Source organism: Candidatus Methylomirabilota bacterium, assembly GCA_035764725.1.
In the GTDB taxonomy this organism is placed as follows: domain Bacteria; phylum Methylomirabilota; class Methylomirabilia; order Rokubacteriales; family CSP1-6; genus DASRWT01.
The window spans coordinates 1-57671 of record DASTYT010000142.1; the positions used below are offsets into that span (position 1 = coordinate 1).

Consider the following 57671-nt stretch of genomic DNA (forward strand, 5'->3'; position numbering starts at 1 on the left):
CGGCATTCGACGTCGCTCCCACCATCGTGGACTTGCTCGGAGGCCGGCCCGCCGGGCCCATGAGCGGCAAGAGCCTCCTGTAACGAGCCGAAGGCGCCCGGGCTTGGCGGATGGCCCGAGGTGGTAGTATCGTCGTGTCGCGCGCGTACCGGCTGGACACGCCGGGGTAGCTCAGTGGCAGAGCAACTGATTCGTAATCAGTAGGTCGCGGGTTCAACTCCCGCCCCCGGCTCCACTGTTTTTGCGTACCTGCAGGCCATCACTCGGTCCGGAGTCACCTTCCGGCGATCACCTGACAATCACCGGTGGCGGAGCACGACGTCGTCAACGTCGCGGTGCTCGCAAGACGGGGCCACACGCCAAAGCGCTGACGATCCGGCGAGCCGCTCTATGCGTTCTCCGGTGCGGGTACGATCCGCGCGGTAGTCGCGGGCGCAGTCGCGCAGCAAAAGGTGTGGTGGCCCCAACGGGATTCGACTCTACGCCCTCGTGCAGGTCTCGACGGAGCGCGCCGCTGCCGCGGCGACACGTCGGCGGATGCGATAGATGCGAAGCGTCAACGCCAGCATCCCGAGGCCGACACTTGCCCAGAGCGCTGTGTGCCAAGGCGAGAACGGCAGTCGCCCTTGCCATTCGGCTGCCACGACACCGGACATCAAGACGAGCGACGTCCATTGCGCCTCGGAGAAGCCCCGCCAGTAAGGCCGGCCATAATCGGCGCGAACTCGCTCCAGCCAGAAGCGCGCGGCCGCATAGCCGACGACGTACCACGACAGCGCCGTTCCCGACGGCAAGGCCTGAAGGAACAGCACGGAGCCCATGACTACCAGCAGGACGACAACAAACGCCTCGAACAGCTGGACGGGCAGGAGCCGGACGCCGACGAGGTGCCGGGGAAATGCGCCGGCCGCGTGTTCCTCGCCGTATTCCACGCCCCAGTGATGCGGCGTCCCGTAACAGCATCCGACCATCAGACAGCCGACCCGGCCGAACGCCAAGAACGTGCCGAGGGCGAGCGCCATCACGTCGAGATGCGCGCGCACCGGCCAGCCGAATGCGGCCAGCACCGCGCCCGAGGCGGCGAGGATGGCCACCTCGTGGTGATAGTAGATGAGGGCCTCCTGGCCCACGATCGCCTTCGTCACCAGCGCGAGCGCGAGGAACACGCCGATGCCCGTCACGAGGAGCGCGCCATTGGCGGCATGCGACAGCCCTGAGTGGGCCGCGAGGACGGTCGCCAAAGCCGTGGCCACGCCGAGGCCGGCCACGCCACACACGCGATAGCTGGACCGCCGACGGCCGAAGAGCAGCAGCCGGGGCCGCGGTCGCCACCGCGACGCCATCGTGCCGAGCGCCGCCACTTTGCCGCCCATGCGCGTCCCGACGGGCTACCGGCCCGTCATCTCGGCGACAATCGTGTACCCGCCGCCGCTGAGTCCCTCGATGCTCTGCATGACGTGGGCCACGACGAACTCGCCGGGCCGGGCGGTCGCGGGGACCGTCAACTGGAGCGTCAGTCGTCGCTCCTCGAAGGCGTTCATCCGGGTCTCGTGCAGCGTGACGGCGTCGCGCGTGTCAACGACCTCGCCGAAGCGGGCAGGCCGGTCGGCCGCGAGCAGCATCTGGCCGAAATGGCTGTTCCCGTCGCGGGTCGGGACGATCACGGCGTCGTCGGACAGCCTCGAGTCGATCCGCGGCGCGCTGCGCGCCAGGCGGCCATCCGCAGCGACGTCGTGGACGATCTCGCCGTCGACGCCCCGCGCGCGCGCCGCGCGGCGGCGGTAGCTTGTCACCTGGTCGACGACGTCTCGATGGGCCATGGTCCGGCTCGCCCGCCGGCCGATCGCGACATGCTCGACGCGAACGGCGATCGTCACGCGCGCCGCCGTTGCCGCCGCGTTGTAGACCTTCAGACGGTAGTGCAGCGGCTGGCCGGCCACGGCCGCGACCACGTTGACGTTCCGCTGCCCGACGTGACGGTCGAGGCGCGGCTCGAAGGGCAGGGCGATCGGATCGTCGATGTCGGCGGAGGCGTGGACGACCAGACACTCGTGGCCCAGGAACTGGGGCACCCACGGCACGGGGCACCGGACGTCCTTCGACTTGTGGTACGGGATCTCGACCCAGGTCGAGCCGAGCCAGTTCATGCTGCCCGGACCGATCGACGGCTCCATCCAGAACACGTCCACCCGCGTGGGTCGCGCCTGGGCCTTGCCGAGATTGAACACCCGCGCGTGCACGAAATTCGGCTCGCCGCCGACGGGATTCCCCAATGGATCGCTCGACTCCACCCAGATGTCGGGAGAGGCCCAGAAGACGGTGTTGTCGGGAATGGGCCGCCAGCGGCCGTCGTCCGTGCCCGTGTAGCGGATCACGAGCCAGGGCGTCCAGACGCGGCGCGCGTCGGCGGAGTGACCGCCTCGTCGCCCCCCTTCGCGCGTGGCCGGATCCCGATGCTCGTCCTCGCGGCGCGGCTCGCGCCGCTCGCGGTCGTCGCCGACCATGGTCACGCCTCCGGTTCCACGTCGACCGCGCCGGGATCGTAGCCCGTCTTGAACTTCCACGTGAGCCAGGCGAGCCCCCGATCGGCGTCGAGGTTCCAGTTCGGAAAGCGCGTGTCGATGTCCCGGAACAGATCGATGGCGTTGGCGACCACGCTGCCGAACCGGGCCGGCGTGTCCTCCGCCCCGTGGCCCGCGAACAGCCCCGGTCCCCCCCGCTTGACGGGGCTGATCCCCAGCGGATTACCGGGATCGTCGAGGAAGAACGACGGAAAGGCCTCCGCGTGATAGGCAGTCGTCCCCGGCGTCTCGAATCCCGGCTTCGTGGCGTCCGGATCCTTCTCGAACTCGTCGAAGATCTTCAAGAGCACCAGACTCGCCGTGGGGTCCTCGTCTGGCTTCAGCGTGATCCAGGGCCGCGAGGGAAAGGGGCTGCGCAGGCGCGATTTCACGAGGTTGCGCGCCGACTCGAGGGGCTTGTTGGACCCGAGGAGGGCCAGCGCCTGCGCGTCCTCGGCGAAGACCTTCGGATCCGGGTACGCGAAGCCGGTGAGGGCCACGAGCCGCTGGAACCCCGCCATGGCGTTGTGGAGGTACTCGCGGTTCCAGTAGATCTTGCACCGTACGTTGTCCCAGTCCACCGAACCGGTCTTGATCTCGTCGGTGATGATCGTCGTGATCGTCCCCGAGGGCGACATGGGGATGAGTCCGCCCAGGATGCCGAAGATGATCGCGCAGGTCAGGGCCGTCTCGTCGACGTCTTCGTCGATGTTCGCGGGCGGCGGGCCCGTGGGATTGCCGAACTCGTCGGCCTTGAAGGGATCGAGCTCCGACTTGTCCTTGCCGCAGTTCCCTGGCGGCTGGGGCTCCTTCGGGCGGCACCCGAGCACCCCCAGCACGACGCCGCTCGTCTGGAACCACAGCATGAGCCACGTCATGCAGTAGGCTCCGTTCAGCGACGCCGCCGAGAGGCCCTCCGGCATCGCCGCCCCGAACGTGGCTTGCACGACCTCGAACCAGCGCTGCGCGAAATCGTCCGGGACCACCGCGGGGAAGGGCTGCGCCGTCACCACGAGGTTCAGGGCCGCGATCGGGTCCATCGCGTCCGTGGGGCCCAAGTTGAGCTTCCGCTGGAGGTTCGCGTCGCACAGGGTTGGCCACCAGTCGTAGGGCGGAGACGGCACGTCCGCGGGACCCATCGTCGGGCGCGGCGTCTGCTCGTAGTAGCCGTACACCCAGGCGTCAATGTGGACGCGGATGAAGCGCTGGCGCCACCACTGCGTCCGGAACGGCCCGCCGACGATCGAGTTGATGAAGGGGCTACCGCAGACCATGCAGGTGTAGCCGACGAGGTAGCCGAAGGCGTACGCGCGCAGCCGCGCGTCCCCCGTCGCGTTCGCTTTGTCGAGCAGGTTGCGCACGAAGGCGCCGGTCTTGCGCCAGTGCAGGACGTCGCGCGCCTGCCACTTCGCCGTGGCGGGGATCGGATCGGTGGCGGCGGCGGTGTTGACGACCGGCCTGAGGTCCTTCGCGATCCATCCCGCGATCAGCTTCGCCTTGAAGATCAGCTCCTGGACCAGCACCTTCAGGTTGTCGGCGGTGGCCTTCATCTGATCGGCTTCGCCGGAGTCCTGGAGATCGACCAGGGCCTCGGCGTCCTCGTCGGTCGCGATCGTCGCCAGCTTGTTGAGGCTGTCGCGCACGCCCGTCAGCGTCGAGATGAACCCCTTCCGGCCTTCCAGGTCGGCCAGCAGCTGGAAGATGTTCTTCCAGATGCGGGTGTAGTTGGTCAGCGGCTCGGCCCCCGGGGCGGGCGGATCGGCCGGCAAGAAGTCGCCGATCGACGCGCCGATGACGCCCAGGTGCGCGTAGCCGGGGTTGGCGCGCATGACGTCCGAGATGTGGTGCATGTTCTGCTTGTCGAGCTCGTCGAGCGTGAGCTCGAGCGCCCGGAACAATGTCGGGATTCCTGGCATGCGGCTAGCCCTTCATGCGTGAGAGGGAGCGGACTCGAACGCCGGCACGGCGGGCGGCTCCACCGCCGTGCGGGCGGCCGCGGGGCGGAGCAAGAGCACGGACGGCAGCTTGGGATTCACCAGTCGCAGGTAGAAGTAGCCCGTCCCCGCGAGCCCGACCATGAGCGCCGGCGTCGGCCCCGCCGCGCCGCACGGCCACGGTCGCGCGCCATCGCCATAGCGCTCGATGCCGAACCGGGCGACGTCGGCGGCGACGCGCGGCCCATCGGGGAAGTTCTCGGGGAGGATGTCGGTGCCGGCAGCGACGATCTCCGCGTTGCCGGCGAGGCCGTGGCAGAGCGAGAAGTTCGTCGTCCGCCCGCGCACCGCGCTCTCGGTCAGCGTCCGCGTCGTCTGCAGGGCAACCAGGGCGTCGGCCTTCCACCGCTCGTCCCCGGTGATCTGGTAGGCGCGCAGCCGGGACATCGCGACACCCGGCGCCCCGTGACACCACATCGAGCCGCACGGCAGCTCGTCGCTCGGCCGGACCCCGCGCGCCGGGTAGCCGCGCAGGTCGGGCCAGTTGCGCGCGCCGGCGGCGAACCAGCGCCGCTCGTACGCGAAGCCGAGCTCGGCGGCCCGGCGGTAGCGCCGGTCCCCCGTGGCCTGCCACAGCTCCATCAGCGCGCACGCGATGCCGGCGGCGCCGTGGGCGAATCCCGTGAGGTTCACCTCGCGGGCGCGATTGGTGGTTTTCCAGGACCAATCGCGCGCGCGCTTGGTCGCCCGGGCGAGCGTCGTCTCGCCCAGTCGGATGGCCGCCTGGGTCAGCCGCGGCTCCCCGAGGACCTCCCGCAGCCCGAGCAGGCCGACGATCGCGCCCGCGGCCCCCGCCATGTGGTCCACGTTCGCGACGGCGGCGTAGGCAGGCTCGAGGCGTTCCAGGAGCTGGCGCGCGCGCGCGAGCAGCGCGGGCTCGTTCAGGGTCACGCCGACGCGCACGGCGGCGAACGCGATGCCGATCCAACCGGTGAAAAGGCCCACGCGATCGCCGGCCGCGATGCCGTCGGCCTTCCAGAGCGCCTGCTCGATCGCCCCGAGCGCCGCCCGGCGCGCCATGGTGTCGCCCGTCGCGGCATACAACTCGGCGAGAAACCAGGCCACGCCGCTGGTCCCGGCATAGAGATGCGGGTCGAGCGCTGCGGTGCTCGTGCGTCCGGTGGCGTCCACCGTCGCCCCCATCCAGTTGCATCGGCGTTCGCTCCACCGCGCGGACCGCCAGATCTCGCGGCCGATGCGGTGGGCGGTGTCCAGATACCGCGCGCTGGGCGCCTCGTCGCCCCCGTCGCGGGGCGAGCGCGTCCAGGGCAGGGCGACGAGGGGCGGGCGCCGCTCGTCGAGCGCTGCGAGCTCGTACGCGTCCTCCGAGTCCGGATTCAGATACGGCCGGGCCAGATCGATGCCCTCGTCGCCGAACCGCTCGACGACCACCCGAAGCCGATCGTGCACCGACGTCTTCCCGAGCTCGTAGGCGCGAATCAGCGCGTCGGCGAGGAGCAGACAGCGGTGCTCGCCGAAGCTCAGGCCGTTCCCGGGGTCCTCCGCCAGCCCGAGCCCCGGCGCGAGCGGCTTCGTCAGCGCCGGGACCGGCGCGCGCAGGCTCGGCGCGAGCTCCCCGTGCAGGCGCTCCAGCGTCCGGCGCGCTGCGGGGTAGTCTCGCTGTCGCAGGTAGAGCACCCCGGAGTCGCAGCGGGAGAATCGCGTCAGCTGAGTCACCACCTTGAGCTGAAACGGCAGCCCGGCGCGGTTCAGCAGCCGGGTGGCGCTCCGGGTGAGATCGACCGCGCCCTCGGCCGTGACGTTCCAGTACAGTCGGACGACATCGCGCCACGCGCCGTCCGGCAGCCATGCGTCGCCCATCGCGACGTAGCAGCCCGGCGCGCGGCCCCGCAGCTCCTTAGGCATGCGGACACTGACCAGCTGCCCCACCGTCCACGAGGCGTTCTCGGGCAGCCGACAGTCGGCCGGGCGCACCCGGATCGCGAGCCCGCTGCGACCGACGTCCGCCCACGCGTGGTCGGTCCGGAGCACCTCCCAGCCGGGCTCGAAATAGCCGGCCCCGCCGTTCGCCTCCGACAGCCGCTCCACGAATGCAGTCACCTGGACGCGGGAGACCGCCTGGTGCTCCGCCTCGAACGAGGGGTAGGCCGCGGCCTTGCTGTAGAAGTTCGCGTACAGCTGATCCTGCAGGCTGGTGAGAACGAAGGCGCGGGCCTCGCTCGGCGTCAACCCGCGCCGGAAGCGACGCCTCAATTCGGGGGATGCCCGCTTGCCGAACCAGAAGACCTCCGAGGCAGAGCGGAACCGCACGGCCCGGATGGCCGTCTCGAGCTGCTGGCGGTAGGGACTCATGGGCTAGGCGGGAGTGGCTCCGCAATGCCCAAGAGAACGCCGGCCGCCTCGAGCGGCCGCTCCACGACGTTCGCGCTCAGCTGCAGCATGTAAACCACGCTCGCGGCGAGTCGGGCGGCCCCCCGCATGTCTTCGTACGCAGCTTGCACGAGGCGCGCCCCGGCGTACTGGACACATCGGGCCAGCCAGTCGGTAGCCGTGGCGCGATCCAGCTCCATCCGGCGGACGTACGCCCGCCAGAACGCTCGCATCGCGGGCTGCATCGCCCGAAGGGGATGGCGCGCGAGCGACAGGAACTCCGCCGGCGCGGTGTTGGCCGTCACCGGCGCCGAGAGCAGCCACGCGCTGAGGCAGTCGCTGAACACCGTCCCGACGTCCCAGCGCGGATCGCCGAGGCCGGCCATCTCCCAGTCGACGAACTGGACCCGCGGGCCACCGCCGGCGGTTCGATGGACGACCTGACAGTTGTCCCACCGCAGATCGCCGTGGATCAGGCACTCCGGCCGCCATTCCTGGTCCAGGCGATCGAGCACGGCGGCGAGCTCGTGACTCTGTTGAACGACCGAGATGAGTTCGAGGCTGGCGGAGCTGGCCGTCGCAAGGGTCTCGATGCCCGGCCGATGGAGCAGGAGGAACCTGGCGGCGTGACCGGGGGCGGCGTCGTCATCGCGCCCGTCGGAGGCGGCGGATCGGGTCAGGGCGTGCAGCGTGCCGAGCGCCTGGCCGAGCGCCGTCCCAATGTCGGCGGCCACGCGCCGCGTGCGCCACTGGTGCTGGAAGAGGCTCTCCGCCTTCGGGATCAGCTCCATCACCAGCGTGCGCTGCGCGCTGTCGTACAGGCGGCACTGGGGCACGAGCTCGGCGAGCGTGGTCGCGTCCGGGTGGGCCGCGAACCACTGGTAGAGCCGCGCCTCGTGGGCGACGGTGCCGGCCGTGTCGGTGTCGCGTCCCTGCTTGAGGAAGTAGCCGGGCCCCGCCTCGCAGAGCAGCTTGAAGTTGTGATTGCGCCGCGACACGTCGACGACCTGAAGATCCGTGTCGGCGACGAGGCGGTCGTCGAGCAGCCCGCGCTCGAGCAGGTAGGGCACGACGGTCTCGACCGACAGCATCGCAGCTGCTAGGAAACCGCGTCGGCGTGAGACATCAGAATTTACAGCACCCCGGTGTGGAGCATTGCTGGGGGTTCGGACACGAGGGTCTCCCGTCGGTCCAGTTGGAGGCCCCCTCGGGCTTGGGCTGCTGCTTGTCGCCGTTACAGTCGACCAGGCTGAGGCCGAGCAGACGCCGGATGGTGTCGGCCTCGTTCGCGCGCCGCAGATGGTCGAGCAGCCCGCCCTCCAGGAAGTCGGCGGGGACGGCGGCCACCACGGCCATCGCTTCCTCGACGCGCGCCTCACGCTTGACCCAGGCGATCACGCGGCCCTCCGCGACACGCTCGGAGCGGATCGTCTCCGCCTTCGGAAACTCCAGATACCGCCCGAAATTGCGGGTCAGATAGAGGCGCCACTTCCCCGCGTCCGGGCTCGGTCCGAGATGAATACCCTCCAAGGCCATCACGCCCTGTTCGGTCATCACGCACTCTCCTCCCCGAGCGGCGAACATGAGCTACTTGCCCCGCGCGCGCGACCGCCTACGGTCCTCGTCGGACCAATCGGCTTCATCGGTCGCGCGATCAATTGTGTCGTGGTCGCGCCCACCCTCTCACGGCTCATGCGCTTGCAATGGTAGCAGACCATCGCACTCAGGAGTAGAGTGCCGTCAACACCAGCGCGCCCGTCCTTAGCTCAGGAACCACGTCATATGAGGCGATCGTGATGTGCAGTGCGGTGAACCATGGCCCCAACTCCCGCCCCCGGCTCCACCTTCACGACCGCTCCCATCCTCCGCATGACCGACGGGGAGGGCAAGACATCAATGCGAGTCCGCGCCTTTGGCCTCCTGACCATCGCGGTGATCCTTCTTATAGCTCCCACGGTCGCGCGAGCACAGATGAACGTGAATCAGTACAGCGGGCTGTCGGACAGCGAGCGAGCCCTCTACATCGTGGGGCTGATCGACGGATGGCGCCATGCCGTCGACGTGTTGAAGGGGTTGAAGGAGAGCGACACTACGGTGCGGTTCTTCGGCAAGATCGTCGACTGCACTGGACCAATGACACGGAGACAGGTGCTCGACATCGTCGACAAGTACGTCCAGGCTCATCCGGGAGAGTCGAACTGGAGCGCCCTGAGCCACGCCTACCTTGCGCTTGATAGCGCTTGCACGCGCTGAGCCTTGAGCGCGGCCTCGCGCACCGCGGCGGCCTCCGCGCGCAGATCGGTCGCCCGCCGTTCCTGCACGAGCAGGGCCGCGCGCATGGCCTCCACCTTCGTCGCCGCCGCGTCCGCCGCTCGTGTTTTCGCCTCCGCGACCCGATTCAGCGCTTTCGCCTCGCGCTGCGCCCGCTTCGCGACCTCTCGCACTTCGCGCTCTGCCTGACGCTGACGCCGCCCGTCCGCCGGGCGGCGCTCCTTCCGCGCCTTCGCGCGCGGGGACACCGCCGGGATCGGCCCCTTCGCCAGGATGTCGAAGCCGGCGGCGCCTCGCTCCTCCGTCAGGCGGCCGGCGAGCAGATCGGCGCGCAGGCCCCGGTCCGCGACGGATGCGATCAGAGTGTCGTGGAGCCGGCGCTCCAGGGCCGGTGACAGAGGGATACGGGCAAGCCTGAGTTTTTCCGAGGCGCCGCGCATGAGGGGCGCGATCGCGGCGCGGAGGCGATCCATCGCCGGTCGGAAATCACGCTGCCCAAGCTGAGCACGACGGAGATCGGTCACCGCGTCAGCCAGCGCGTTGACCTCTCGGGGCGCGCTCGCGGAGTTGTTCAGCGCCCAGACCACGGGGCTCGGGCGGCGCAGACGTCGAACGCGTCTCGCCTCCGCGACCTTCCCGTCCTTCAGGAGCTTGGCCGCGATGGCATTGCGGGCACTCACGAAGTCGCTGGGCGGCACGGAGCGTAGGTGGTCTGCTGAGTCGCCCGTCTTCATACTTCTTACTCCTCCTAAGGCTACGGATATAACCCAAAGGTCTTTGGTTGTATTGACGCGGGTAACCTTGACCCACCGCTCCCCACACTCCGATCCTATCGCGGGCGAAACCTCAACCGGGAGGAACCGCGATGGAACGACGTCAATGTTTGCGCGCGCGGCGGCGGGAGGCGGTAACGCTGTCGGGCGCGCAAGGGTGGATGTTCCTCCGCTGCAAGTGGGAGGGCAACCGCGTCCACGTCGTGTTCGACTCGCCCAACGTCAGCAACGTGTCGCTGCGTCCGGACAGCCACCAGCTGATCGCCGCCTCCTTCAACAAGACGTCGCCGGCGCGGCGGGAATCTCCGTGAACCAGGGCACGCGCCTGATGTTCCAGGGCTGCACGGCGTCACCCGCGCTCGCGCAGGCGATCGTGTTCCGGGCGGGCTGGGGCTCGACCCTCCTCGGCTGCAACTTCAAGCTGAGCCAGGTCGCGGGGCTGAACTCCGGCATCACCGTGATCCCGACCGGCTCCCTGACGTAGGTCGACTCCCCTCTCCGCTTCGGTCCGTATAGAATGCCGCCATGCCGGCACGGACGGGTGACGACTACCTCCGCGGGCTGCGGGAGCAGGAGCGGCAGGTCTGGCTGCGCGGCGAGCGCGTGAAGGACGTGACAGCCCACCCGGGGCTGGCAAGCGGGGCGCGCGCGATCGCCGCGCTCTACGACATGCAGCACGAGCCGGCCCGGGGCGACGAGATGACGTACGTGTCGCCGTCGAGCGGCGAGCGCGTCGGGCTGTCGTTCATCATCCCCCGCACCCGGGAGGACCTCGAGCGGCGCCGGGCCATGATGCTCCGCTGGGCGCGCCACACGTGCGGGATGATGGGCCGCTCGCCGGACTTTATGAACGTCACCTACGCGGCCTGGGCGGGGGCGGCCCCGTACTTCGCGCAGAACCGTCCCGAGTTCGGCGAGAACATCCGCCGCTACTACGAGTACATCCGCGAGCGCGACCTCACGCTCACGCACGCCCTCATCAACCTGCAGCGAAGCCGCAGCGCAGCGGGTCTGAACCTCCAGGAGGGTACCGCGCTGTCGGTGGTGCGCGAGACGGACTCGGGCATCGTGGTGCGCGGCGCGCGCATTCTCGCCACCCTCGGACCGCTCGCCGACGAGATCGCGGTGTACTCCCCGCGCATGAGCGACATGACGCGCGGTCACAGCCCCTTCGCCCTGAACTTCGCCATCCCGTGCGGGACGCCGGGGCTCCGGTTCTTGTGCCGTGAGAGCTTCGACCTCGGCCGCTCGCACTTCGACCACCCGCTCGGCTCGCGCTTCGAGGAGATGGACTGCGTCGTGTTCTTCGACGACGTCCCCGTCCCGTGGGAGCGCGTGTTCCTCCTCGGCGACGTGAACCTGATCAACGGGACCGGCGCACGGACGCACTCGATGGCGCACACCGCCCATCAGGGCGCCGCGAAGAACATCGCCAAGTGTGAGTTCGTGCTCGGCGTGGCCCTACTGGTGGCGGACACCCTTGGCAACGCGCAGCTCCCGCATTCCGAGGAGCGCCTCGCCGAGCTGATGCAGTACACCGAGCTGATGAAGGCGTGCACGCGGGCCGCCGAAGCCGACGCGCAGCTCGACGAGTGGGGCGTGATGTGCCCGGCGGAAGTGCCGATCGAGATGACGCGTAACCTCTTCATGACTGCGTATCCGCGGATGGTGGAGATCCTGCAGCTCCTGGGCTCCAGCAGCTTCATGATCATCCCCACGGAAGAGGACATGGGCGGCCCCCTCGGCCGGCACATCGAGCAGTACCTGGCCACCGACACCACCGCCGCGCGCGACCGGGTGAAGCTCTTCCGACTCGCGTGGGACATCGCCGGCACGTCGTTCGGCAGCCGGCAAGTGCTCTACGAGCGGTTCTTCGCTGGCGATCCGCTCGCCCGCTCCCGGTTCGTGAGCGGCATCTACCCGAAGGGCGAGGTGATGGAGCGCGTGCGGGCCTTCCTTCGCGACGAGCCGGACGGCGGGTCGGGGGGCTCGGGGTAAGGATAGAATAGCCCGGGCCGCCGGGTCTCCGACCCAAGCCCCGGCCCCGAGGAGATAACGCCATGAGCCTTCGCGCGGCCGCCGTCGTCGTGACGCTTCCCCTCATCCTCGCGGGCTGCGCGGGCACCGCGAAGGTGGCGCGCCCCGCCGATCTCACCGAGGTCACCGTGGTGGAGGCGGCCCGCCTGATCCGCCAGCGCTCGGTGACGAGCGCCGAGCTGACGGAGGCCTTCCTGGCCCGGGCCGAGGCCAATCCCGACCTCAACGCGTTCATCACGCTCGATCGCGCGGGCGCGATGGCGGCGGCGCAGAAGGCGGACGAGGCGCTCGTGGCCGGCACGAGCCGCGGGCCGCTCCACGGCGTGCCCCTGGTGGTGAAGGACAACACGCACGTGGCCGGCCTGCCGAACACGGCAGGGACCCCGGCCCTCCGCGCGTTCGTGCCCAAGGAGAACGCGCCGACCGTGCAGCGGCTCGTCGACGCGGGCGCCGTCATCCTCGGCAAGACCAACATGCATGAGCTGGCCTTCGGCATCTCCGGTTACAACGAGGGCTTCTACACGAAAGCGCCCATCGGTACGCGCAACCCCTACAATCGCACCCGCATCGCCGGCGGTAGCTCGAGCGGCACCGGCGCCGCCGTCGGCGGGCGGCTGGCGCCCGGCGGTCTCGGCAGCGACACCGGCGGCTCCGTGCGCATCCCCGCCGCGCTCACCGGCGGCGCCGGCCTGCGCCCCACCCTCCTGCGCTACGACCAGGCGGGCGTCACGCCGATCGCGCATTCGCGCGACACCGTGGGGCCGATGGCGCGGACGGTGGCCGACGTCGCGCTGCTCGACTCGGTGATCACGGGAGGTCGCCTCGCGACGCCGGCGCCACTCAGCGGGGTGAAGCTCGGAGTCTATCGCGCCTACTTCTTCAAGGACCTCGACACCGACACCGAGACGGTGACCGCGGCGGCCATCGCCAAGCTGCGCGCAGCCGGCGCCACCATCGTCGAGGTCGACATGCCCGATCTCCAGAAGCTGAACGACGCCGTCAGCTTCCCGGTGGCGCTCTACGAGGCCTATGACGATCTCAAGGCGTATCTCGCGCGGTATCAGGTCGGAAAGACGGTGGAGCAGGTGGCCCAGGAAATCGCGAGCAAGGACGTCAAGGGCACCTACGACGGCCTCGTCGTGCCGCGCAAGCTGCCCGCGCCGAACGGCGTGGTGGACGCTGCGCCCGCCTACAGGGCGGCGATGGAGCAGGGACGACCGGCGCTCGCCCAGTACTTCGCGGACGCGTTCCAGAAGAACGGCATCGACGCGCTGCTGGCGCCGACCACGGCGCGCGTGGCCGTCCCGCAGGGCGCGGACGCGAGCAGCCTCCCCACGTTCCTTCTTTTCATCCGCAACACGGATCCCGGCAGCAACGCGGGCGTCCCGGGGCTGACGGTGCCGGCGGGGCTCGGGCCGACCACCCGCCTGCCCGTCGGGCTGTCGCTCGACGGCCCGCGTGGCAGCGACGAGCGGCTGCTCGCCATCGGGCTCGCGATCGAGCAGGTGCTCGGCCGCATCCCGCCGCCGCCGCGGTAATGATTCGAGGCTCCGGCCCCCTGTCACGCGCGGCGGTGGCCCTCGCGTGGCTCTTCGTGCTGCTGCTCGGCGCGACACGCCCTGCGACCGCGCAGGCGCCCTCGATGGCGGACAGCGTCGCGACCACCGAGCCGGGGAAGTGGCCATATACCCTGCCGTTCATGTCCGACATGGCGCTGAAGCGGGGCTACGAGCTGCCGCTGCCCCTCGGCCTCTCGGGGGTCTTCTACTACGTGGAGCGCGACATCGAGATCACCGACATCCGGGTCGGCGTGGACGGGGCGCCGGTCCGCAGCGTGAGCAAGTTCTTGAACGCCGGCTCGACCAGCCACGTGAGCGTGGCGGTGGCCCGGTTCGACGCATGGCTCCTCCCCTTCCTGAACGTGTATCTGATGGCCGGCTATGTGGCCAACAACACCACCACCCGAGGCGAGCTGACCATTCCGAGACCGGGCCGGCTCCCCGGCGAGCGGACCTTCAACCTGACAGCGAAGACGGAGCTGGAGGGCTTCATGGGGGGTGGCGGGCTCACCCTCGCGGCGGGCTACCGCAGCTTCTTCGTCATGGGCGACGTGAACTACAGTCAGACGGACATCGGCTTCGACGACCGCTTCAAGGCGCTGATCGGCTCGGTGCGGACGGGCTGGAACGGGAAGGTCCTGGACGTCCCCGTCCGCTTGTGGGTGGGCGGTGTGTACTGGGGCACCCGAAGCACGGCACGATCCAGCGTGGACGTGGTCGGCGTGGGGAAGGTGGCGTTCGAGGCGGACCAGGGGCCGGAGCATCCCCTGAACGCGATGATCGGCGCACAGGTCACCCTCTTCAAGCGCTGGGACCTGTTCGCGGAGTACGGCACCAACGCCAAGGACGTCCAGACCGTCGCCGCCGGCCTCAGCTTCCGGTTCTGATCCCTCGGTGAGGGGCTACGATCCGCCGGCCGCCGAGGCCAGCGACGTGACGGCCTCGCCCACCGATTCGGCGATGGCCGGGTGCACGACGTGCCGGCCCCAGACGTTGATGCCCCGGGCGAGGGGAGAGCCCTCGCGGGCGACGGCGGCGGGCCCCTTGGCGGCGAGCTCCCGCACATAGGGCAGCGTGGCGTTGGTCAGCGCGAAAGTGGACGTGCGCGGGACCAGCGCCGGCATGTTCGCCACCCCGTAGTGCACGACACCGCCGACGCGATAGGTCGGCTCGAACACGGTGGTGGGGCGTATGGTCTCGATGCAGCCGCCCTGATCGACGGCTACGTCGACGATCACCGCGCCCTCCTTCATGCGCTCCACCATCGCGCGAGTGACGAGGCGCGGCGCTCGCACGCCCGTGACGAGCACCGCGCCCACCAGGAGATCGGCGCGCAGGAGGGCCTGCTCGATGTTGAACGCGTTCGAGGCCAGCGTCACCACCCGCCCGCGGAACATCTCGTCGATGACGCGCAGGCGGTCGAGATTGATGTCGAGGAGCGACACGTCGGCGCCGAGGCCGACCGCCATTCGCGCGGCGTTCACGCCGACCGTGCCGCCGCCGAGTATGACCACATTGCCCGGCGGCACCCCGGGCACGCCCGCGAGCAGGACGCCGCGCCCGCCGTACGCCTTGCCCAGGTAGTGCGCGCCCTCGAGCACGGCGAGCCGGCCCGCTACTTCGCTCATCGGCGTCAGGAGGGGGAGGCTGCCATCGGGACGCTGCACCGTCTCGTACGCGATCGCGATGACCTCCGCCCGCCGCAGCGCCCCCGTCAGGGCAGGCACCGCCGCGAGGTGAAGATAGGTGAAGAGGATCAGCCCGCGCCGGAACCGCGGGTATTCCTCCTCGATGGGCTCCTTGACCTTGAGGATCAGGTCCGCGCCGGACCAGACCTCGTCGACGGCGGCGAGCCGCGCGCCGACCTTCCCGTACTCGTCGTCTCGGAAGCTGCTGCCGGCCCCCGCGCCCTGCTCCACGATGACGGCATGGCCCGCGTCTACGAGCGCGTGCACGCCGGCCGGCGTGGCGGCGACACGCTGCTCGCCGAGCTTGATCTCACGAGGGACGCCGATGACCATGCCTCTCTCGTATCACCGGCGGTCGCATGCGTCCATGGGACCTAGGTCGGACGCGCTCGCGCGCGTGAGGTGCCCCGCAGTGACACACGACGTCGACGCAGTCAGCACGAAACCGATCGACGGGTCTGCCAGCGACCATACTCGAAGGGTCAAGGAAGCGCTCGGGTGCGCACGATGAGCGGATGGCGCCGCAACGTCCAGAGCAGGATCGGGACCCCGACGGCGCCGGGCAGGAGCCAATGAGCCACGGGCGGCAGCGAATGCCATAGCAGCAAGTTCGGTCCATTGTCCACGTAGAACGCCGTGAGGAGCAAGATATACGACACCGACATCCCGGTAACGTGCACCGGCAGCCAGCCACGCCAGAGGCACCGTCTCGCCATTCGGCCAACCGCTGCCGCACCAAAGGACAGAATGCCGAGCACGAGAAGATGCGTGTCATGTGGCCAGCGCAGGATTGAGAGGGCGGCCATGGTTAGCGACACCACGACGAGACTCCAGTAGTACACCGCGCCTGCAGACGGATGCCGGCCCGCATGCTTCGGACTCAACATGGCGCCGATGCCGGCGACCGTTGAGACAAGGCCGGCCGCTACGTGCACCGCCACGATACTGAGGAATACGGGGGAGGATGATGGGATGGGGATGCCGAGGACAACAACTCCTTGATCCATCATCGCGTCAGGCTAGAGCGGCTTCAGCTCTCTGCCGTCATCCTTTCCGGGCCGGGGACATGTGGCACGCCCGTAATCGAAACGCAATCTCGGCGTCCGGTCAAATTCACGAGGTGACATACCGAGGCCGCTCGATTCTGTCATCGCGATGAGCCGTGCGACATCTCGACGCGCTCAGGCTGAGCGGGAGACTCCCGCGCTTGTCGTGCGGACGTGGCTGCGGTCCCCCGCCAAGTCCCGCGGCGCCAGCATGCGAAAGGCGATCTGGCCCAGCGTCATGATGACCGCCACGTGCAGGAAGGCCAGGCCCCAGCCCTTCACCGACATGCCGCCCGAGAGGTCGAGGATCCACCCGATGACGATGGGACCGATGAAGCCGCCGACGTAGCCGGACATGGAATGCACGGCGAGGGTAGCTCCGCGGCGCGCGGGATCGGCGCTGCCGGCGGCCCCAGCGGTGAGTGAAGACGAATCCAGCCAGATGAGGAGGCCATAGACCAGGACGAGCAGCGCGGCGAGCAAATAGGACCGAGGCCCGACGAAACCGATGATGGCGCCGCAGAGCGCGGAGCCGGTCATGGCCAGGCGCACCAGCCGCTGCCGGCCGAGGCGGATCGAGGCCTCGTTGCCCGCCACGCTGATCCAGGTTCCGACCAGCCCCATCAGCATGGCCACGGTGGTCGGCGCGAGCCACGCCTTCTCCCCGGTGGCGGCGGCCACGTACGCGAGGAAGGCGACCGCCCAGCCACGCAGGGAGTTCATCTCCCACGTGTGCGCCCAGTAGCCCAGCGCGTAGGCCATGGCGGACCGGTTGCGGAGCACCGGCCGGAAGTCGAAGAGGGCCCCACCGGCCGCCGCGTGGGCGCGCCGCTCCCGTGCGGGCACGGACCAGAACACCAGGAGCCACGCCGCCAGCGTGACCACTCCGCCGGCGAGAAAGGCCTGGCGCCAGCCGTACCACGGGCCGAGCGTGCCTGCGAAGACGAACGAGATCGAGCCGGCGATGCCGATGCTCGCCGCGTGGCCCGCCACCGCGCGCGACATCAGCATGGGATCGACGCGATCGGCGAGGAGCTTGAGACCCGTCATGTACGTACCCGCCCAGCCCACGCCCGCCAGCGCGCGCAACGCGATCGCGCTCCAGAAGCCGTCTGCGAGGGCGGCGAAGCCCAGATGGCTCAGGGTGGTGAGGGCCACGCCCGTGAGGTACACGCGGCGCGCGTCGATCCGGTCCGTGAGCGTGACGAGGATGGGGACCGACAGAGCGTACGCGGCGTAGAAGACGCCGGTGATCCAGCCGGCTTCACGGTTCGTGAGGCGCCAGTCGGTCATGAACACCGGCAGCAGCGCAGGCCACGTGTACGCGCCGATCTGCGCGAAGACCTGCGCCGCGCACACGAAGCCGACGAGGCGGGCCGGGGTCAGGGGGCGGGTTCCTTCAGCCAGGCGACCAGGCGCTCGTGGATCTGGTCCCGCACGCGCCGGAAGACGGCGAGCCGCTGAGCTTCGTCGCCCTGGGCCCGCGAGGGATCCTCGAACGACCAGTGCTGGCGCTTCACGGTGCCGGGAACGAACGGGCAGCGCTCGTTGGCGTCGTCACACACCGTGATCAGGTAATCCCACGGCAGCGGCGTGACATCCTCGTAGCGTTTCGACGTATGCCCGCTGATGTCGATGTTCTTCTCGGCCATGACCCGGATGGCCAGCGGGTTCACCCTGGTCTTCTCGGTGCCCGCGCTGCCCGCCTCGAGCCGATCGCCGGCCAGGGCACGCAGGAAGCCCTCGGCCATCTGGCTCCGAGCCGAGTTGTGCGTGCACAGGAAGAGCACCCGCGGCTTGCTCACGGGAGGAGCCGCTCCACGATCACGCAGTCGCGCCACTGACCCTCCAGCTTCCCGTGGCGCTCGTAGACGCCTACCACCCGGAAGCCGCAGCGCTTGTGAAGCGCCAGGCTCGCCACGTTCTCGGGGAAGATTCTGGAGACGATCTTCCAGAAGCCCCGCTCGGCATAGGTGCGGCAGAGGGCGTCCAGCGCGGCGCGGCCGGCGCCCGAGCCGCGCGCCGCGCGCGCCACATAGACCGAGTGCTCGGCAACACCGGCGTACGCGGACCGGGTTCGATAGGCGCCGGCCCCGGCCCACGCGACGACCTGCCCCTCGCGCTCCACCACCACCGTCGGGAAGCGGTCACCCTTCTCCGCGATCTGGGTAGCGAGCTGCTCCGCCGTGCGCGGCTCGGTCTCGAAGGTGGCGATGCGGTCCGCGATGCCCTCGTTGTAGATGGCCGCGATCGCGGCCGCATCGGCCGTGGTGGCCAGACGCGTGCTGAGCGTCATCGGGCGCGGACGATCACGTCGGGCGCGGCGGCCGGCAGCGCGGGGCTCAGCCAGCGAAAGAACGCGGTCGCGCTCATGGCGCCCAGCAGCTGGGCCACGATGAAGCCGGGCGCATCGGCGGGCCGGATGCCGGCGAAGGTGTCGGAGGCGGCTCGAGCCAGCGTCACCGCCGGGTTCGCGAACGACGTCGAGGCGGTGAACCAGTAGGCGGCGGTGATATAGGCGGCCACCGCGAAGGGGACGAAGGCCGAGTGGGCGCGGACGCAACCCCAGATGACCGCCAGCAGGCCGAACGTCGCCACGAACTCGCTGAACATCTGAGCCGGCCCGGAGCGGGCATGCTGCGAGGCGAAGAAGAGCGGCAGCTCGAACATCGTGTGGGCGGCGGCCACGCCCGCGTAGGCCCCGAGCACCTGCGCGCCGACATACGGCAGGACGTGGGACCACGCGATGCCTCCCTGCCAGGCGTCGGCGAGGGTGACGGCGGGGTTGAAGTGGGCGCCCGAGATCGGACCGAACGTCAGGATCAGGGCGACCAATGCCGCGCCGGTTGCGACCGTGTTGGCGAGGAGCGCCAATGCGACATTGCCGCCGGCCAGGCGCTCGGCCATGATGCCAGAGCCCACGACGGCTGCGAGGAGCATAGCGGTCCCCACGCATTCCGCGGCCAGTCGTCGGGCAAGATTCGGTCGGCTGCTCACGCGGAGCCGCAGCAGGATCCGCCCTTGGCGAGCGGAAGTATCCCGCGGCTCTTCTGCGGCTCGTCGCCTTCCAGGTCGTAGTTGAGGTGGTAGACCTCCCACTCCACGCCGTCCGGGTCCTTCACCCAGAACTTGTCCTGATTCGCGTGGCAGCAGTCGACGCCCAACTCTTCCTGCACCGGTAGGCCGGCGGCCTTCACTCGCGCCAGCTCGGCCATCACCGTCGCCACCGCGTCCACCTGGACGCCGACGTGGTCGATGGTGCCGGCGGCGGCGGCCCCGCCGCTCGAGAGCGCCAGGTTCACGGGCGCCCAGTCGGGCAGGAACTTGACGTAGCCCGGCTTGATCTTGACCGGCGCCGTCCCGAGGAACTGCTCGTAGAAGGCGCGGCTCTTCGTCAGGTCCGAGACATGCAGGTGAAGATGAACCTTCGCGCTCATGATGGTCCCTCCCTAGCAGCAGGCGGTGAGAAGCCGGACAAGCGTCGTCACTGCCTCCCGCTTCACGGAATAGTAGATGTAGCGCTCTTCCTTCCGGCTCTCGACGAGTCCCGCCCGCCGGAGCAGATCCAGATGATGCGAGAGCGTGGGGCCGGGGATCTCGACCTCGGCTTGTATCTCGCCGGCGGACAGCTCCTTGCCCGCGTGCACGAGGCAAAAGAACACCTGAAGACGAGAGAGGTGGGCGAGCGCCTTGAACGCTTCGACGTGCTCCTCGCTCGCGTGGAGCTGGGCGAGGGGAAGCCGTGCGATGGTCTTCATGTGTCGATCGCCATGCTGGTGATCCCTTCCCGAACTGGATTTAGACATTTCCATAGTTATCGAAATATGGTATGAATGTCAAGTCTTATGAATATGACGAGCCCGAGCGCGCGCGCAACCTGGTCGGCACGGATCACCGACCCCATGGTCACCGCCGTGCTCGCGCTCGGGATCACCCAGATCACGGCCTGGGGGACCAGCTACTACTGCCTCGGGGTGCTCGCCGGGCCCATCAGTCAGGACACGGGTTGGAGCCGGGGCTTCGTGTTCCTCGGGTTCACGGTCGCGCTCCTCGCCATGGGCATCGTGTCGAGCTGGGTGGGGCGCCTTATCGACCGGCACGGCGGCCGCAAGGTGATGACGCTCGGCACCATCCTGGTGTCGGCTGGCCTGTTCGCGCTCGGTCACGTTCACAGCGAGGCGGCGTATCTCGCGGTGTGGGCGTTCCTCGGCATCGGGATGCGGCTCTGTCTCTACGACGCTGCCTTCGCCGCGCTGGTGCAGGTCGCGCCGTCACGCGGACGGAAGGCGATCTCGTATCTCACGCTCTTCGGCGCATTCGCGTCGTCCGTCTTTTGGGTCGTCGGGCACGAGCTGAATCAGCGGGTGGGATGGCGGGAGACCTTGGTCCTCTTCGCGCTGATCAACTTGGTGATCTGTCTGCCGCTGCACTGGTTCGGGCTCGCGCGGCGCGAGCCTGCGGGACGCGCCCCCACCCCGCGCGGCGCGCCCGCCGCCTCCCCCGAGGACCCGCCCCTCGAGGGGCGCGCCCGCTCGGTGGCCATCGTGCTCTTCGCCCTCATCATGTCGCTCAACGGCTTCGTGTTCGGCGTGGTCTCGGTGCAGCTGGTCCCGCTGCTCGAGGCGGCGGGCTTGGTCACCGCGGTCGCGGTGTGGGTGGCCTCACTGAAGGGGGTTGCGCAGTTCGGCGGGCGCGTGGTCGAGATCGTCTTCGCCCGCAATCTACGGGCCATCACCGTCGGCCGCATCGCCGTCGCGGTGCTTCCGCCGTCGCTGCTACTGCTCCTGAGCGGAACCGGCCATCTGTACATGGTCGTGGCGTTCACGCTGCTCATGGGGGCCTCCCAGGGCGTGATCACGATCGTGCGCGGCGCCGTACCCCTGGTCATGTTCGGCGCCCAGGGCTACGGGGCCGTGCTCGGCGCCATCGCCGCGCCGGTGCTGATCGTCAATGCGGCTTCGCCCACCGCGTTCGCGTGGATCGTGGACCGCTGGGGCTGGCCCACCGCGCGCGTGTCCCTGCTGGTGGGCTCCGCCGCCGCGTGGGTCGTCATGGAGCTGATGTCGGCCTGGTATGAACGGCAGCGGCGCCCCGCCGCGGGCGCGGTGAACCGTCGAGGCGTGGTGCGCGAGTGAGTCCCGCCGCGATCACCATCCGCGACGCGGAGGAGCGCGATCTTCCGGTTATCAACGCGATCTTCAACCTCGAGGTCGTGGAGTCGGCGTTCCTCTACGTCGAGGCGCCGGTCAGCGCCGACGACCGGCTCGCGTGGCTGCGAACGCATCGGATGGCGCGCCTGCCCGTCATCGTGGCGGTCGACCCAGGCGACCCGACGACGGTCCTGGGCTGGGCGTCCCTCTCTCCGTACCGGGTATCGAGCGGCTACCGGTTCACGCTGGAGGCGAGCGTCTACGTCGCGCGCGGCTCGCATCGCCGCGGCATCGGGCGCGCTCTGCTTGCCGCCCTCCACGAGCGGGCGCAGGCGCGCGAGGCGCACGCGATCGTCGCGAGCATCGACAGCGAGAACACGCCGAGCATCGCGCTCTTCGAGCGATTCGGCTACGTCGAGGCGGCGCGCCTGACCGAGGTCGGTCGGAAATTCGACCGGTGGCGCACCCAGCTCCTCTTCCTGCTCAAGGTCTCTAGGCCACCACGCACTCGTAGGGCAGGAGCTGCCGCGGGCGCGCGAGATCGTTGAGGCGGGCCCCACCGTACAGCGCCTGCTCCGAGCTCCACTTCGCGCGGCCGCCGGGAAGCGACCCCTCCGATACGGGCTGCGGAGTACCGGCGAGATTGAAGAGCGCGCGGAGCACAGCGCCGCTGGCCGCATTTCCCCGGGTGAGCTCCAGCACGGGTCCCGCCGCCGCGTCCGGCAGCAGTCGCACGGAAGGCCGCGTGAAGTCCCGCAGCGCCGGCCACTCGCGCCGCGCGGCCAGCAGATCCCGGTAGAGCTGCCGCAGTCCCGCGCGTGGCGAGCCCTCGGGCCACGACCAGTCGAGCCGGGCCGAGCGGAACGTGGTCTCGGCGCCCGGGTCCGGCACCTCGCCTTGCCACGCGAAGGCCGCGAATTCCTGCGCGCGGCCTTCACGCACTGCCCGCATCAGCCGCGGGTCGCCGAACGAGCAGAAGAACGGGAAGGGGTGCGTCTCGCCGTACTCCTGGCCCATGAAGAGCAACGGCAAGTATGGCGAGAGGAGCAGCAGGCACGCGGCCAGGCGCTGGGCGGCCGGGTCGGGGAGCAGGGTCGAGAGGCGGTCGCCGCGCGCGCGATTGCCGACCTGATCGTGATTCTGCACGCACACGACAAAGCGATCGGGCCCGAGATCCGGCGGCAGCGGCGCGCCATGATGACGCCGGCGGTGCACGCTGTAGTCCCCCGCATAGACGAAGGGCGTCTCGAGCGCGCGCGCGATCTGCCACGCCGAGCCGAAGTCCGCGTAGTAGCCCTGCCGCTCGCCGGTGAGATGGGTGTGCACGGCGTGGTGGAAGTCGTCCGCCCACTGGGCATCCAGGCCGAAGCCGCCGCGCGTGGCCCCCGCCAGCACGCGCGGGTCGTTCTGATCGCTCTCCGCGATCACGTGCAGCGGCCGGCCCATGCGGGCCGCCGCGTCGTCCGCCAGCTCCTGGATCGCACGCAGGATGTGGCGCGCCCCCAGGTCGTAGATCGCGTGCACCGCGTCGAGCCTGAGCCCGTCCAGATGAAACTCCTCCAGCCACATGCGCACATTGTCGAGCACGAACGCACGGACACCGTCGGAGCCGGGCCCGTCGTAGTTCACCGCGGCGCCCCACGGCGTCCGGTAATGATCGGTGAAGTACGGGCCGAACTCGCCGAGGTAGTTACCCTCGGGCCCGAGATGGTTGTAGACGACGTCGAGCACGACGGCGACCTCGGCCGCGTGGCAGGCGTCCACCAGTCGCTGGAGTCCGCGCGGCCCGCCGTAGGACTCCTGGGCCGCGTAGAGGAACGTCCCGTCATAGCCCCAGTTCCGCGCGCCGGGGAACTGCGCGATCGGCATCAGCTCGAGCGCGGTGACGCCCAGCTCGCGCAGCGCAGGCACCCGGGGGATGATGGCCTCGAACGTGCCCTCGGGCGTGAACGTCCCCACGTGGAGCTCGTAGAAGACGAGATCCCGCCGCGGCACCCCGCCCCAGCGCGCGTCCGTCCAGGCGAACTTGTCTGGCCGCACCACCGCCGACGGTCCGTGTACGCCGTCCGGCTGCCACAGCGAGCAGGGATCCGGGCGCTCGGGGCCGTCGTCGAGCCGGTACGCGTAGCGCTGCCCCTCGTGAATGGCGGGAAGCCGGGCGGAGAAGTCACCCGCCTCTCCCGCGCTCATCGGGTGGACACGCCGCTTCGTCCCGTCCACGAGCACCAGGTCCACGCGGTGGGCGCGGGGCGCCCAGACACGCCAGCACGTCGAGCCGTCGGGCTCGCCGGTCGCACCGGCACGCCGCCTCGCTTCAGTGCGATTCACGTCGTGAGACCCCAGCAAGTCATGTGCCGCCCAGTCGAAACACCGCTCGGTAAAAGGTGACCAGGTGACCGAGCAAATCTTCTACCCCTGCTTCCGCCACACACGCTTAATCCGCGTCATTTCTATCCGCCGGTCCCGGCACGTCGTTTGCGTTATAAGGGGATGGTGAACCCACCCATGAGAGTGTGGCCGGGGCGGCCGTATCCGCTGGGAGCGACCTGGGACGGCGCCGGCGTCAACTTCGCCCTGTTCTCCGAGAATGCGACCAAGGTGGAGCTCTGCCTGTTCAATTCCGCGGAGGACTCGGTGGAATCGCGGCGCATCGTCCTCGAGGAATACACCGATCAGGTCTGGCACGCCTACCTTCCCGACGTGCAGCCCGGCCAGCTCTACGGCTACCGGGTGGACGGCCCCTATGAGCCGGCGCAGGGCCACCGCTTCAATCCTAGCAAGGTGGTCCTCGATCCCTACGCCAAGGCGATCGGCCGCTCGCTCCGATGGGACGACGCGCTGTTCGGCTATCGCGTCGGCGACGAGGCCGCCGATCTCTCGCGCGACGACCGCGACAGCGCCGCCTTCGCGCCGCTGGGGCAGGTGGTCGACTCCGCGTTCACCTGGGGTGACGATCGCCCCCCGCGCACGCCCTGGCACAAGACGCTGATCTACGAGACACACGTTCGCGGGTTCACCAAGCGCCACGGGGACGTCCCCGAGAAGCTCCGCGGCACCTACGCGGGCCTTGCCTCCGAGGCGGCCATCCGCCACCTGCGCGAGCTCGGCGTGACCGCGGTGGAGTTGATGCCGGTACACCACTTCCTGCGGGAGCGCCACCTCCTCGAGAAGGGCCTCACCAACTACTGGGGCTACAACACCCTGGGCTACTTCGCGCCCGAGCCCACCTACGACGCGCCCGGCAACGCGCTGAGCCCGGTGGCGGGGTTCAAGACCATGGTGCGCGCGCTGCATACCGCCGGGATCGAGGTGATCCTCGACGTCGTCTACAACCACAGCGCCGAGGGCAATCAGCTCGGCCCCACGCTCTCGATGCGGGGCATCGACAACGCCTCCTACTACCGACTGGGGCCCGAGCCGCGCGCCTACATGGACTTCACCGGCTGCGGGAACACGCTGAACATGCAGCATCCGCGCGTGCTCCAGCTCGTGATGGACAGTCTCCGCTACTGGGTGATGGAGATGCACGTCGACGGCTTCCGCTTCGATCTCGCGAGCACGCTGGCTCGCGAGCTGTTCGAGGTCAATCGCCTGGGCGCCTTCTTCGACATCATCCACCAAGACACGGTGCTGTCTCAGGTGAAGCTGATCGCCGAGCCGTGGGACGTGGGCCCCGGCGGGTATCAGGTCGGCAACTTCCCGGTGCTGTGGGCGGAGTGGAACGGCCGGTACCGCGACAGCGTCCGCCGGTTCTGGAAGGGCGACGGCGGGCTGGTCTCGGACTTCGCCACGCGTCTTGCCGGCTCCAGCGACCTCTACCAGGGCACGGGCCGGGCGCCCTACGCGAGCGTCAACTTCGTCACCTGCCACGACGGCTTCACGCTGCACGATCTGGTCTCCTACACCGAGAAGCACAACGAGGCCAACGGGGAAGACAACCGCGACGGCACCAACGACAATAGCTCCTGGAACTGCGGCGCGGAGGGTCCGAGCGAGGATCCCGAGATCGTCGAGTGCCGCGAGCGGCGCAAGCGCGCGTTCATCGCCACGCTGTTCTTCTCCCAGGGCGTGCCGATGCTCCTCGCCGGCGACGAGCTGTCCCATACCCAGCGCGGCAACAACAACGCCTACTGCCAGGACAACGAGATCACGTGGCTCGACTGGGAGCTCGACCACCGCGAGCAGGAGTTCCTGGCGTTCGTGAAGCAGGTGAGCCGCCTTTGGCAGACGCAGCCCGTGCTGCAGCGACGGAAGTGGTTCCAGAACCGCTCCATCCGCGGCACGGGGATCAAGGACATCTTGTGGTTCACCCCCGGTGGGCAGGAGATGTCCGACACGGACTGGACCACCGACTTCGTGAAGTGCCTGGGCGTGCGGCTGGCCGGAGACCTGATCGGCCACGTGGACGAGCGGGGCGAGCCGGTGACCGGCGACACGCTGCTTCTGCTCCTCAACGCGCATCACGAAGAAGTGCTGTTCACGCTGCCGCCGCTCGATCCCGAATACCGCTGGGAGCCGCTGCTCGACACCGCGAACGGCAAGCTGGGCCAGAGCCTGGTCGTCGAAGGCGCGCCGTATCCGCTTCAGGCCCGCTCGTTCGCGGTGCTGCGCCGGGCGGGTCCGCCTCCGTGACGTCCCGGCCCCGGCCCGAGGCGACGTACCGCCTCCAGCTCCACGCCGGGTTCACCTTTCGCGACGCGCTCCGGATCGTCCCGTACCTGCGCGACCTCGGCATCACCCACTGCTATGCCTCGCCCTACCTCAAGGCGCGGCCCGGCAGCACGCACGGCTACAACATCATCGATCACTCCGCGCTGAACCCCGAGATCGGCAACGAGGAGGAGCACGACCGGTTCGTGGCGGCCCTTCACGCCCACGGTCTCGGCCTCATCCTCGACATGGTGCCGAACCACATGAGCGTCGCCACCAACGACAATGCCTGGTGGAACGACGTGCTGGAGAACGGCCCCGCCTCGCGCTACGCGGGGTACTTCGACATCGCCTGGGAGGCGGCACCCCGCGCGCAGCTCCACAACAAGGTCCTGCTGCCCGCCCTCGGCGAGCCGTACGGCGACGCGCTGGAAAACGGCCGCCTCGCGCTCGTCTTCGAGGGCGGCGCCTTCGTCATCCGCTACGGCGAGCGGCGATTTCCGGTGGCGCCGCCGACCTACGCGCGTGTGCTCGAGCACCGGCTGGACGAGCTCGAGCGCGAGCTGGGCGCGGACTCGCCCGCGCTCGCGGAGTACCAGAGCATTCTCACCGCGGTCCGGAACCTGCCCCGCCGGACCGAGGTCGAACCCGCCCGGGTGGCCGAGCGCGCCCGCGAGAAGGAAGTGATCAAGCGCCGGCTCGCCGCGCTCGTCGCCGAGCATCCCGCCGTCGACGCGTTCATCGCCGGCACCCTCGCCCGCTTCAACGGCAGGCCCGGGGATCCCGCGAGCTTCGACCTCCTCGACGAGCTTTTGGAGCACGAGTGCTACCGCCTCTCGCATTGGCGGGTGGCGACCGACGAGATCAACTATCGGCGGTTCTTCGACGTCAACGATCTCGCCGCTCTGCGCATGGAGCGGCTCGAGGTCTTCGAGGCCACCCACGCCCTCGTCCTCCACCTGGTCGCGGAGGGCAAGCTCGACGGCCTGCGCATCGACCACCCGGACGGCCTCTTCGATCCCGGCCAGTACTTCCAGCGGCTGCGCGAGCGCGGCGTCCCCTACGTGGTGGCGGAGAAGATCCTGGCTGCGGGGGAGCCGTTTCCGGAGACGTGGGCGGTCGATGGCACGTGCGGATACGAGCTGATCAACGAGATCAATGGGCTTTTCGTCGACGGCGCGCAGGTGGAGGCGTTCACCGCGCTCCACGGCGCCTTCACCGGGGAGGATCTCTCGTTCGCCCAGGTGGCCTACGAGAAGAAGGTGCTCATCCTGAACACGTCGCTGGCGAGCGAGCTCCACATGCTCACGCATGAGCTGGACGAGCTCGCCCAGCGGCGCCGCGCCTCGCGCGACTTCACCTTCAACACGCTTCGGGATGCCCTGCGTGAAGTCATCGCCTGCTTCCCCGTCTACCGCTCGTACATCGACGACGCCGGTCCCCGCGAGCTCGACCGCCGGCACGTCGAGACCGCGGTCCGCCGCGCCGCCCTGCGGAACCCCATCATGAGCTTCCGCGTGTTCCGCTTCATCCGCGACGTGCTGCTGGAGCCCCCGCCCGCCGGCGCCGAGGAGGATCGGGCGGAGCGGCGCCGCTTCGCGGGCACCTTCCAGCAGGTGACGGCGCCGGTCATGGCCAAGGGTGTCGAGGACACCGCCTTCTACGTCTACAACCGCCTCGTGTCCCTTAACGAGGTCGGTGGGGACCCCGGTCGCTTCGGGGTCAGCCCGGACGCCCTGCACCGGTTCTGCGCGGAGCGGCAGCGTGCCTGGCCGCACGCGCTCTCGCCCATGTCAACGCACGACACGAAGCGCAGCGAGGACGTGCGGGCGCGCCTCGACGTACTCTCGGAGCTCCCCGAAGCCTGGGGCGGGGCGGTGCGGCGCTGGCGTCGCCTCAACGAGCCGCAACGGGTGCGCGTGGACGACCTCGCCGTGCCCGACCCCAACGCGGAATATCTCCTCTACCAGACCCTCGTCGGCGTCTGGCCGCTCGAGGCCGACCCGGCGGTGGATCCCCTGGCGGCGCGCCTCCAGGCCTACATGGAGAAGGCGCTCCACGAGGCCAAGGTCCACACGAGCTGGATCAATCCCAACGAACCCTACGATGACGCCGTGCGCGAGTTCGTCGCCCGCATCCTCGATCCGGGGAGGAGCCGCGCGTTCCTCGACGACTTTGGGACGTTCCAGCGCCGGATCAGCCACTACGGGCTCTTCAACTCCTTGTCCCAGACGCTGCTGCGCATCGCATGCCCGGGCGCGCCGGACACGTACCAGGGCACCGAGTCGTGGCGCTTCGACCTGGTGGATCCCGACAACCGCCGGCCGGTGGACTATGCGCGGCTCCGGGCCATGCTCGACGATCTCGGACGCGCGGAGGCCACGCCCGGCCTCCCCCGCGGGAAGCTCGCCCGCGAGCTAGTGGCCGCGAAGGAGGACGGGCGCGTCAAGCTCTACCTGACGTCCCGCGCGCTCCGTTGCCGGCGCGACCATCCGGGCCTCTTCAGCGCCGGCGACTATCTCCCGCTCACGCCGGCCGGCGAGCAGGCGGCGCATTGCTTCGCCTTCGCGCGCAAGGCCGGTGACGCCTGGGCGATCGCCGCGGTGCCACGGCTCCTCACGCGGCTCCTCCCCGAGCCGCCGCAGGCGCCGCTGGGGCCGGAGGTCTGGGGCGACACCCGGCTCCCGCTGCCGGAGATTCCGACGATGCGCTGGACGAATCTCTTCACCGGCGAACGGCTCGATCCGGCGATGCGGAACGGCGTGGACGCGCTCGCGGCGGGCGACGTCTTCCGCGACTTCCCCGTCGCGCTCCTGCTCGCTCAGGCGCGGTAGTACACCGTCCGCCAGGCGGTGAAGCGATGACGCCACCCCCGGAGCGACGGCATCCGCCCGCCCAGGTAGCGCGTGAGCCGATCCGCGAAGATCGTAGCGCGCGAGGGATAGAGCTGAGTGAGGGGGCCCACGCGCGCGTTCACGCCCACGAGGTAACGCCGGAAGTCGTTCCGGGGCCCGCCCACGTCGATCGTCCACTTCTCTTCGATGTGGCGGTAGCTCGCCATGACCGCCGGGATGTCCCACTTCCAGCGGTGGAACGCCACGTCCATCGCGTGCTCGAGCAGCGGGGGATAGTAGAGGTACACGCAGGAGGCGGGCTCGAACATCATGCGGCGGCCCGCCCGGCTCAGGGTCAGGCCGGAGTCGATGTCGCCGCCCTCGCGCAGACGCTCGTCGTAGATGCCCAGCCCGAGCGCGTCCTCCACCACCAGCAGCTGGCAGTGCACCTCGCCGAAGTCGATCTCGCGGCGCACGAGATTGGTGGTCTCGCAGACCTTCTGATGCTGGAAGCGCAGCTCCATGGTGCCGTAGGCCTTGCCGCCCTCGTGGGTGATGAAGAGATCGTTGCCGGCGGTGTGGATCTTGTCGTTCCCGTCCAGGATGAGGGGCACGACCTGGCTCGCCTCCGTCTCGCGCTGGCAGCGGAGCAGGGGCGCGAGCCAGCCCGGGCGGACGAAGACGTTGTTGTCCACACACACCGCCAGGCACGTGGTGGCCTCGCGGAGCGCGCGATTGCGCGGCTCGCCGGTGGTGCGAAAGCCCGGGTCGAGGATCAGTCGCGCTCGCCCGGCGAGGCGCTGCTCAAGGCGGGATCGAACGGACGCCGGGGCGCCGCCCATCGCCACGATGAGATCGTGCGGCTCCGGCGTGTTGGCCTCGAGATGGTCGAGACACTCGTCGGTGACGGAGAAGAGATCGCGCGGGGTGACGACGATTGTGCAGCGCTCGGTGGTGTGGGCCGGCGATGCGGGCTCCATGGACAGGGCCTCCCTCTATCCCACCTCGGCGCGGATGCGTCCGTGCAGGGCGGCGAGCGCGTCCGCCATGGCGTCCACCGAGCGCGCGCCCGACTGGAAGAGCGCGGTGGCGTTCAGCGACACCCACTGAAAGCCCATGGCCTTGAGCTCGGCCACGCGCGCGACCACGCGGTCGGCCTCGGCATAGAAGCGCTTGCCCTCCGCGTCGCGCGGGGGCGGGGCCACCATGCTCTGCAGGCCGATCGACGCGGGATCGCGGCCCGCCGCCTCCGCGTGGCGCCGGATCGACTCGATGGACCGGCGCGCGTCCGCGGCATCGGTGATGCGGCTGGCCAGCCAGCCGTCGCCCAGACGCCCGACGCGCCGGAATGCCGCGTCGGAGTAGCCGCCGATCCACACGGGGATCTGTCGCCCCTGGGGCGGCTTGGGCTCCATGGCCATCGCGACCGCACGGTAGTGGACGCCCGCGAAGTCCACGCGCGCCTCGCCCCAGTACGCGCGCATGAGCGTGATGGCCTCGTCCATCCGCGCCCCGCGGGTGCGGAAGCTCTCGCCCAGCGCCTCGTACTCGGCCTCCTGCCAGCCCACGCCCACGCCGAGCCGCACGCGCCCGCCGGACAGCGTGTCGAGCGTGCTGACCTGCTTGGCCACCAGCACGGGCTCGCGCTGGGGCAGGACCAGCACCTCGGTGCCCAAGGTCACGCGCGTGGTCACCGCGGCCAGGTGGGCCAGCGTCATCAGCGCCTCGAGGATCGGCATGCCGGCGTTGTACGGCCCGGGCGGCCGGCCCTCGATGGGATGGCCCATGACCACGTGGTCGAAGATGTCGATGTGGTCGAAGCCGATGCGCTCGAGGGCGCGGGCCATCCGCTGCACGGCCTCGGGCCCCTCCCGGTAGGACACGCTGGGAAACTCGACGGAGAGTTTCATGGCTCGCCAATTAGCGCCGGGATGCCCGCCTATGTCAAGATTGGCCCCAGGTAACCATGCGACGAGTCCTCGCGGCATGCTGCGGGCTGATGCTCTGGATCGGCGCCGTGCCGGCCCGGGCGGAGGACTCGGACGCGCTGCGCGGTTACTTCCAGTTGAAGCTCGGCGACTCAGCGGTCACGAGCTCCGGCGTGCATGACTACTACGGGTTCGGCGTCGGGCTCAATCTCAACCGCTACGTGGGCGTGGAGCTCTCCGGCGATCACTTCGAGATCTTTCCCAAGGTCTCGGGCCGCGAGATCGGTGAGTACGGTGTCTTCGCCATTATGCCGCAGGTCCGGCTGCGCGTCCCGGTTCTGGGCGATCGGCTCGTGCCCTACGCGATCGCCGGCGCGGGTATCGCCGTGACCGACTTCAACGACCGCAAGTCGCCCGCCTTCGGCCTCGAGGTGAAAGATCAATCCACGACGCCGGTCGGGACCGTGGGCGCCGGGATCGAGTACTTCCTGGCCGACAACATCGCGCTGGGCGTGGAGTTCAAGTACCTCTTCGCCGGGGACCAGACGCTCAAGGTGGGCGGCGCCTCGCATCGCGTCAATGCCTCCACGCCGCTCGCCTCGTTCAGCGTGCGCATGTTCTACCCGGAGCTCCACCCGGCGTCGGTCGAAGCGGCGCCGGAGCCCGCGCCGCTCCGCCTTTACGGCGGCTTCCGGCTCGGCTTCGTGGTGCCGACCGGCACCGACATCGGCCCGGGGGTGGAGGCGCGTCCGATGCCCTACGCGATCGGCGGAAAGCTCAACGAGCATTACGGCGTCGGGATCGGCCTGGACATCGGGCGCTACTTCGGGGTCGAGGTCTCGGTCGAGGGCTACGAGGTCGCGATGGCGCTCAAGAACGTCGGCAGCGTGGGCGAGTACGCGCTCTACACCGTCGTGCCCCAGGCCCGCGTGCGCTACCCGCTACTGGACGGGCGCCTCGTGCCCTACCTCATCGGCGGCGTGGGCTACGGCTTCGTGGAGTTCAATGACCGCAAGCCCCGCGGCGCCGACTTGTCGATCAAGAACAAGGGCTCGTCCAGTTCGTATGCGGCCACCCTCGGCGCCGGCATCGAGTACTTCGTCACCCGGCGCATCGCCGCCGGCATCGAGTCGAAGTACAGCTACTCGCCCGGGCATCCGCTCCAGATCAACGACGGACCCGAGCGGGACGGCACCCTGCAGGGCGTGGTCGTCACCGCGGGGCTCCGCGTCTACCTCTTCGACTTCGGCCGGTAGCACATGGGAGCGTGGCGAGCGCGCGTGCGATGGAATCCCCTCGCCAGACCGATAGGTGTCTAGGCCCTTGGTCCCATGGCCGGCGCGGCGCGTGTGTCTTTAGGCTCGCTCCAGAGGAGGGAACCCATCATGACGATCGTGCGACTGGCGATGGCGCTCCTGTTCGTCACCGTGCTCACCACCGGCTGCGCCTACTACTACAAGGTCGTCGACACCAGTAGCGGGCAGGTCTACTACACTACGGACGTCGCGCGAGAGCCGAACAACGTCCGCTTCAAGGATGCGAGGACCGGCAAGGAGATGGTGATCCCGACGGCGAACGTCCAATCCATTACCCAGGACGAGTACCGGGCCGGGCTGGGCCGCTAGCCGGGCCGCGCGCGGTCCGCGGCGCCGCCTTGAGCAGCTCCGCGAGGGCCTCGGCCACCGCGGGCGGCGTCGCCGTGTCCTTGTAGGCGGCGAGGCGCTGATAGATGTCGGCGGCCGCCTCGTGGAAGCCGGCGGGAAGGCCGGCGTCCGCGAGCGCACGCGCGTCCTCCTCCATCTCGCCCACGAAGCGCCATGCCTTGCGCGCGTTGTCGTTGACCGCGCGCTGCGAGCGGGCGGGCAGATCCGGCTGGGAGAGCGCCCACTCCGCCAGCAGCGCCTCGTCCACCCCCTCGGCGAGCGCGTAGGCGCGGATCGCCATGAGCAGCGCCTGGCTCGCCTTGTTCCAGCCGCCGTAGGCGATCTTCAGCGCGGACGCGGCCGGCGGCGCGCCCGGCAGGACGATGGGCGTGACGGGCCCCGCCTCGAGCAGCCGCTTCACCGCGGCCGCCTCCGTCCCCGCCAGATAGATGCGCGCGGCGCCGGGCTTGCGGTTCGCGGGGCCGATGATGCCGCCGTCCACGAAGCGCCCGCCTGCGTCCTCGATGAGCCGCTTGATCGTCATGGCGGTCTCAGTGGCGATCGCGTTGGCGTCCACGAAGATCCCGCGGAAGCGGAAGCCCGCGACCTCGCGCGCCACGCCGAGGGCCGCGTGCGGCGGCGCCACCGACACGATGGTCGCGGCCTGCTTGGCGAGCGCCTCGAGCGAGCCCGCGTCGTCCAGGCCGAGCCCCGCCGCGCGCTCGCGCGTCTGAGCACCGCGGCCCGCGGAGGCCCACAGCACGCGGTTGCCGCTCGCCACCAGCGTGGCGCCGATCGCGGATCCCATCTCCCCAGGATGGAGGAGCCCGACCACCGGCCTATCGCTCATCGCGGCCTCCTAGCTGACGCCCGGCTCGAGCAGGGTGAGGGTGCGCGCATCGGCGTCGAGCTCGCCGAGGCAGCCCACCGGCACCGTGGTCTGGTCCTCGACGTGTCCGATCATGAGTCCCGCCACCGCAGGGATCTTGAGCGTCTGGCACCGCTCGGCGAGGATGTCCTCGAGCACGCGGTTCTGGACGAAGGACGCCGACGGGCCGCCCTCGGTGAATTTTCCGAAGGCGAGGCCCGCGAGCCCGTCGAGTGCGCCCGCGAGCCACAGCTGGGTCAGCATCCGGTCGATCCGGTAGTGGGGCTCGTCCACGTCCTCGAGGAACAGGATGGCGCCGCGGAGATCGGGGAAGTACGGCGTCCCCACGAGGTGCGCCATCAAGCAGAGGTTCCCCCCGATGAGGGGGCCACGCGCGCGGCCCGAGACGAGCGTGGTCACGCGATTTTCCCACTCCACCTGACCGGGCCGTGGCTCGAAGGCGGGCGGGGCGCCGAGGCGCACGGGCGCCCGAGGCGTCATGACCACCTGGGTGAGCTGCTCGAGGGTGTAGGGCGTGAAGGCACGCCACGCCACCGGGCCGTGGAACGACACGAGGCCGGCCTTGGTGTGGAGCGCCATGTGGAGCGCGGTGATGTCGCTGTAGCCGAGCAGGGGCTTGGGGTTGGCGCGCATCTGTCCGAAGTCGAGGAGGGGCAGGAGCCGCGAGGCGCCGTAGCCGCCCCGCGCGCACCAGACCGCGTCGATGCCGTCGTCGGCGAACATGGCGTTGAGGTCGGCGGCGCGCGCGGCGTCGCCGCCGGCGAGATAGCCCTCGCGGTCGAAGAGATGGGCGCCCGGGCGGACGCGGAAGCCCAGCGACTCGATGGTCTCGACGGCGAAGCGGAGCCGCTCCGGCTCGTTCGCCGCGGACGACGGCGCCACCAGACCCACGGTCTGTCCCGGCGAGAGTCGGCGCGGCCGGACCAGGCTCACTGGATGACGTCGTCGGCGCGCTTGAGGAGCGAGGCGGGCAGGGTGACGCCGAGGGCCTTGGCCGTCTTCACGTTCACGACCAGCTCGAACGCGGGCGGCTGATCCACCGGCAGCTCCGAGGGCTTGGCGCCCCTGAAGATGCGCGCCACGTAGTCCGAGGCGCGCCGGTACACGTCGCGCAGGCGCGGGCCGTAGGACACGAGCCCGCCCGCTTCCACGCTGGTGCGCGAGACGTTGATGTTAGGCAGCTTGCGCTGCACCGCCAGGTCGGCGATCTGAGCGCGATGCACGTATGTGAGCGGGTCGCCGAGCACGTAGAGTGCGTCGGCCCGCTCCCGCGCCGCCTGGTCAAACGCGGCATCGAAGTCAGCCGGTCCGCGGACCTCGAGGGGGAGCAGCGTGAGCTTCTGCGGCTGGGCCGCCGCGGGGATCTCGCGCGCGAGCAGCTCGCGGTGCGTGGCGTTGTCTGGATTGGCGAGCACGGCCAGCCGCGTGGCCTTCGGCGCCACTTCCTTCAGGACCTGCAGTCGCCGGCTGACGAGCACGTCCGGCGCGTAGGTCGCGAGGCCGGTCACGTTACCGCCGGGGCGCGCCAGGCTGCCGACCAGCTTCTGCCCCACGGGATCGGAGACGACGAGGAACACGACGGGGATGGTGCGGGTCGCGTCGGCGGCGGCATGGGCAGGCAGGGCGGAGGACGCGACGATCACGTCCACCTTGGCCCGCACGAGCTCGGCGGCGAGGGCGGGCAGGCGGTCGAAGCGGCCTTCGGACGAGCGCCACTCGATCACGAGATTGCGGCCCTCGACGAAGCCCTGCTTCCTGAGCCCGTCGAGGAACTCCTCGAACAGCGCGCTTTCGGAGACCTCGAAGGCGTTGGCGAGGATGCCGAGCCGATACGTGCGCCCGGAGGTCTGGGCGTCGGCGGTGAGGGCGAGGAGAAGCAGCACTCCGATCGCCATCCAGGAGATCCGGGCCGGTCGGGGGATCACGCGCGCTTCTCCTTGTGGTGCAAGGAGCCTAGCCCGGCGGGGGCGGGAAGGGCAAGCGGTATCGAGAGTTAGCCGCCGAGCTCGTCCAGCAGCTTCCGGGCATTGTCCGCCCCCGCGAACTTGGCGTCCACCTGGAGCGAGCGTCGGAGCCAGGTCGCGGCATCGGCCTTGCGCCCGAGCTGATGATAGGTCAGGCCGAGGTGATACTGGATCATCGCATTGTTCGTCGAGAGCTCTGCGGCCTGGCGCAGCGGCGGCTCGGCCAGGCCATACTCGCCGCGCTTGTAGTAGACGAATCCCAGGGTGTCCAGCACTCCGGGCAAGATTGCCGCCTGCGCTTGATTGGCGCGGACGAGCGTCTCGGCCTTGCGCGCGCGCTCCAGCGCCTCGTCGAGGCTCTTGCCCTGCGAGGCGAGGACCCACGCCACGTTGTTGTGCGCGCGGGGGTTCTCAGGCGCGAGCGTGGCCGCTTGACGGTAGGCGCCGAGCGCAGCGTCCGGATCCCCCTTCCGCTCGTACGCCTCGCCGAGGCGAAGCTGGATCACCGCGGATCGAGGCTCGAGCCGCGCGGCGGTGCGCAGCGATTCGATCGCCGGCGCGACCTGCCCTTGTCCCAGCAGCAGCTCGCCCAGCAGCAGGTGCGCCGCGGCAACCTTGGGCCGGTTGGTCGCCACCGCCCGCGCCAGCTCGATGCCCTCGTCGAAGCGCCCCGCTTTTCCGTAGAGAGCGGCGAGCCGGAGCTTCACGGCCTCGTTCTCGGGCGCCGCCTTCGTGACGGTTCTCAGATACTGGATGGCGGTGTCGCGGTTGCCGCGGCTCTCGTAATAGTCGGCGAGCAGCTGATTGGCCTCGAGATGGTTCGGATCCACGCGCAGGACGGCCTTCAGATGCTCCACGGCGGCATCGGGCTTCTTTCTGATGATCAGTAGGCCGGCCATCGCGATATTGGCGGGCGCGAACTGAGGATTCACGTCGAGAATACGCTTGAGCTCGGCTTCCGCCGGATCGAGCTGACGCGCGGCAAGGAGGCTCTGGGCGAGGGCGAACCGCAGCGCGATGTTCTGCGGATCACGCTCGAGCGCGGTCCGGAGCTCGGCGATCTGGGCCGTGCGGGTCTCGGGGTTCACCTTCTGTCCGCTTAGCGCGGCGAGCTCGACCTGGACCTGCTTCAAGTTGGGATCGAGCTTGAGCGCCTGAGCATAGGCCCGGCCGGCGCCCGCCGTATCGCCCTTGGCGAGCCGCGCCCGGCCGAGATAGTAATGATTGCGCGCCAGGTCGGGATTGAGCTTGTTTACCTGGTCGAATTGCTTGATGGCTTCGTCGGGCTGGCGCTTGGCGAGGTAGGCGAGTCCCAGGAGCATGCGGGGCTCGACAAGCCCCGGGGAAGCGGTCACGACCGGCGACAACCGTGCGATGGCCTGGTCGGGCGCGTTCTTCTTGAGGTACAGCTCGCCCAGGGGGACGACGAGCTCCGTGGCCTCGGGATTGCGTCCCAGCGCCGTCTCCAGGACGGGAACCGCCTGGTCATAGCGTCCCAGGCGCGCGAGGGTCTGGGCGAGCATCGCCGCCGCCGGCACCTGCCCCGGCTGGTCTTTCAGGATCGACTGGAGGAGCGCGATCGATTCGGCGTCGCGCTTGCCATCCATCGTCAGCCGGGCGAGCTGGAGCCGCGCCGTCACGTCGCGCTCGTCCAGCTTGAGCGCGCGGCGATACTCGTCCTCGGCCTTTTTCGGCTCTCGATTCAGGAGGTAGGTGTTGCCGAGGAGCACACGCGCGGGGACGTTCTTCTGATCGGCGGCGAGCACCTGCTGGAGAAAGGCGATCGCTTGATCCAGCTTCTTGTCCCGCACCAGCGTCGACACCTTCGCGGACAGGGCGCGCTTGTTTCGCGGATCGGTCTGGAGCACCGCTTCGTACTCCTGGATCGCCGCGGCGGGCTTGCCCTCCAGGTCGTAGAGGTAGCCGAGCGCCATGCGGGTGCTCGTGAGCTGGGGGGCGACTTCGAGGGCGCGCGAGTACATCTCTTGCGCCTTCGCCATGTCCTTGCGCGCGGCGTAGATCTGGCCGAGGAGCAGATACGGCTGGGGGCTCGTCGGCGCGAGCCGGCGCGCCTGCTCGGCCGCTTCCACCGCCTCGCGCTCCCGTCCGAGCATGGCGTAGGCCCGACCGCGCTGAAGGTGATACGTGGGGCTCTTGGCCAGCGCCTTCGCCAGTCGGTCGAGCTCTGCGAGCCCCTCCTGGGGCTTCCCCGCCCCCACGTAGGCCGTGGCGAGGCTCAACCGCGCCCACGGATTCTGCGGGACCTGCTTGACGACCTCGGTGAACTCGGTGACGGCGAGGGCGGGGCGCCCAGCCCGAAGCGCCACTTGCCCGAGCATGTGCCGCGCAACGAGCGCGTTCGGCAGTGCCTTCGTGACCTTGGTCAGAAGGCTGATGGATTCATCGAGTCGGCCGGCCTGCGCGTAGAGATCGGCCAGGCTGAGCACGGCCTGGGGCGAGCGTGCTGATGGGGGCAGCGCCTCGAGCTCCTTGATGGCCTCGTCGAGCTTGCCTTCGGCGCTCAGGATGGCGCTGCGGACGACCCGGACCTGTGGATTCTCCGGGCTCTGACGCCGCGCCTCGTCGAGGAGCGTGGTCGCCTCCTCCCGCTGTCCGCGAATGAGCAACGTTCGCGCGAGACCGATCTGCGCGCCCGTGAGCCCGCCCTTGAGACCGAGGGCGGAGCGATACGCCTTCTCGGCGTCGCCGAACCGGCCGGCCTGAAACAGCGCGTCGCCATACGCCTGGTGGATCTCCGCGATGGTCCCGTTCTTCGCCTGGGCCCGCGCGAGAAGCGTCACCGCGTCCTTCGGATCGCCCGTCCCGATCCGGGCCGCGCCGATCAGATAGTCGACCAGCGCGCTGTCCGGCTCGATGCGCCGGATGGTCTCCGCCAGCTCTTCGGCGCGGCGCGTATCGCCGGCTGCGAGATACGCCTGGCCAAGCAGCAACTGGATCTCGACCGAGCCGGGGTCACCATCGGCGGCCCGACCGAGCTCGCGCACCGCGTCCGGGTACCAGCCCTTGGCGTAGTAGGCGCGGCCGAGGGCATGGAGGGCGGGAACGAACTTCGGATCGATCTGGAGCGCGCTCTTCAGCTCGACGATAGCCTCGTTGTACTTGCCCTCCGACAGATAGCGGGAGCCCCGCTCGAAATGCTGCTGCTTCTTGGCCTGGGGGTCCTGGAAGCAGCCCACGAGGAACAGCGAGGCCACGAGGCCGAGGACCGCGCCAACGCGCATCGTATGATTTCGCATGCCGCGTCAGCATACACCGGCGCGTATGGACTGTCCCATCGCCTCTGCCGGACCAGAGCCGTCGTTAGGGGGCCAGTGTCCGAGATCCTTACATTTCGCCGCTGTGCACAACTTGTGGATGCGCAAGTTACGGTAAAGACACCCCTTATTTCCAGGCACGATTCCTGCTGAAGCCCCCAGTGGGATGCAAAATTGTCAAGTCGGTGATTTTTCACTCCAAACCCGGCCCTGGGGGTCGGGCGCAGTGAAAGAGAAGAGAGGCAACATGAGACTCGTCAGGTTCGCACTCGTAATCGCAGGTCTCACCGTGGCGGTGCTCGCTGGGCCCTCCATCAGTAATGCCGTAGATCTCGTCGCGTGTACCGACCTGATCTGCGCCTTCAACGGGGACTTCGCGGTCGAGTCCTTGCCGCTCGCTGGGCTCAGCATCCAGTCGAGCCCCGGGCAGATCCAGAACGGCGTCGTCGTCTACACGGGCTCGAACGGCGTACCCGTCACCACCAACTTTGCGGGCATGGACAACGCGTACCCCGCCGTGGGCGGAAAGAGCGGCGGTACCACGTTCTCCACGACGACGACGGCCGATCCCGGTGGTACTGGCGAGTTCGCTGGCGACGCGGCGGGCACCTGGGACAGCACGCTAACCGCCTTCACCACGTTCCTCAATGGCGCGACCCCGATCTTCTTCTTCAACCAGAACCAGTTGAACAGCGGGGTCGCCTCGGCGAATTGCCCGCTTGCGACCTCGGCGCAGGACGTGTGCGTCTACGGGATGCTGACCCTGGTCGATCTGGACAACTCGGCCAACAATGTGACTCTCGAGCTGGAGGGGCCGACCACGCTCTTCTCCGGCGGACCTCAGCCTACTGACGGCATCGCCGACTTGCCCGATGAGCTCATTCTGGCGAGGGGCGCGGTTTGTCTCGACGCGGTGGGCAATCAGGTCGCGTGTGACGGCAATCAGGCCGTCGGTCCGATCAATCACAACCTGGGCGCCAACGAGGCCGCGTATGCGGCGTTCTCCGATGCGCTGAATGCGTTGCTCGCGACGTGCGCGGCTGAGGGAGTCAACACGACCAACTGCCCGTGGGATAGCATCTCGCTCCGGTTCGACCTGGGTGGCCTCAACAATGGGTTCGAGCAGCTCTTCATCCTGACCAGCGAGTTCGTGATTCCGCCTCCCCCGGTTCCTGTTCCGGCTACGCTCCTGCTGCTTGGCAGTGGGCTCGTGGGGCTGGGCGGTGGGATGGCCTGGAGGACTCGTCGGCGCGGCTAGTCGCCCGCTGACGATCTGACGCGACGCCAAAGGGGCGCCGGCGAGAGCCGGCGCCCCTTCTGCTTGCCCCTGGGGCGGGGCGGTGGACGGCGCTGCGGCCGGGGTATAGTAGCCGGACCTGGAGGAGGTGCGATGGAGCGACAGTGCAGGCCTGCAGGGCAGCCTCTTGAGCGGGCGCGCGCGCTGGCGCCGCTGCTCGACCGCTGCGCCGAGGCGGTAGAGGCCGAGCGCCGCCTGGTGCCGGCTCTCCTCGACGGCCTGCATGAGGCGGGGCTGTTCCGGCTGCTCCTCCCCCGGGTGCTCGACGGCGGCGAGGTCGATCCCGTCACCTTCGTCGAGGTGATGGAGGAGATCGCCAAGACGGACGGGAGCGCCGCCTGGTGCCTTTGCCAGGCCGGTGGCTGCGCGATGACGGCCGCGTATCTGAGCCCCGAGGTCGCCCGCCACGTCTTCGAGGATCGGCGCGCCGTGCTTGCCTGGGGCCCGGGGCCCGACGCCCGCGCGGTGGCGGTGGAGGGCGGTCATCGCGTCACCGGTACCTGGTCCTTCGCCAGCGGCTGCCGGCACGCCACCTGGCTGGGCGGGCACTGCCCCATCGTCACCGCGGACGGTCAGCCCCGCCGGCGGGCGGACGGGCGGCGCGAGGAGCGGACCATGCTCTTCCCCGCGGCCAGCGCCGAGATCGTGGACGTGTGGCACGTGAGCGGCCTGCGGGGCACGGGCTCCGACACCTTCACCGTCACCGACCTCTTCGTGCCCCACGCCTACTCGGTGTCACGCGACGATCCCGCCGAGCGCCGCCAGCCCGGCCCGCTCTACTGCTTCCCTGCCGGCAGTCTTTACGCTTCCGGCTTCGCCGGCGTGGCGATGGGGCTCGCGCGGGCGATGCTCGACGCCTTCGTGGAGCTCGCGCGCGACAAGACGCCGCGGGGCGGCCGGCGCACGCTGCGCGACAACCACGTCGTGCAGTCCCAGGTCGCGCAGTCGGAGGCGCGCCTGCGCTCGGCGCGGATGTTTCTGCTGGGCTCGCTCGAAGAGATCTGGCAGGATGTCGGCCGCTCGGGCAGCCTCGCCCTCGATCAGCGGATGACGATTCGCCTCGCGGCGACCTACGCCATCCACCAGGCCCGGGACGTGGCTGACACCGTGTACGCCGCCGCGGGCTCCAGCGCCATCTTTACCGCAGGCGCCTTCGAGCGCCGCTTCCGCGACATCCACGCGGTCACGCAGCAGCTCCAAGGCCGCGCCTCGCACTTCGAGACCGTGGGCCAGTTCCTGCTCGGGCTCGAGCCCGACACGCAGTTCGTGTAAAGCTTTCCGTCAGTCCGAGCGCGCCCACCACCACTGGAAGATCAGCGCCTGGACCAGGGAGAGTATGCCCAGCACCGCGTCGTTCAGGAGATAGAACGACAGGAACTCGCCCGTGATCCCACGGTACGCCAGCACGAACGCGATCCCGAGCCCCACGTTCACCACGCCGAACAGCATGAGCAGGCCCAGCGCTTCGAGGGCGCGTGCCGCGGCCCGGCGCAGCCGAGCGCGGGGCAGGCGCAGGAGCCACCTGCCGACGAGGTAGGCCGCCACCGAGGTCACCACGACCAGCGACGGCAGCAGGAGCTCCTGCGGATCCATGTCGAACATCACATCCATCCCCGCAGGCGGTAGTACACATAAGCCGATAGCTCCGTGCCGATGTCCCGCAACAGCGAGAGGCGCGACTCGGGGTCGCCGGGGCCGCTGGACGCGGAGGGCGCCCCGAGCACGGTGAAGCCGCGGCGCTGGAGGAGCGCGCGGGTCCTCGGCATGTCGATGGGATCGGCCACGAGGAGCACCCGCGCGACGCCGCGCGGCCGGAGGAGATGGTCCAGCAACGCGGCTTCCTCGCGCGTGGTGTTGGCGCCGTGCGCGGCCACGATGTGGTCGACGGGCACCCCCAGGCTCACCGCGAGCCGGACGCGCGCATCGACCTCGCCGCCATCACCCGAGAAGACGAGCAGGGGGGCGAGGCTCTTGCGGTAGAGGCCGACGGCGCGGAGTGTCCGCCGCATCGAGCGATTGGTGAGCACCTCGTCCACGTCGACGCCGCCTCGGCCGGGGACGACGATCGCCTCGGCGGGGGCAATCTGGGATGGTCCCCCCATCCAGGCGTTGAGGACGTTGGCGAGCGGCGTGAAGCCACCGACGAGGATGACCGCGAGGGTGGCGCCTCCGATCGTGCGGATCAGCCGTGGGCCCCAGCCGGTGCGTGCTAGCACGTCCCGCCGGCGCTCCCGGGCCGGATCGTGGCGTGCATGAGCGTGATGATGCCCCGCCCCCCGCATCCTGGCAAGCGACGCTGCCTTGACGGTGCTGGTACCCTGACCGGGTCGAGACGATGGTGGACACGCACGGATGACCTCCTGTCCCCGCTGCGGCCACGCGGCCCAGCCTCGCGCCCGCTTCTGCTCCGCATGCGGCGCGCCCCTCGTGGGTGCGCCCGATCCCGCGCGTTTCGGCGCACCCCAGGCGTACACGCCCCTGCATCTCGCCGAGCGCATCCGGGACTCGCGCACGCGGCTGGCCGGCGAGCGCAAGCAGGTCACGGTGCTCTTCGCCGACATGCAGGGCTCGATGGAGCTGCTTGCCGATCGCGATCCCGAGGAGGCGGGGCGCATCCTCGACCAGGTGCTCGAGCAGATGATGGAGGCGGTGCATCGCTACGAGGGCACGGTGAACCAGGTCATGGGTGACGGCATCATGGCGCTGTTCGGCGCGCCGCTCGCCCACGAGGATCACGTGGTGCGCGCCTGCTACGCCGCCCTCCGCATGCAGGAGCGCATCGCCGCGCTCGGCGATGCCACCCGTCGCGCGGCCGGCGTGCCCCTTCAGATCCGCGTGGGCCTGAACGCCGGCGAGGTGATGGTCCGCTCGATCGAGAACGACCTCTCGATGACCTACACCGCGGTGGGGCCCACCGTGCACCTGGCGGCGCGCATGGAGCAGATGGCCAAGCCGGGCTCCATCCTCGCCACCGGCGACACCGTCGCTCTCGCCGCCGGACGGGTGGCCACGCGCGCGCTCGGCGCGGTGCCGGTGCGCGGGCTGCAGACGCCGGTGGAGATCCACGAGGTCACGGGCGGCGCGACCGCGCAGTCCCGTGCGCAGGCGCTCGCCGCGCGCGGCCTCACGCCGTTCGTGGGGCGCGAGGCCGAGATCGAGCGCCTGCTCGCCATCGTGGACGCGGTGCGCGAGGGCCGACCGCAGCTCGTCGCGGTGGTGGGCGAAGCCGGCGTGGGAAAGTCGCGCCTGGTCGGCGAGCTCGCGCGACGCGCGCGCGAGCGCGGCTGCCTCGTACTGGAAGCCGCCGCGCTCTCGTACGGCCGCGCGGTGGGGCATCGCCCGGGCATCGAGCTCCAGCGCCGCTACTTCAAGATCGAGCCCGGCGACGCGCCCGAGACGGTGCGCCAGAAGCTGGCCCGCGAGCTCCGCGACCTCGACCCCGCGCTCGAGAGCGATCTCCCTGCGCTAGAGTGGCTGCACGGTGTGGCGCAGCCGGGCAGCCCGTTCCTCGCCCTCGACGTGAGCACCCGACGGCTGCGCTCCGTGGAGGTGCTGGTGCGCCTGGTGGAGCGCGTGGGCCGGCGGCAGCCGTTCGTGATGATCTTCGAGGATCTGCAGTGGATCGACTCCGAGGGACGCGAAGCGATGGATTACATCGTCGAGCGGCTGCCTCCCAGCACCTTGCTGCTGGGCACCTATCGGCCCGAGTACGAGGATGGCTGGAGCCGGCGGCCCGGCTACTCGCGCATCCGTCTCGAGCCGCTCCGTCCCGAGGGCGCGCACGCGCTGCTCCGCGGCCTTCTGGGGCCCGGTGAGGAGACGGCGCTGATCCAGCGTCTGGTCGCCGAGCGCGCGCGCGGCAATCCGCTCTTCCTCGAGGAGTCGGTGCGAAGCCTCGTGGACACGGGCGTGCTCACCGGCGCCCCCGGCGCCTACCGCGTGGTCCGCCCGGCGCGCACGCTGGAGGTGCCCGCGAGCGTCCGTGCCGTCCTCGCCGCGCGCATCGACCGGCTGCCCGCGACGGAGAAGCGGCTGCTGCAGGCGGCGTCGGTGATCGGCGAGGAAGTGCCGGTCACCCTGCTCGAGGCGGTGGCCGACGAGCCCGCCGATGCCGTGCGCGAGGGCCTCGCCCAGCTCGGCCGCGCCGAGCTCCTCACCGAGGCCACGCTCTTCCCCGATCCGGTCTACGCGTTCCGGCACTCTCTCATCCACGACGTCGCCTACGCGAGCCTGCTCCAGGAGAGCCGGCGCGCGCTGCACGCCCGCATCACCGACACCATCGAGCGGCTCTACGGCGACCGACGCGGCGCGCAGGTCGAGCGCCTCGCCCACCACGCCTTCGCGGGCGAGCTGTGGCATCAGGCGGTGCGCTACTGCCGCGAGGCGGGCCGCGGCGCGCTCGCGCGCCTGGCTTGCCGCGAGGCGGTGGACTTCCTCCAGCGCGCCCTCGAAGGGGTCAGCCATCTCCCGGAGAGTCCCGAGTCGCGGGCGCTCGCCGTGGACATCGGCTTCGATCTCGAGGCGGCGCTGGTGCCGCTGGGCGCCCACGCCGAGGGGCTGGCGGTGCTGCGATCGGCCGAGTCCATCGCGAGCCGCATGGGCGACGAGCGGCGACTCGCGCGCGCCCTCGCGTACCGCACCACCATGCACTGGGAGATGGGCGACTCGGATGCCGCGGTGGAGGCGGGTGAGCGCGCAGTGGCGATCGCCGCGCGCGTGGAGGATCTCGGTCTCCAGGTGGTGGGTCAGTACAGCATGGCGGGCGCGGTGCGGACGCTGGGCGACTATCCGCGGGCGGTGACGCTCCTCCGCCGCAGCCTGGCCCTCGCGGAGGACGAGCGCCGGTACGAGACGTTCGGCCTGCCCGGCCTCGCCTCCGTGCTCGGCCGCAGCCATCTCGCGTGGAGCCTCGCCGAGCTGGGCGAGTTCGACCACGCGATCGGGGCCGCCGAGGAGGGCATCCGCATCGCGGAGGCGGCGGGCCACGGCTATAGCCTCGCCTACGGCCTGCTGGGCCTGGGCGGGGTGCTCTTGCGCCGAGGCGCCATGACGGAGGCGGAGACCGTGCTCGCGCGCGGGCTGGCCCTCTGCGCCGAGGTCCCGGTTCTGTTCCCGCCGTTCGCGGGCGATCTCGCGGTGGTGCGCGCGCTCGACGGTCGCATCGCGGAGTCGGTGGAGCTGGCGCGCCAAGCCGTGGCGCGCGGCGAGCGCATGGCCCGGCTCGGGCGGCTCTCCCTGATCGTCACGCATCTCGGCGAGGTGCTGGTGATCGCCGGGCGCGTCGGCGAGGCCACACCGCACGCGCGGCGCGCACTCGCTCTCGCCGTCGAGCACAAGGAGCGCGGCAATCAGGTCTACGCGCGGCGCCTGCTCGCCCTCGCCGTCGGGGAGGCGCCCGCCCCGGACCTCGCCGCCGCCCGCCAGCACGCCACGGAAGCCCTGGCCCTCGCGGAGACGCTGGGGATGCGGCCCCTCGCCGCGCGCATTCATCTCACCCTGGCGCGGCTCGCGCGGCGGGCAGGGGACGATGACGCGGTATCGCGGCATCGCGGCGCCGCGGTGGATCTTCTGGAGTCCATGGGCATGCGCTACTGGCTGGAGCGCCTCGACCGCGATCGCGTGGGACCGGCGGGCGGGGTCTAGGCCGGGTCTTCGGTGTTACCATCGGGGCTCGGGAGGAGCCCCATGGACGGCGCGATCGGCAGCATGGCGGAGGCCGCCCGCCTGGTGCGGGACGGTGACCGGGTCAGCTATGTCGGCTACATGCGCATGGAGCCCGCCGCCTTCTTCCACGAGCTCCTGCGGCAAGGGCGGCGCGCGCTTCGCATGGTCCTGGCGCCCTCCTCCGGCTGGGCGGTGGATCTCATGATCGGCGCGGACGCTCTCGCCGAAGTGGAGTTCTCCAGCCTGTCCTTCATGGAGTACGGCTTCGCGCCGAACTTCCGTCGCCGGGCCGAGGCGGGTCGCCTGCGCTACCGCGAGCACTCCTGACCCGCCATCATGAGCGCACTCCAGGCTGGAGTGATGAACGTCCCGTTCGTGCCGGTACGCGGCCTCCTCGGCACGGACTACATGACGGTGCGGCCGGATTTCCGGGTCCTTCCCAATCCCTACGATCCGCAGGAGCCCATCGTGATCGTGCCCGCGGTCGCGCCGGACGTCGCGGTGTTCCACGGCTGGAAGGGCGACCGCCACGGCAACGTGGTGACGAGCGGCGTGCTCGACGCCAAGCTCATCGCGCAAGCCTCCCGCCGCACCATCGCCACGGTGGAGGAGATCGTGGACGGCGACCTCACCCAGGAGCCGCACACCGGGGTGCTCGTGCCGGGCATCCACGTGAGCGCGGTGGTGCATGCGCCCCACGGCGCGCATCCCACGTCCTGCGAGGGGCGCTATCCGGTGGACGACGCGCACGTGCGCGAGTACATCGAGGCCGCGGGGGACGACGACACGTTCGCCAAGTGGCTGGACCGGTACGTGTACGGCGTCCCCGACCACGCCGGCTATCTCGAGCGCGTCGGCCTCGCCGGCGCCGCGCGCTGAACGTGGGGGACGCGCCGGGGGCGAGCCGCGCCGAGGTGATGGCCGTCGCCATCGCTCGGCGGCTGCGCGACGGCGAGACCATCGCGGTGGGCTCGGTGTCGCCCATCCCCGCGAGCGCCTGTCTTCTTGCGAAGCGCTTGCACGCTCCGTCCTCGCGGCTCATCTTGCTGGGCAGCCGCGCCCACTTTCCCTTCAACGGCGGCGTGCAGGAGTTCTACAACTTCGCGGTGCGGGGTCGACTCGACGTCTTCTTCGCGAGCGGGGCCCAGATCGATCAGCACGGCAACTTCAACCTGAGCGTGATCGGCGAGTACGAGCACCCGAAGGTTCGCCTGCCCGGCGGCCGCGCCAACGGCATCCTCGCCTTCGTGGCCAAGCGTCTGATCCTCTTCCGTACCGAGCACAGCCGGCGCGTGTTCGTGCCCAAGGTCGATTTCGTGACTGCGCCGGGCGTGCCGCCGGAGGGCGTCTACCGCCTCGGCGGCCTGCACGCGGTGGTGACCGATCTCTGCGTGTTCGAGTTCCCGCGGGGGCGGGGTCGGCTCGAGCTCGGCAGCGTGCATCCCGGCGTGACACTCGCGGAGGTGGAGGCCAAGACCGGCTTCGCGCTCCACGCGCCGTCGCCCGTGCCGGAGACCGCCGGGCCCACCGAGGAAGAGCTCGCGCTCCTGCGCGGGCCGGTGCGTGACGAGCTCGGCGTGTTCTATCCGGAGTTCGTCAAGCAGCAGTCTTGACGCGGGGCGCCGAAATAGGCATAAGTATCAGGTTGCCCCAATCGCCCACACTGTGACTCGTCAGGGAGAGAATTACATGAATCAGCTGCGCGCAACGTGCCGCGGCGCCGCCCGGGTGGCCTTACCGCTCGTGCTGCTGGCGCTGCTCCTGGCCTCCGTCCTGCCCGCCGACGTGCTCGCGCAGACGCCCCCGCCGGCGGCGGCCGCGGCGCCCGCGCCGTCCCACGGCGGCGGCGAGGCCAACATCCGCATCCCCGATCTCTCGCAGTCGCAGTTCCTCGGCATGAACGGGCGCAGCCTGCTCCAGGCCGGCCTCTTCGTGTGCGTGCTGGGGCTCGTCTTCGGCCTCGTCATCTATTCCCAGCTCAAGAACCTCCCCGTGCACGAGTCGATGCGCGAGATCTCCGAGCTGATCTACGAGACGTGCAAGACCTATCTCATCACCCAGGGCAAGTTCATCCTCATCCTCGAAGCGTTCATCGGGGTGATCATCGTCCTGTACTTCGGCCTGCTCCTGCACTTCGACGCGAGCAAGGTCATCATCATCCTGCTCTTCAGCCTCATCGGCATCGCGGGCAGCTACGGCGTGGCATGGTTCGGCATCCGCATCAACACCTTCGCCAACTCACGCACCGCGTTCGCCAGCCTCGGGGGCCGGCCCTATCCGGTGTACGCGATCCCCATCAAGGCGGGCATGAGCATCGGGATGCTCCTGATCTCGGTGGAGCTGTTCATCATGCTGTGCATCCTCCTCTATATCCCCGGGGAGTACGCGGGCTCCTGCTTCATCGGCTTCGCCATCGGCGAGTCGCTGGGCGCGGCCGCCCTCCGCATCGCGGGCGGCATCTTCACCAAGATCGCCGACATCGGCTCCGACCTCATGAAGATCGTCTTCAACATCAAGGAGGACGACGCGCGCAACCCCGGCGTCATCGCCGACTGCACGGGGGACAACGCGGGCGACTCAGTGGGCCCGAGCGCGGACGGCTTCGAGACCTACGGCGTCACCGGCGTCGCGCTGATCTCCTTCATCGTCCTCGCCGTCAAGGAGCCGACCGTCCAGGTGCAGCTCCTCGTGTGGATCTTCGTGATGCGCGTGCTCATGATCGTGGCCTCCGGCGCCTCCTACCTCATCAACGAGGTGGTGACGCGCGGCCGCTACGCGAACGCGACCCGCATGAATTTCGAGGCGCCCCTCACCAGCCTGGTGTGGCTGACCTCCGTCGTGTCGGTCGGCATGACCTACCTCGCCTCGTACCTGCTCATCCCGGGGCTCGGAGACGGCACCCTCTGGTGGAAGCTCTCCACCGTCATTACCTGCGGGACCCTCGCCGGCGCCATCATTCCCGAGCTGGTCAAGGTCTTCACGTCGGTCGAGTCCGGTCACGTGAAGGAGGTGGTGACATCCACGCGCGAGGGCGGCGCCTCCCTCAACATCCTCTCCGGCCTGGTCGCCGGCAACTTCAGCGCCTACTGGCTGGGCATTGTCATTGTGGCGCTCATGGGCATCGCGTACCTCGTAAGCACCATGGGCTTTGCCGCGCTCATGCTCGCGCCCGCGGTCTTCGCCTTCGGCCTGGTGGCCTTCGGCTTCCTCGGGATGGGGCCGGTGACCATCGCGGTCGACTCCTATGGCCCCGTTACCGACAACGCCCAGTCCGTGTTCGAGCTGTCGGTGATCGAGACGCTGCCCGGCATCAAGGGCGCCCTGAAGAAAGACTTCAATCTTGACGTCAACTTCGAGGCGGCCAAGCATCTCCTCGAGGAGAACGACGGCGCCGGCAACACGTTCAAGGCCACCGCCAAGCCCGTGCTCATCGGCACCGCGGTGGTCGGCGCCACCACCATGATCTTCTCGATCATCGTGGTGCTCACCCACGGCCTCACCCAGAACCTCGACAAGCTCTCGCTGCTCCACCCGCCCTTCCTGCTCGGGCTCATCACGGGCGGCGCCGTCATCTACTGGTTCACCGGCGCCTCCACCCAGGCGGTGACCACCGGCGCGTACCGGGCCGTGGAGTTCATCAAGGCCAATATCCGCCTGGAAGGCGCGACGAAGGCGTCAGTGACCGACAGCAAGAAGGTCGTGGAGATCTGCACCCAGTACGCCCAGAAGGGCATGTTCAATATCTTCCTCACCGTGTTCTTCTCCACGCTCGCCTTCGCGTTCCTGGAGCCGTACTTCTTCATCGGCTACCTGATCTCGATCGCGCTGTTCGGCCTCTACCAGGCCATCTTCATGGCCAATGCGGGCGGGGCCTGGGACAATGCCAAGAAGATCGTGGAGGTCCAGCTGAAGGAGAAGGGCAGCCCGCTGCACGCCGCCACCGTGATCGGTGACACCGTGGGCGACCCGTTCAAGGACACCTCTTCGGTGGCCATGAACCCCGTCATCAAGTTCACCACGCTCTTCGGCCTGCTCGCCGTCGAGCTGGCGGTGACGCTCACCGCGACCCAGGGCGGCGGGCTCTCGCGCGGCCTCGCCCTCGTCTTCTTCGTGTTCTCGCTCGTCTTCGTGTGGCGCTCGTTCTACGGCATGCGCATCAAGACGGCCGCCGCCTGATCGCTCGCTCGCCCGCCCCTCTCCCCCGTGGGGAGGGGCGGGTCTCAAGCCCATGTCCCGCCGTTTATTTTCCCTTCGCCAATCCGCCGGGCTCTGTTTGACGTTTTATGAGTTGAATGCTGGAGCGCGGCGTCCGTGCGGAACCTCTGACCGTCTGGCCCGATCCTGCCCTGGACAACATGGCCGGCTAGATGAGCGATGAGAACTCTCTATGCCAGAAAGTCCGCGAAGTGATCCAAGCCGGGACGCTGCCTAACCGTCCCCCCAGGCGAATGTGGGGAGGCCCAGGCGTCGGGGCCGACTGCACGATGTGCAATGTGTCCATACAGCGTGACGAGCTCGAGCTCGAAATCGAGTTCGCCCGAGACAACGACGCTGACACCGTCGACAAGTACCACGTTCATATCCTCTGCTTCGCGGCCTGGGATCGCGAGCGACGCAAGTTCGAAAATGCAAGGGGCGACCCCCCGGCTTGACCCGGACGAACGGTGTCAGCATAATGCCTGGCTGTGGTGGCGTCGCAACGTCCACACCAAGGCGAGCAGTGTGACCCCGAGACGACCCTGGGGGATCTGCTCTACGCGGACAAGACGAAGGCCCGCGTTCCCGAGAGCGACTGGGTGGCGCTCGTCCAGTCCATCGCCCGAGGCGACCAGTCGTCACTGCATGCGCTCTACACGCAAGCGCATCGAATCGTGTTCACTTTGATCATGCGGATCACCGACAATCGTGAGACTGCTGAAGAGCTGACACTGGATGTGTTCTACGATGTGTGGCGAAGAGCGGCGTCGTACGATCCCGCGGGGGGGTCAGTGATCGGGTGGATCATGAACCAGGCGCGGTCCAGAGCGATTGACCGGTTACGGTTCGACCAGCGGAAGAAGCGCGGAAGCGATCATCCGGGCGGTCCACTGACGGAGACGGTGTCGCGTGGCCCGCACGAGGCCTTCGACACGAAGGAGCAGGGTCAGCTCTTGCGACAGGCCCTGCAGGTGCTCACGCTGCCCGAGCGCCAGGCGATTGAGACCGCATTTTTCTCCGAGTTGACGTACGCCGAGGCTGCCGCTCAATTGAATCAGCCCCTGGGAACCGTGAAGACCCGAATCCGATCGGGACTCGCGGCGCTCCGACAGGCGCTCGCCGCCGCAGCGAGGGACCGATGAGCTCAGGACCAGGCAACCACGATCGGGACAGCCTGGACGCGGTGTTCCTGTACGCGGTGGAGACCCTTCCTCCGAGCGAACGCCTCGCAGTGGAGGCCCATATCTCCGCGTGCGCCGATTGCCGGCAGGAGCTGGAAACGCTTCATCCGGTCGTCCGCGCCTTCACCGCCTGGCCCACCGATGTGCTGCGACCCTCGGCATCGCTGTGGGAGCGCCTTGCCGAGCGAATCGCGACCGAGACGGGCACCGCGCCGGTGATGTCAGCGCCTCGCCGAGTGCCCGAACCGGAATGGGAAGACGTGGCGCCGGGCATCTCTTGCAAGCTCCTCGCCACGGATTCCGAGAACGGCCGCGTCAGCATGCTCGTACGGCTCGCGCCGGGAGCCGAGTATCCGCCCCATCGTCATGCCGGCATCGAAGAGCTGTATCTGCTGCACGGTGAGCTGATGATCGACGACAAGAAGCTCTATCCCGGGGACTACAATCGGGGGGAGCCCGGCGCCGTCGATCAGCGTGTCTGGAGCGAGACCGGCTGTACGTGCGTCCTCCTCACCTCGAGCCGAGACGTCCTTCGCTGAGCGTGCCTCGCGGTCGTCGAGGGGGTAGGCTGAGAGGCGGATGATCCTCGGGGTGCTCGACCAGTCGCCGATCCGCAGCGGCGGCACCCCCACCGAGGCCATCCAGGAGACGCTGATCCTCGCCGAGCACGCCGACCGGCTCGGCTATACCCGCTACTGGCTCGCCGAGCATCACAGCAGCGGCGGGCTCGCGGGCGCCGCGCCCGAGGTGCTGATGGGCCAGGTCGCAGCGCGGACCTCGCGCATCCGCGTGGGCTCGGGCGGCGTGATGCTCTCGCACTACAGCCCCCTCAAGGTCGCGGAGAACTTCCGCGTGCTCGAGGCCCTCTTCCCCGGCCGCATCGACCTCGGCATCGGACGCGCGCCCGGCAGCGATCAGCGCACCGCGCGCGCGCTCCGCCACGGGCCAGGGGCGGTGCCCCTCGAGCATTTCCCGCAGCAGCTCGCCGACCTCATCGGCTTTCTCCACGACGAGCTGCCCGACGGGCACCCCTACGGCGGCGTGCGCGCGATGCCCGCGGGCCCCTCCGCGCCGCCCATCTGGATCCTGGGCTCGAGCAGCGATGGCGCGGCGCTCGCCGCGCACTTCGGCACCGCGTTCTCCTACGCGCACTTCATCAACGCGGTGGGCGGGGTGGACGCCACGCGCTTCTACCGTGAGAGCTTCCGCCCCTCCGCGCGCCTGGCCACGCCGCAGGCGAGCGTGGCGGTCTTCGCCCTGTGCGCGGAGACGGAAGCCGAGGCGGAGCGGCTCGCGCGCTGCCGCGACCTCTTCATCGTGCGGCTTTACACGGGCCGCTTCGGGCCGTTCCCCTCCGTGGAGGAAGCGGAAGCCTACCAGTACTCCCCGCCGGAGCGGGCCATCGTCGCGGAGGCGCGCCGGCGCACGGTGGCGGGCACGCCGGAGCAGGTCAAGGCGCAGCTCGAGGCGCTCGCGGCGGAGTACGGCGTGGACGAGCTGGTGATCGTGACGATCACCCACGACTTCAAGGCGCGGCTGCGCTCCTACGAGCTGCTGGCGGAGGCGTTCGGCCTGGGGTGATGGCCGTTGGTCTGCACGACCTCGCCCAGCGTGGCGGCGAGATTCTGGCGGGCCGCGGTGAGATGGGGATACACCTCGAGGCAGCGGCGGAACAGGGCGGCCGCCTCGCGCATCTGGCCCAGCGCCACGTGGCACAGCCCCTGGCCCGAGAGCGCGCCGAAGTGTCGCGGCTTGCGGCGCACCGTCTCCTCGCAGTCGGCGATGGCCCCCGCGAAGTCTTCGCTTAGATAGCGCACCGTCGCCCGCTTGTTCCAGCCCTCGGCGAAGTCCGGCGCGATCTCGATGATCTGGGAGAAGAGGTTTTCCGCGCGCGGAAACTCGCGCGCCTCCATGGCCGCCACGCCTTCCTGGAAGAGGCGGTCCACCTCGGGAAGGCCCGCGCGGCACCAGATCTCCCAGAGCGCGGCCGCCGCCCGGGCCGCGCGCGCCGGATCGTCGCCGGCGAGGTCGCGATAGGCCTGCTCCTCGGTCATGGCCGTCCCACCGGCTGGCCCAGCAGGGTGTGGAGGGCGGCGAGCGCTTGGCCGGCCAGCGCGGTCAGCCGCGCGCGCCCGCGCGCGCCGCCCCCGAGGTCGTGCCCCGCGCCCTCGGCGACGACCAGCGCGGTCGGGCCGGGAATGCCGGCGCGGGCGGCGTCGAGCTCCGCCACCGTGCCGAAGCCGTCCCGCGTGCCGTGCACGAAGACCGCCGGCGTGCGGAGCGCGCCGAAATGCGCAGTACGCGCCTCGCGCGGCTTCTTCGGCGGGTGCAGCGGGTAGGAGAGGAGGAGCAGCGCGTCGGCCAGACCGGGCGCCTCCGCCGCGAGCATCGAGGCCTGGCGGCCGCCGTAGGAGTGGCCGCCCAGCACGAGACGGCCGGACGCGAGCGCGCGCAGCGCGGTGGCGGCGTTGCGAAGGCCGGCGCGGTCACGCTCGCCGGCGCCGCGATGCGGGGGCCCGGTCGGCCGCTCCTGGCGAAACGGTAGATCGCAGCGCAGCACCGTCCAGCCCGCCTCGGCCATCGCCTCGGCCATCGCGACCAGGATCGGCGCGTCCGCGTTGCTCCCCGCTCCGTGGGCGAGCACGAGCCCGTCGCCCGACGGCTGCGGCGGCCGATGCAGCCAGCCGCGCACCGCGGGCCCGGGCGGGCAGGGCTCGGTGAATCGCGTGATGGAGGACACGGAACCCGATCTTGCTCCCGCCGGGGGAGTCAGGCAAGATGATCGGGCAGCTACCATCCGGCCCCCATAGAGGAGATCCCATGGCAGACGCCGTGATCGTCTCGACCGCGCGCACTCCGATCGGCAAGGCCTACCGCGGCGCCTTCAACAACACCCACGGCGCCACCCTCGCCGGCCACGTGATCGCGAGCGCAGTGCAGCGCGCGGGCATCGAGCCTGCCGAGGTCGAGGACGTGATCATCGGCTGCGCGCTGCCGGAGGGCGCCACCGGTCAGAACATCGCGCGGCAGGCCGCGCTGCGCGCGGGGCTGCCCGTCACCACCGCCGGCGTCACCGTGAATCGCTTCTGCTCCTCGGGCATGCAGGCGATCGCGATGGCCGCGCAGCGGGTGATCGTGGACCGGGTGCCCATCATGGCGGCGGGCGGCGTGGAGTCGATCAGTCTAGTGCAGAACGAGCACTTCAACAACTTCCGGATCCACGAGCCGTGGCTCGACGAGCACAAGCCCGAAGTCTACATGCCGATGATCGAGACGGCCGAAGTCGTGGCCACGCGCTACTACATCACGAGAGAGACGCAGGACGAGTACGCGCTGGCCAGCCAGCAGCGTACCGCCGCCGGCCAGAAGGCCGGGCGCTTCGCCGCCGAGATCGTGCCGCTCAAGACGAAGAAGCTCGTGCAGGACAAGGCCACCGGGGAGACGCGCGAGGAAGAGGTGATGCTCGCCCAGGACGAGGGCAATCGTCCGGACACCAACCCCGCCGGCCTCGCCGCGCTCAAGCCGGTGATGGGCGAGAAGGGCTTCATCACCGCGGGCAACGCGAGCCAGCTCTCCGACGGTGCCTCTGCCTGCATCGTGATGGACGCCAAGCTGGCTGAGCGGCGCAACCTCAAGCCGCTCGGCATCTTCCGCGGCTACACCGTCGCCGCGTGCGAGCCCGACGAGATGGGCATCGGGCCCGTGTTCGCGGTGCCGCGGCTCCTCGAGCGCTTCGGGCTCACCATGGACCAGATCGACCTCTGGGAGCTGAACGAGGCCTTCGCGGTGCAGGTCGTGTACTGCCGAGACCGGCTCGGCATCCCCATGGACCGGCTCAACGTGGACGGCGGCGCGATCGCGATCGGCCATCCCTACGGCATGTCGGGGGCGCGGATGGTCGGGCACGCCCTGATCGAGGGCAAGCGGCGCGGCGCCCGGTACGTGGTCTGCACCATGTGCATCGGCGGCGGCATGGGGGCGGCGGGGCTCTTCGAGGTCGCCTGATGCACGTCGGGCTGGCCGTGATTTTCCAGAATCCCGGGAAGGCGCGGCCCGACCTCGAGGTGTACCGGCAGGATCTGCGCCTCGCCGATCTCGCCGAGCCGCTGGGCTTCGACTCGGTGTGGGGCGTCGAGCACCACTTCACCGACTACACCATGTGCCCGGACGTGCTGCAGTTCCTCGCCTACATGGCCGGCCGTACGCAGCGGATGCAGCTGGGCTCCATGGTCGTCGTGCTCCCCTGGCACGATCCCCTGCGCGTCGCCGAGGAAGTGTCGATGCTGGACAACCTGACGGGGGGGCGGTTGATCCTAGGGCTCGGGCGCGGTGCGGCGAAGGTCGAGTTCGACGGCTTCCGCCAGTCCATGGATGAGTCGCGCGGCCGCTTCGTGGAGAGCGCGCAGATGCTCCTGCACGGGCTCGAGACGGGCTGGTGCGAGCACGACGGGCAGTTCCTGAAGCAGCCGCGCGTGGCCGTCCGGCCCGCGCCCTTCAAGTCGTTCCGCGGCCGCACCTACGCGGCGGCGGTGTCGCCGGAGTCGTCCCGCATCATGGCCGAGCTCGGCGTGGGCATTCTGATCATTCCCCAGAAGCCCTGGCCCGAGGTGGCCAAGGAGCTGGAGGAATATCGGGCGCTGTACCGGAGCGTCAACGGGACGGACGCGCCGCCGCCCATCGCGGCGGGCTGGACGTTCTGCGACGAGAGCGAGGAGCGGGCGCGCGAGTTGGCCGCGCGGTACATCGGCGGCTACTTCCAGAGCGTGCTCGCGCACTACCGCTTCGCCGACGATCACCTCGCGACCACGCGGGGCTACGAGTACTACGGCAAGATGACCGAGAAGATCCACACCTACGGCCAGGACAAGATTATCGACTTCTTCATGAACCTCCAGGTCTGGGGCACGCCCGAGCAGTGCTACGAGAAGATCCTGGACATCCGGCGCCGCACCGGGAACACCCACTACGTGGGAATCTTCTCGTACGCGGGCATGCCGGAGGACGAGGCGGAGCGGAACATGCGGCTCTTTGCCAAGCGCGTCATGCCCGAGCTGCAGCACCTCGATCAGCCCGCGGCTGTGGTGGCGCGATGACCACGATCAGCCCGGCGGACCTCGCGGCCCTCATGGGCGGCGCCACACCCCACGCGGTGCTCGACGTGCGCGAGCGCGCAGCCTTCGAGCGCGGGCACATCTACTGGAGCACCTCACTGCCGCGGCGCCTGCTCGAGACCCGGCTCCCCGGGCTCGTCACGGCGAAGGCGACGCCCATCGTCCTCATCGATGAGGATGGCACGGTGGCCGAGCTCGCGCGCCCGACCCTCGCCGCCATGGGCCACAGTGACGTGCGCGTCCTGGACGGAGGGCTCGCGGCCTGGCGCGCGGCCGGCCGCCCGCTCGTGCAGGGCCTGAATGTGCCCAGCAAGGTGTTCGGCGAGCGGGCGCTGCACGAGTGGAAGACGCCCCAGCTGACTTGCCCGGAGCTGGCCGAGCGCATCGCGCGCGGCGACGACATGGTCATCGTGGACTCGCGCACCCCCGAGGAATATCACCGCGGCTGTATCCCCGGCTCCGTGAGCATGCCGGGCGGCGAGCTGGTGCTGCGCATCGGCGAGCTGGTGAAGCACCCCGACCAGACCATCATCGTCCACTGCGGCGGGCGCACGCGCTCTTACATCGGCGCGGAGTCGCTGCGTCGCATGGGGCTGCCGAACCCCATCATCGCGCTCGAGAACGGCACCATGGGCTGGCTGCTCGCCGGGCTCGAGCTGGAGCGTGGGGCCGAGCGCTGGGCGCCACCCATCACCGTCAAAGGGCGCGCGGTGGCCGCGGAGGTGGCCAAGCGCGTCGCGGAGAGCGACGGGCTGCGGGGCATCAACGCCGCCGAGCTCAAGGCGATGCGGGCGCGGCGGGACGCCGAGACCCTCTACGTCTTCGACGTGCGCACCGCGGAGGAGTACGCGGCGGGCCACGTGGCTGGCGCGGTGTGGGTGCCGGGCGGTCAAGCCGTGCAGGCCATCGACGACTATCTTGCCGTGCGCGGCGCCCAGATCGTCTTCGTGTGCGACGACGGGAGCCGTGCCGCGCTGACCACCGCCTGGTACAAGCGCCTCGGCTTCCCCCGCATCGCGTATCTCGAGGGCGGGCTTCCCGCGTGGCAGGCGGCGGGCGGCGCGCTGGAAACCGGGCATCCGGCGCCCGAGCCGTGGGGGCTCGAGACCGCGCGCAAGGCCGTCGCGACGGTGGCGCCCGACGATCTCGGCGGCGCCGTCGTCGTCAGCGTGGATCCCAGCGACCTCTACGCCAAGGCGCATGTGCCCGGCGCGGTGTGGCTCTGCCGCAGCCGTCTCGAGCGGATGATCGGCGCCGTCGCGCCCGACAAGGCTCAGGCGCTGGTCATCACGTGCGCGGACGGCGTGCAGTCCACCTACGCGGCGGTCGCCCTCGCGCGCCTGGGCTACGGCAAGGCGTGCGTCCTCGCGGGCGGCGTGCGGGCGTGGCAGGCGGCGGGGCGTCCCATCGAGACCGGCCCTACACGGCTCGCCGACGAGACCGACGACGTGGTGCAGAAGCCCTACGAGCGCGGGCGCGCGGCGATGGAGGCATATCTCCGATGGGAAGAGGCGCTCGATCACGAGGGCCGGAGCCCGCACACCCTTCTCCCCGGCACGCCGGCGACCCGATGAGCCCGGAGGCGTTTCCCCTCACCGTCAGCACGGAGTGGCTGGCCGCGCATCTCA

The 57671-nt window shown here is 69.9% G+C and carries 52 protein-coding genes and 1 tRNA gene (1 of these 53 running past the window's edge); 27 read left to right on the forward strand and 26 right to left on the reverse strand.

The window, feature by feature from the left end:
• Positions 1-160 precede the first annotated feature (160 nt).
• Positions 161-235: transfer RNA gene (locus VFX14_23195), tRNA-Thr, on the forward strand.
• Positions 236-479: 244 nt separating this feature from the next.
• On the opposite strand, the gene VFX14_23200 is transcribed toward VFX14_23195, so the two are convergent.
• Genes VFX14_23200 through VFX14_23225 form a run of 6 tightly spaced genes read right to left on the reverse strand, consistent with a single transcriptional unit; the run spans position 480 to position 8440 of the window.
• A complete protein-coding gene (locus VFX14_23200) occupies positions 480-1361 on the reverse strand; it encodes a prolipoprotein diacylglyceryl transferase family protein (protein HEU5192597.1) in 882 nt (293 codons plus the stop codon).
• Positions 1362-1388: 27 nt separating this feature from the next.
• Entirely contained in the window at positions 1389-2504 is a 1116-nt protein-coding gene (locus tag VFX14_23205; protein HEU5192598.1) for a hypothetical protein, read from the reverse strand.
• Positions 2505-2506: 2 nt separating this feature from the next.
• Positions 2507-4477 (reverse strand): hypothetical protein, encoded by a 1971-nt coding sequence (locus VFX14_23210; protein HEU5192599.1) that lies wholly within the window; start codon positions 4475-4477, stop codon positions 2507-2509.
• Between the two features lie 12 nt (positions 4478-4489).
• Entirely contained in the window at positions 4490-6868 is a 2379-nt protein-coding gene (locus tag VFX14_23215; GenBank protein HEU5192600.1) for a lanthionine synthetase LanC family protein, read from the reverse strand.
• Complete coding sequence (locus VFX14_23220) at positions 6865-7977, reverse strand: aminoglycoside phosphotransferase family protein (protein ID HEU5192601.1); 1113 nt, start codon at positions 7975-7977, stop codon at positions 6865-6867. Before VFX14_23220 ends, VFX14_23215 begins: the two co-directional genes overlap by 4 nt.
• Before the next feature lie 34 nt (positions 7978-8011).
• Positions 8012-8440, reverse strand: coding sequence for a hypothetical protein (locus VFX14_23225; GenBank protein ID HEU5192602.1), 429 nt, complete (start codon positions 8438-8440; stop codon positions 8012-8014).
• 315 nt (positions 8441-8755) lie between these two features.
• Between VFX14_23225 and VFX14_23230 the strand changes: the two genes are divergently transcribed.
• Entirely contained in the window at positions 8756-9139 is a 384-nt protein-coding gene (locus VFX14_23230; GenBank protein ID HEU5192603.1) for a hypothetical protein, read from the forward strand.
• Here VFX14_23230 and VFX14_23235 read toward each other — a convergent pair.
• Positions 9106-9891: a hypothetical protein gene (locus VFX14_23235; GenBank protein ID HEU5192604.1), complete on the reverse strand. Its 786-nt coding sequence runs from the start codon at positions 9889-9891 to the stop codon at positions 9106-9108. The two genes, VFX14_23230 and VFX14_23235, sit on opposite strands and share 34 nt — an antisense overlap.
• Positions 9892-10022: 131 nt before the next feature.
• On the opposite strand from VFX14_23235, the gene VFX14_23240 reads away from it, so the two are divergent.
• The 5 genes from VFX14_23240 (at position 10023) to VFX14_23260 (ending at position 14413) form a co-directional block, all read left to right on the forward strand.
• Positions 10023-10241 carry a hypothetical protein gene (locus tag VFX14_23240; protein HEU5192605.1) on the forward strand — a complete coding sequence of 73 codons (219 nt, stop codon included), beginning with the start codon at positions 10023-10025 and terminating at the stop codon, positions 10239-10241.
• Positions 10238-10414, forward strand: a complete 177-nt coding sequence (locus VFX14_23245) for a hypothetical protein (protein HEU5192606.1) — start codon at positions 10238-10240, stop codon at positions 10412-10414. The genes VFX14_23240 and VFX14_23245 overlap by 4 nt, the downstream gene beginning before the upstream one ends.
• A gap of 41 nt (positions 10415-10455) precedes the next feature.
• Positions 10456-11928, forward strand: coding sequence for a 4-hydroxyphenylacetate 3-monooxygenase, oxygenase component (hpaB, locus tag VFX14_23250; GenBank protein ID HEU5192607.1), 1473 nt, complete (start codon positions 10456-10458; stop codon positions 11926-11928).
• A gap of 62 nt (positions 11929-11990) precedes the next feature.
• Positions 11991-13505 (forward strand): indoleacetamide hydrolase, encoded by a 1515-nt coding sequence (gene iaaH / locus VFX14_23255; GenBank protein HEU5192608.1) that lies wholly within the window; start codon positions 11991-11993, stop codon positions 13503-13505.
• Between the two features lie 35 nt (positions 13506-13540).
• Positions 13541-14413 carry a hypothetical protein gene (locus VFX14_23260; protein ID HEU5192609.1) on the forward strand — a complete coding sequence of 291 codons (873 nt, stop codon included), beginning with the start codon at positions 13541-13543 and terminating at the stop codon, positions 14411-14413.
• A gap of 15 nt (positions 14414-14428) precedes the next feature.
• Here VFX14_23260 and ald read toward each other — a convergent pair whose 3' ends face one another.
• The 8 genes from ald to VFX14_23300 all read right to left on the reverse strand — a co-directional run bounded on the left by ald (position 14429) and on the right by VFX14_23300 (position 20018).
• Positions 14429-15547 (reverse strand): alanine dehydrogenase, encoded by a 1119-nt coding sequence (gene ald / locus VFX14_23265; GenBank protein ID HEU5192610.1) that lies wholly within the window; start codon positions 15545-15547, stop codon positions 14429-14431.
• A gap of 149 nt (positions 15548-15696) precedes the next feature.
• Entirely contained in the window at positions 15697-16224 is a 528-nt protein-coding gene (locus VFX14_23270; protein ID HEU5192611.1) for a DUF2306 domain-containing protein, read from the reverse strand.
• Between the two features lie 171 nt (positions 16225-16395).
• Positions 16396-17619 carry an MFS transporter gene (locus VFX14_23275; GenBank protein ID HEU5192612.1) on the reverse strand — a complete coding sequence of 408 codons (1224 nt, stop codon included), beginning with the start codon at positions 17617-17619 and terminating at the stop codon, positions 16396-16398.
• Between the two features lie 23 nt (positions 17620-17642).
• Positions 17643-18065, reverse strand: a complete 423-nt coding sequence (locus VFX14_23280; protein ID HEU5192613.1) for an arsenate reductase ArsC — start codon at positions 18063-18065, stop codon at positions 17643-17645.
• The gene (locus VFX14_23285; GenBank protein HEU5192614.1) at positions 18062-18556 is read right to left on the reverse strand and encodes an arsinothricin resistance N-acetyltransferase ArsN1 family A; all 495 of its coding nucleotides are present in this window, start codon (positions 18554-18556) and stop codon (positions 18062-18064) included. Before VFX14_23285 ends, VFX14_23280 begins: the two co-directional genes overlap by 4 nt.
• Positions 18553-19257, reverse strand: a complete 705-nt coding sequence (locus VFX14_23290; GenBank protein ID HEU5192615.1) for an MIP/aquaporin family protein — start codon at positions 19255-19257, stop codon at positions 18553-18555. Before VFX14_23290 ends, VFX14_23285 begins: the two co-directional genes overlap by 4 nt.
• Complete coding sequence (locus VFX14_23295; GenBank protein HEU5192616.1) at positions 19254-19697, reverse strand: ArsI/CadI family heavy metal resistance metalloenzyme; 444 nt, start codon at positions 19695-19697, stop codon at positions 19254-19256. Before VFX14_23295 ends, VFX14_23290 begins: the two co-directional genes overlap by 4 nt.
• 12 nt (positions 19698-19709) lie before the next feature.
• Positions 19710-20018, reverse strand: a complete 309-nt coding sequence (locus VFX14_23300; GenBank protein HEU5192617.1) for a metalloregulator ArsR/SmtB family transcription factor — start codon at positions 20016-20018, stop codon at positions 19710-19712.
• 144 nt (positions 20019-20162) lie between these two features.
• Between VFX14_23300 and VFX14_23305 the strand changes: the two genes are divergently transcribed.
• Both VFX14_23305 and VFX14_23310 read left to right on the forward strand, forming a co-directional pair.
• The gene (locus VFX14_23305; GenBank protein ID HEU5192618.1) at positions 20163-21395 is read left to right on the forward strand and encodes an MFS transporter; all 1233 of its coding nucleotides are present in this window, start codon (positions 20163-20165) and stop codon (positions 21393-21395) included.
• Complete coding sequence (locus tag VFX14_23310) at positions 21392-21958, forward strand: GNAT family N-acetyltransferase (protein ID HEU5192619.1); 567 nt, start codon at positions 21392-21394, stop codon at positions 21956-21958. The genes VFX14_23305 and VFX14_23310 overlap by 4 nt, the downstream gene beginning before the upstream one ends.
• Here VFX14_23310 and treZ read toward each other — a convergent pair.
• Positions 21903-23738: a malto-oligosyltrehalose trehalohydrolase gene (gene treZ / locus VFX14_23315; protein HEU5192620.1), complete on the reverse strand. Its 1836-nt coding sequence runs from the start codon at positions 23736-23738 to the stop codon at positions 21903-21905. The genes VFX14_23310 and treZ overlap by 56 nt on opposite strands.
• A 177-nt stretch (positions 23739-23915) precedes the next feature.
• Here treZ and glgX point away from each other — a divergent pair, with 177 nt between their 5' ends.
• Both glgX and treY read left to right on the forward strand, forming a co-directional pair.
• On the forward strand, positions 23916-26042 hold the full coding sequence (gene glgX / locus VFX14_23320) for a glycogen debranching protein GlgX (protein HEU5192621.1): 2127 nt from the start codon (positions 23916-23918) through the stop codon (positions 26040-26042).
• Positions 26039-28894, forward strand: a complete 2856-nt coding sequence (gene treY, locus VFX14_23325) for a malto-oligosyltrehalose synthase (protein ID HEU5192622.1) — start codon at positions 26039-26041, stop codon at positions 28892-28894. The genes glgX and treY overlap by 4 nt, the downstream gene beginning before the upstream one ends.
• Here treY and VFX14_23330 read toward each other — a convergent pair.
• Both VFX14_23330 and VFX14_23335 read right to left on the reverse strand, forming a co-directional pair.
• Positions 28882-29874 carry a glycosyltransferase gene (locus VFX14_23330; GenBank protein HEU5192623.1) on the reverse strand — a complete coding sequence of 331 codons (993 nt, stop codon included), beginning with the start codon at positions 29872-29874 and terminating at the stop codon, positions 28882-28884. The two genes, treY and VFX14_23330, sit on opposite strands and share 13 nt — an antisense overlap.
• A gap of 15 nt (positions 29875-29889) precedes the next feature.
• The gene (locus VFX14_23335) at positions 29890-30804 is read right to left on the reverse strand and encodes an LLM class F420-dependent oxidoreductase (GenBank protein ID HEU5192624.1); all 915 of its coding nucleotides are present in this window, start codon (positions 30802-30804) and stop codon (positions 29890-29892) included.
• A gap of 56 nt (positions 30805-30860) precedes the next feature.
• Between VFX14_23335 and VFX14_23340 the strand changes: the two genes are divergently transcribed.
• Together VFX14_23340 and VFX14_23345 are read left to right on the forward strand one after the other, a co-directional pair.
• On the forward strand, positions 30861-32078 hold the full coding sequence (locus tag VFX14_23340) for an outer membrane beta-barrel protein (protein ID HEU5192625.1): 1218 nt from the start codon (positions 30861-30863) through the stop codon (positions 32076-32078).
• Between the two features lie 129 nt (positions 32079-32207).
• Positions 32208-32447 (forward strand): hypothetical protein, encoded by a 240-nt coding sequence (locus VFX14_23345; protein HEU5192626.1) that lies wholly within the window; start codon positions 32208-32210, stop codon positions 32445-32447.
• Here VFX14_23345 and VFX14_23350 read toward each other — a convergent pair.
• The 4 genes from VFX14_23350 to VFX14_23365 form a co-directional block, all read right to left on the reverse strand.
• Positions 32410-33315: a DUF1932 domain-containing protein gene (locus VFX14_23350; protein HEU5192627.1), complete on the reverse strand. Its 906-nt coding sequence runs from the start codon at positions 33313-33315 to the stop codon at positions 32410-32412. The two genes, VFX14_23345 and VFX14_23350, sit on opposite strands and share 38 nt — an antisense overlap.
• Before the next feature lie 9 nt (positions 33316-33324).
• Positions 33325-34287, reverse strand: a complete 963-nt coding sequence (locus VFX14_23355; GenBank protein HEU5192628.1) for an LD-carboxypeptidase — start codon at positions 34285-34287, stop codon at positions 33325-33327.
• Entirely contained in the window at positions 34284-35279 is a 996-nt protein-coding gene (locus VFX14_23360) for an ABC transporter substrate-binding protein (GenBank protein ID HEU5192629.1), read from the reverse strand. The genes VFX14_23355 and VFX14_23360 overlap by 4 nt, the downstream gene beginning before the upstream one ends.
• A gap of 68 nt (positions 35280-35347) precedes the next feature.
• Entirely contained in the window at positions 35348-38575 is a 3228-nt protein-coding gene (locus VFX14_23365) for a tetratricopeptide repeat protein (GenBank protein ID HEU5192630.1), read from the reverse strand.
• Between the two features lie 265 nt (positions 38576-38840).
• Here VFX14_23365 and VFX14_23370 point away from each other — a divergent pair, with 265 nt between their 5' ends.
• The gene (locus VFX14_23370) at positions 38841-39851 is read left to right on the forward strand and encodes a hypothetical protein (GenBank protein HEU5192631.1); all 1011 of its coding nucleotides are present in this window, start codon (positions 38841-38843) and stop codon (positions 39849-39851) included.
• Positions 39852-39983: 132 nt separating this feature from the next.
• Positions 39984-41162: an acyl-CoA dehydrogenase family protein gene (locus VFX14_23375; GenBank protein ID HEU5192632.1), complete on the forward strand. Its 1179-nt coding sequence runs from the start codon at positions 39984-39986 to the stop codon at positions 41160-41162.
• 9 nt (positions 41163-41171) lie between these two features.
• Here VFX14_23375 and VFX14_23380 read toward each other — a convergent pair whose 3' ends face one another.
• Positions 41172-41492, reverse strand: a complete 321-nt coding sequence (locus tag VFX14_23380; protein HEU5192633.1) for a hypothetical protein — start codon at positions 41490-41492, stop codon at positions 41172-41174.
• A complete protein-coding gene (locus VFX14_23385; protein ID HEU5192634.1) occupies positions 41492-42106 on the reverse strand; it encodes a YdcF family protein in 615 nt (204 codons plus the stop codon). The genes VFX14_23380 and VFX14_23385 overlap by 1 nt, the downstream gene beginning before the upstream one ends.
• A 136-nt stretch (positions 42107-42242) precedes the next feature.
• Here VFX14_23385 and VFX14_23390 point away from each other — a divergent pair, with 136 nt between their 5' ends.
• From VFX14_23390 to VFX14_23425, 8 genes are all read left to right on the forward strand, one after another.
• Positions 42243-45533, forward strand: coding sequence for a BREX system ATP-binding domain-containing protein (locus VFX14_23390; protein ID HEU5192635.1), 3291 nt, complete (start codon positions 42243-42245; stop codon positions 45531-45533).
• A 42-nt stretch (positions 45534-45575) separates the two neighbouring features.
• Complete coding sequence (locus VFX14_23395) at positions 45576-45881, forward strand: CoA transferase (protein HEU5192636.1); 306 nt, start codon at positions 45576-45578, stop codon at positions 45879-45881.
• Positions 45882-45890: 9 nt separating this feature from the next.
• Complete coding sequence (locus VFX14_23400; GenBank protein ID HEU5192637.1) at positions 45891-46433, forward strand: CoA-transferase; 543 nt, start codon at positions 45891-45893, stop codon at positions 46431-46433.
• Between the two features lie 2 nt (positions 46434-46435).
• The gene (locus tag VFX14_23405) at positions 46436-47167 is read left to right on the forward strand and encodes a CoA-transferase (GenBank protein HEU5192638.1); all 732 of its coding nucleotides are present in this window, start codon (positions 46436-46438) and stop codon (positions 47165-47167) included.
• A 76-nt stretch (positions 47168-47243) separates the two neighbouring features.
• Positions 47244-49730 (forward strand): sodium-translocating pyrophosphatase, encoded by a 2487-nt coding sequence (locus tag VFX14_23410; protein HEU5192639.1) that lies wholly within the window; start codon positions 47244-47246, stop codon positions 49728-49730.
• Between the two features lie 512 nt (positions 49731-50242).
• Positions 50243-50893 carry a sigma-70 family RNA polymerase sigma factor gene (locus tag VFX14_23415; protein ID HEU5192640.1) on the forward strand — a complete coding sequence of 217 codons (651 nt, stop codon included), beginning with the start codon at positions 50243-50245 and terminating at the stop codon, positions 50891-50893.
• Entirely contained in the window at positions 50890-51471 is a 582-nt protein-coding gene (locus VFX14_23420) for a cupin domain-containing protein (GenBank protein ID HEU5192641.1), read from the forward strand. Before VFX14_23415 ends, VFX14_23420 begins: the two co-directional genes overlap by 4 nt.
• 40 nt (positions 51472-51511) lie before the next feature.
• Positions 51512-52513: an LLM class flavin-dependent oxidoreductase gene (locus tag VFX14_23425; GenBank protein ID HEU5192642.1), complete on the forward strand. Its 1002-nt coding sequence runs from the start codon at positions 51512-51514 to the stop codon at positions 52511-52513.
• Here VFX14_23425 and VFX14_23430 read toward each other — a convergent pair.
• Both VFX14_23430 and VFX14_23435 read right to left on the reverse strand, forming a co-directional pair.
• The gene (locus VFX14_23430; GenBank protein HEU5192643.1) at positions 52477-52986 is read right to left on the reverse strand and encodes a tetratricopeptide repeat protein; all 510 of its coding nucleotides are present in this window, start codon (positions 52984-52986) and stop codon (positions 52477-52479) included. The two genes, VFX14_23425 and VFX14_23430, sit on opposite strands and share 37 nt — an antisense overlap.
• Complete coding sequence (locus VFX14_23435; GenBank protein ID HEU5192644.1) at positions 52983-53672, reverse strand: alpha/beta fold hydrolase; 690 nt, start codon at positions 53670-53672, stop codon at positions 52983-52985. The genes VFX14_23430 and VFX14_23435 overlap by 4 nt, the downstream gene beginning before the upstream one ends.
• Positions 53673-53752: 80 nt before the next feature.
• Between VFX14_23435 and VFX14_23440 the strand changes: the two genes are divergently transcribed.
• The 4 genes in view from VFX14_23440 to sseA are tightly spaced (each overlapping or abutting the next) and all read left to right on the forward strand, a layout consistent with a single transcriptional unit that may run on beyond the window.
• Positions 53753-54937 carry an acetyl-CoA C-acyltransferase gene (locus VFX14_23440; protein ID HEU5192645.1) on the forward strand — a complete coding sequence of 395 codons (1185 nt, stop codon included), beginning with the start codon at positions 53753-53755 and terminating at the stop codon, positions 54935-54937.
• A complete protein-coding gene (locus VFX14_23445; GenBank protein HEU5192646.1) occupies positions 54937-56025 on the forward strand; it encodes an LLM class flavin-dependent oxidoreductase in 1089 nt (362 codons plus the stop codon). The genes VFX14_23440 and VFX14_23445 overlap by 1 nt, the downstream gene beginning before the upstream one ends.
• Entirely contained in the window at positions 56022-57617 is a 1596-nt protein-coding gene (locus tag VFX14_23450) for a rhodanese-like domain-containing protein (GenBank protein HEU5192647.1), read from the forward strand. Before VFX14_23445 ends, VFX14_23450 begins: the two co-directional genes overlap by 4 nt.
• Positions 57614-57671 carry the 5' portion of a 3-mercaptopyruvate sulfurtransferase gene (gene sseA / locus VFX14_23455; GenBank protein HEU5192648.1) on the forward strand. The gene runs 791 nt beyond the window's last position, so the window shows 58 of its 849 coding nt (coding positions 1-58); the start codon lies at positions 57614-57616; its stop codon lies off the right edge, out of view. Before VFX14_23450 ends, sseA begins: the two co-directional genes overlap by 4 nt.

Coding starts and splice junctions, on each gene's coding strand:
- VFX14_23205 (HEU5192598.1), bottom strand. CDS start 2,504: ATGGTCGGCGACGACCGCGAGCGGCGCGAGCCGCGCCGCGAGGACGAG.
- VFX14_23210 (HEU5192599.1), bottom strand. CDS start 4,477: ATGCCAGGAATCCCGACATTGTTCCGGGCGCTCGAGCTCACGCTCGAC.
- VFX14_23215 (HEU5192600.1), bottom strand. CDS start 6,868: ATGAGTCCCTACCGCCAGCAGCTCGAGACGGCCATCCGGGCCGTGCGG.
- VFX14_23220 (HEU5192601.1), bottom strand. CDS start 7,977: ATGCTGTCGGTCGAGACCGTCGTGCCCTACCTGCTCGAGCGCGGGCTG.
- VFX14_23225 (HEU5192602.1), bottom strand. CDS start 8,440: ATGACCGAACAGGGCGTGATGGCCTTGGAGGGTATTCATCTCGGACCG.
- VFX14_23230 (HEU5192603.1), top strand. CDS start 8,756: ATGACCGACGGGGAGGGCAAGACATCAATGCGAGTCCGCGCCTTTGGC.
- VFX14_23235 (HEU5192604.1), bottom strand. CDS start 9,891: ATGAAGACGGGCGACTCAGCAGACCACCTACGCTCCGTGCCGCCCAGC.
- VFX14_23240 (HEU5192605.1), top strand. CDS start 10,023: ATGGAACGACGTCAATGTTTGCGCGCGCGGCGGCGGGAGGCGGTAACG.
- hpaB (HEU5192607.1), top strand. CDS start 10,456: ATGCCGGCACGGACGGGTGACGACTACCTCCGCGGGCTGCGGGAGCAG.
- iaaH (HEU5192608.1), top strand. CDS start 11,991: ATGAGCCTTCGCGCGGCCGCCGTCGTCGTGACGCTTCCCCTCATCCTC.
- ald (HEU5192610.1), bottom strand. CDS start 15,547: ATGGTCATCGGCGTCCCTCGTGAGATCAAGCTCGGCGAGCAGCGTGTC.
- VFX14_23270 (HEU5192611.1), bottom strand. CDS start 16,224: ATGATGGATCAAGGAGTTGTTGTCCTCGGCATCCCCATCCCATCATCC.
- VFX14_23285 (HEU5192614.1), bottom strand. CDS start 18,556: ATGACGCTCAGCACGCGTCTGGCCACCACGGCCGATGCGGCCGCGATC.
- VFX14_23295 (HEU5192616.1), bottom strand. CDS start 19,697: ATGAGCGCGAAGGTTCATCTTCACCTGCATGTCTCGGACCTGACGAAG.
- VFX14_23300 (HEU5192617.1), bottom strand. CDS start 20,018: ATGAAGACCATCGCACGGCTTCCCCTCGCCCAGCTCCACGCGAGCGAG.
- VFX14_23305 (HEU5192618.1), top strand. CDS start 20,163: ATGGTCACCGCCGTGCTCGCGCTCGGGATCACCCAGATCACGGCCTGG.
- glgX (HEU5192621.1), top strand. CDS start 23,916: ATGAGAGTGTGGCCGGGGCGGCCGTATCCGCTGGGAGCGACCTGGGAC.
- VFX14_23330 (HEU5192623.1), bottom strand. CDS start 29,874: ATGGAGCCCGCATCGCCGGCCCACACCACCGAGCGCTGCACAATCGTC.
- VFX14_23335 (HEU5192624.1), bottom strand. CDS start 30,804: ATGAAACTCTCCGTCGAGTTTCCCAGCGTGTCCTACCGGGAGGGGCCC.
- VFX14_23340 (HEU5192625.1), top strand. CDS start 30,861: ATGCGACGAGTCCTCGCGGCATGCTGCGGGCTGATGCTCTGGATCGGC.
- VFX14_23345 (HEU5192626.1), top strand. CDS start 32,208: ATGACGATCGTGCGACTGGCGATGGCGCTCCTGTTCGTCACCGTGCTC.
- VFX14_23350 (HEU5192627.1), bottom strand. CDS start 33,315: ATGAGCGATAGGCCGGTGGTCGGGCTCCTCCATCCTGGGGAGATGGGA.
- VFX14_23365 (HEU5192630.1), bottom strand. CDS start 38,575: ATGCGAAATCATACGATGCGCGTTGGCGCGGTCCTCGGCCTCGTGGCC.
- VFX14_23370 (HEU5192631.1), top strand. CDS start 38,841: ATGAGACTCGTCAGGTTCGCACTCGTAATCGCAGGTCTCACCGTGGCG.
- VFX14_23375 (HEU5192632.1), top strand. CDS start 39,984: ATGGAGCGACAGTGCAGGCCTGCAGGGCAGCCTCTTGAGCGGGCGCGC.
- VFX14_23380 (HEU5192633.1), bottom strand. CDS start 41,492: ATGTTCGACATGGATCCGCAGGAGCTCCTGCTGCCGTCGCTGGTCGTG.
- VFX14_23390 (HEU5192635.1), top strand. CDS start 42,243: ATGACCTCCTGTCCCCGCTGCGGCCACGCGGCCCAGCCTCGCGCCCGC.
- VFX14_23395 (HEU5192636.1), top strand. CDS start 45,576: ATGGACGGCGCGATCGGCAGCATGGCGGAGGCCGCCCGCCTGGTGCGG.
- VFX14_23400 (HEU5192637.1), top strand. CDS start 45,891: ATGAGCGCACTCCAGGCTGGAGTGATGAACGTCCCGTTCGTGCCGGTA.
- VFX14_23410 (HEU5192639.1), top strand. CDS start 47,244: ATGAATCAGCTGCGCGCAACGTGCCGCGGCGCCGCCCGGGTGGCCTTA.
- VFX14_23420 (HEU5192641.1), top strand. CDS start 50,890: ATGAGCTCAGGACCAGGCAACCACGATCGGGACAGCCTGGACGCGGTG.
- VFX14_23425 (HEU5192642.1), top strand. CDS start 51,512: ATGATCCTCGGGGTGCTCGACCAGTCGCCGATCCGCAGCGGCGGCACC.
- VFX14_23430 (HEU5192643.1), bottom strand. CDS start 52,986: ATGACCGAGGAGCAGGCCTATCGCGACCTCGCCGGCGACGATCCGGCG.
- VFX14_23440 (HEU5192645.1), top strand. CDS start 53,753: ATGGCAGACGCCGTGATCGTCTCGACCGCGCGCACTCCGATCGGCAAG.
- VFX14_23445 (HEU5192646.1), top strand. CDS start 54,937: ATGCACGTCGGGCTGGCCGTGATTTTCCAGAATCCCGGGAAGGCGCGG.
- VFX14_23450 (HEU5192647.1), top strand. CDS start 56,022: ATGACCACGATCAGCCCGGCGGACCTCGCGGCCCTCATGGGCGGCGCC.